The following is a 57671-nucleotide window of genomic DNA, read 5'->3' on the forward strand; positions in this document are numbered from 1 at the left end:
GGGATCGCCACCGCCGGCCTGTGGCTCGAATCGCGCTGGGTGGCCGCGGTCTACCTCGATCCGTGGCCGACCTCCCTGTGGCCGCACCTGCTGGCCCTGGCCGTCCCCACGGGCATTCTCGGCGGCGTGGTCGGCGCGATGCTCGGCATCGTGCTTCGCGGTGAACGGCTTCCGCGTCCGCCCGTGCGGCGCGCGATCATGATCGCCGCGGTCCTCGTGCTCGGCGCCGCCACTGCCAACGGGCTGATCATGAAGGTGCCGGAGAACGCCTCGGCCGCGATCACCCTGCGCGACACCGCGCCGTCCGACGGCGGGCGCATGGTGGTCGCCGACGTCCGGCTGCAACCGGCCGACCTGGTGAGCGATGACCCCGAGTGGGTGCAGATCCTGGCCTGGCAGGGCGGTATCGGCGCCGACGAGTCCGGTAGCGGCCTGGTCGTCGACCAGCTCGCCCGCGTCGGTGAAGGCCACTATCTGTCCACCAGGCCGGTCCCCGCGCACGGCAGTTGGAAGACCATCCTGCGTGTGCACGACGGTCGCACTTTCACCGCGATCCCGATCTACATGGCCGCCGACCCCGGCATCGGCGCCGCGGAGACGCCCGCGCTCGCCGAGTTCCAGCGCGATTTCATCCCCGAGATCACTGTGCTGCAACGAGAACGCTCTTTCGACCATCCGGCCTGGCTGTTCGCTGCGGCCTCGCTGGTGGTGCTGCTGTGCAGCCTGGCGACGGTGTGGGGCCTGTCGTGGGGCGCGGCGCGGATCAACGACCGGTATCTCGCCGCTTCGGCGCCCGCGGGAACCGGGCGGGCCGGTACCACGGCACCCGTCTCCGCCGCGGCCGCCGCACCGGCGAGCGCAGCGGCAGGCTCCACGGCATCCGCCCCAGGGGCACGCGACGTCGCCACCGGCCACACCGCCACCGACGATGCCGAGGGCATCGGCCACGACGGCAGCGCGGACCGGTCCGGGCGACCGGCGAAGGGCACCTCCGGAGCGAAGCATCGCAAGAGCGGTGACGGCGGAGCGGACGACCGGTGACCGCCGACCACGCCGAAGTCGACATTCTCGCCCACCACTCCCTGCTGCTCGCGATCCCGGCCTTCCTGCCCGCGGTGGCCTTGGTCGCGATCATCGTGATGATCGCCGTGCGCGACCGGCGCGCCGAGGCCAGGGAGAACGCCGGCACCGCCGCCGAGGCGAGCGCACCGGATCCCGGGAGCCCGGCCGGCGCCGGCAGCCCGGCGAATACCGATGCCGTGCACGGCGATTCGTCGCGTGAACGAGAGGAGAACCGATGACCCGCAGGTCCGGTCGGTCCGCGCCGGCCCGATCCGCACCGGCCACGCTCGCCCTCGCGGCACTCGTCACCGTGGCGTCCGCGCTCACCGGCTGCGGCGGCGGCAGCGGCCGACCGGGCGCGCCGGCCGCCGCCGAATCCACGGCAGCCGATCACGGCGAGGACGCCGTCACCGTCGACATCCGGATCGCCGACGGCAAGGTCACCCCGGTGAACGACCGGTCCGAGGCGCGTGTCGGCGAACCTGTCACCCTCGTCGTCGACAGTGACACCGAGGACGAACTGCACGTGCACGCCAGTCCCGAACACACCTTCCCGGTGCAGGCAGGCACCGATCAGCGGTTCACCTTCACCGTCGAGGTGCCCGGCCGGGTGGACGTCGAGCTGCACCACGCGAATGTGACCGTCACGACCGTCTACGCGCGCCCTTGAGCCTGCTCGCCCACGGCATCGGCGGCGCCGCCGACCTGCCCATCCCGCTCACCTATGCCCTGATCGGCGCCGCCTGGGCACTCACGTTCTCCTTCGCGATCCTCGCCTTCGCCTGGCGGGAGCCGCGACTGAACCCGGACTCCCCCGGCGTCGAACTCCCCCGAGCGGTTCGCGCGTTCTGCGACTCCCCCGTGGTGCGCGCGGTCCTGGCAGCGCTCGGAGTACTGGTGACGGCGCTGGCGCTGGCGATCGGGTTCTTCGGCGACCGGGCTCCGTCGCGTAATGCCCTGCCCGGCATGGTCTACATCTACCTGTGGGTCGGTGTGATGGTCGCGTCGCTGGTGGTTGGGCCGGTGTGGAAGATCGTCTCGCCGGTGCGGGCGCTGCACCGGCTGGGTTGCCGGATCGCCGGTCGCGAGCCCGCCGAGGGGCTGCTGACCTATCCGGCCGCATGGGGGTTGCGGCCCGCCGCCCTGGGATTGCTGAGTTTCGTGTGGCTCGAATTGGCTTCGCCCGAGCCTGGTTCGGTGCTCCCCGTGACGCTGTGGCTGCTCGGCTATGTCGTCGTGAGCCTGGCGGGGCTGGTGGTGTTCGGCACCGCGTGGGCCGAGCGCGGCGATCCGCTCGAGGTCTACAGCACTCTGATGGCGCGGTTGAGCCCGCTCGCGCGGCGCCGGTCGGGGACACCGGTATCGCGGACCCCGCTGAACAATCTGGCGGGCACCCCGGCGGTGGTCGGTATGGTGGCGGTCACCGCGATACTGCTCGGCTCGACCGCCTTCGACAGCCTGTCCGCGTCGGCGGGCTGGCGCGATCTGGTGCTCGATGCCGGCGGCGACTCGGTCGCGATGCAGACGTCGATCCGTACGGCGGGGCTGCTCGCGGTCGTCGCGATCGTGGCCACGGTGTTCACCCTCGCCGCCCGCGCCACCGGCGGTGTGCCCGCCGACGAGCGGAAGCTGCTGCCGATCCGATTGGCGCACAGCCTGATTCCGGTCATCGCCGGCTACATCGTCGCCCACTACCTGAGCTTCCTGGTGGAGAAGGGCCAGGCGACACTGCTGCTGCTGGCCGATCCCTTCGGTCGCGGCTGGTCGCTGCCCGTCCTCGACGAGCTCGAGGTCCACTATGTGCTCTCCACCCATCCGGCGGTGCTCGGGTCGATCAAGGTGGCCGCCGTGCTCACCGGACACATACTCGGCGTCACCGCCGCACACGACCGATGCCTGGAACTCTTACCGCCCAGGCATCGGCTGACCGGACAGCTGGCCTTGATGCTGACGATGGTCGGCTTCACCTTCACCGGCCTCTACCTGCTCTTCGACGCCTGAGCCGAGCCTTCGGCTCAGGGGAACGCCCACCTCGACCACGCGATGCGCCTCGGCCGCACGCACGCTCGGCAGGCAGCGCATCGGCGGTGCACACGTAAATCGTTGTCTCCGTTTGTCATGCGTTGTCCTGCGGCCGGCGTTCGCCGCGGGATAGTCTCCGGGAAACGGGCGAGGGGGAGGTGCGGTCCTGGACACGCTGTGGAATTTCGTGGTCGCCCGCCGACATCAACTGCTCGTCGACTCCTATCTGCACGTCTCGGCGGTGGTGCAGGCGTTGATCATCGCCACCGTGATCGCGGTGTTGGTCGCGATCACGGTGTATCGCAGTCCGCTGGCCGCCTCGGCGGCCACCGCCACCGCGGGCGCGGTACTCACCGTGCCCTCCTTCGCGCTGCTGGGCCTGTTGATCCCGCTGCTCGGCCTCGGTGTCGAACCGACCATCGTCGCGCTGGTGGTGTATGCGCTGCTGCCGATCCTGCGCAATACCGTCCTCGGGCTCGCCTCGGTGGACCCGGCGGTGACCGACGCCGCCCGCGGTGTCGGCATGAATCGGCTGCGCGTGCTCGCGGCGGTGGAACTGCCACTGGCCTGGCCGGCGATCCTGTCGGGCATGCGGGTCAGCGCCCAGATGATCATGGGCATTCTCGCGCTCGCCGCCTACGCCAAGGGACCCGGTCTGGGCAATCCGATCTTCTCCGGCCTCGCTCGGCTGGGCAGCCCCAACGCCGTGCCGCAGGCGCTGACCGGCACCGTCCTGATCATCGTGCTCGCCCTGGCGCTCGACGCGATCCTGCTGCTCGTCGGACGTCTGACCACCTCGAAGGGGATCCGTGACCGAGACTGAAACCCGCACCGGCGGGCCCGAAACCGCCGCGCACGGCGTGTCCGGGGTCGAGATCGTCCTCGACGCCGTCACCAAGCACTACCCGGGACAGGACGAGCCGGCCGTCGACCGGGTGTCGATGACGATTCCGGCCGGGGAGATCGTCGTGCTGGTCGGCCCTTCGGGGTGCGGCAAGACCACCACCATGCGGATGATCAACCGGCTCATCGAACCGAGTGCGGGCACGATCACCATCGGCGGCCGCGATGTCACCGACATGAACCCCGACCAGTTGCGGCGCGGGGTGGGCTATTCGATCCAGCAAGCCGGGCTCTTTCCACACATGACGGTCGCCAAGAACATCGCCACCGTGCCCGGGCTGCTGGGCTGGAACCGGCGCGCGATCTCCGCGCGCGTGGACGAGATGCTCGATCTCGTCGGCCTCGACCCCGCCACCTACCGCAGCCGCTATCCGCGCCAACTCTCCGGCGGCCAGCAGCAGCGGGTGGGAGTGGCGCGGGCGCTCGCCGCCGATCCCCCGGTCCTGTTGATGGACGAGCCGTTCGGCGCGGTCGATCCGATCACCCGCGCGTCGCTGCAGGACGAATTGCTGCGCCTGCAAACGGAATTGCGCAAGACGATCGTCTTCGTCACCCACGATTTCGGCGAGGCGGTGAAACTCGGTGACCGGATCGCGGTGCTGGGCGAGCGGTCCCGCATCCTCCAGTACGACACCCCCGCCGCCGTGCTGGCCGCTCCCGCCGACGAGACCGTCGCCGGTTTCGTCGGCGCCAACGCTTCGCTCACCCAGCTGACCCTCACCCGGATCGAGGACATCCGCCTCGACGACTGCCCGACCGCGCTCGAGACCGAGCCGGCCGAGACCCTGCGCGCCGCGCTCGGAGACGGTCCGCTCGCGGTGATCCTGGACGAGCACCGCCGCCCGCTGCGACGGGTCACCGCCGCCCAACTGGCGAACGCGACCTCGCTGCGTGCGGCGGGCACGCCGGTGGCGGTGACGATCCCGTCCCGCGCGAGCCTCCAGGACGCGCTCGACGCCTTGCTGACCGACGAGTCCGCGAGCGCCGTGGTCACCGCTCCCGGCGGCGAGTACGCGGGCCTGGTCACCGTCGGCACCCTCGTCGGTCATCTGTCGGCACTGCGCGCGGCGGCGGACGGCTCGGAGCAGGCGCCATGACCGGGGCCCTGCAGAGCACCGGTCCGGCCACCGCGCGCCCACGCGGGGCACGGCCCGCCACCGAGAGCCGGGCCGAATACCTGCGGCTGCTGGTGCAGCCGGTGGTGGTGCTCGCGCTGACCGTCGGCGTGCTGACCTGGGCGTTGCGCCGCGACCTCACCGTCACCCAGCAGGCGAGCCTGAACACGAGCAACCTCGTGACCGTCACCTGGCAGCACATTCTGATCACCGCGACGGTCATGGTCATCGTGGTGGTCGTCGCCGTCCCGCTGGGCACCCTGCTCACCAGACCCCGATATCGTCGTCTGACACCCTTGTTCGTCGGCATCGCGAATATGGGGGCCGCCGCGCCCGCCATCGGCCTGATCGTGCTGTTCTATCTCCTCACCCGCACCACCGGATTCTGGATCGGCGTCGCACCCATCGCCTTCTACTCGCTGCTCCCGGTGCTGCGCAATACGATCCTCGGCTACCAGCAGGTCGACCCGGTCCTCGTCGACGCCGGACGCGGGCAGGGCATGTCCGCGGCGACAGTACTGCGGCGCATCGAGTTCCCTCTCGCGGTGCCCTACATCCTCGCGGGCCTGCGTACCTCGCTGGTGCTCGCCGTCGGCACCGCGACCCTGTCGTTCCTGGTGAGCGCGGGCGGGCTCGGCATCCTCATCGACACCGGATACAAGTTGCGCGACACCGTGACCCTGGTGGTCGGTGCGGTGCTCGCGGTGGCGCTGGCCCTGCTCGTCGACTGGCTCGGCGCACTGGCCGAGCAGTTCCTCGGGCCGAGGGGGCTGCGATGACCACCGGGACGGCGCGGGCGGCGCGGGCACTGGCCGCGCTGCTGGGGACGGCGCTGATCGCGGCGTGCGGCCTGCAATCGGGCAGCGCGGTGCCCTTGCAGGTCGGCCCCGCCGGGATCGCGCCCGTCGCCGAGCTCGACGGCGTCGCGATCACGGTGGGCTCCAAGGATTTCACCGAGCAGAACATCCTCGGCTACATCATCGAATTCGCCCTGGTCGCCGCGGGTGCCGACGTGCGCGACCTGACCAATATCCAGGGCTCGAACAGCCTGCGCGACGCCCAACTGCACAGCCAGATCGACCTCGCCTACGACTACACCGGTACCGGCTGGATCAACTACCTCGGCAACGAGACCCCCATCGCCGACGAGATCGGCCAGTTCGAAGCCCTGCGCGCCGCCGATCTGGCCGAGAACCGCATGCTCTGGACGGCGATGGCCCCGCTGAACAACACCTACGCGATCGCGGTGAGCCGCCGCGTCTCCGAGGAGACCGGGGTGCGCACCCTGTCGGACTACGCGCGCCTGGTCGACACCGATCCCGCGGCCGCGACCACCTGCGTCGGCACCGAATTCAACGTGCGCCAGGACGGATACCCCGGCATGGCGCGCACCTACGGCATCGACACCGGCAAGGCGCGCAGGCAGATCGTGCAGGACGCCGTCGTCTACCAGGCCACCGCCGACGCCACCCGATGCCGCTTCGGTTCGGTCGCCGCCACCGACGGCCGCATCCCGGGGCTGGATCTGGTGTTGCTCGACGACGACAGGTCGTTCTTCCCGAAATACAACGCCGCGGTGGTGATGAGCGCGGACTTCGCCGAGGCGCATCCGGCCGTGGCCGAGATCATGAGGCCGATCTCCGCGCTGCTGACCAACGAGACGATCACCGAGTTGAACCGCCAGGTCGACGTGGAGGGCAGGGAACCGGCCGAGGTGGCCCGCGACTGGATGGTCGCGCAGGGCATGGTGACCAAGGGATCGTAGGTCAGGATGCTCGGCGGTGCTCGTCGTTCTCGTGCTGGGCGATCACGGCCAGCAGTTCCCGCACCCACGCCGGTCGTTGCTCGCCCGTGCCTTCCTCGGCGATATCGCGTTCGATCAGCGACCGGATATAGGCCGATTGCGACATGCCGAGCGCCGCGGCGCGGCGCTTGCACGCCTGGTCGAGATCGCGGGTCAGTTTCACCGATCGCGGGATCAGCACCGGCTCGACGCCGGGGCCGGTCTCCACAGCCGGGGTGACCGGCTCGCCGGTGAACTCCAAGCGCTCGGTCATCGCCGCGATCTCGGCGGGGCTCATGTTCACGAACGGGTCATTCATTGCGGGTCGCCTCCCACTTCTCGAACGCCACGACCTGGTCGGCGGTGAGGTACGCGGCACTGTACACCTCGATGTCGACGCCGAGCCGGCGCGCGAACACCGACATCGGCGTGCCGTCGTCGGTCCGGCCCCAGATCACCAGTGAGCCGAGTCCGGTCGCCGGGTCGACCGCGGTCCGTAGCCACACCGCACGGTTGCCGCGCATCCAGGCGTCGACGAGGTCGAACACATCGTCCGGATCGACTCCCGTTCGCGCCAGCATCTGCGCGAGTGCCCAGAACCACTCGATCGCCACACATCGAGACTACCCCAGAGACTACCGGGACGGGGAGAGCGCCTGCCGACGGGTCAGGCGGCGATGCGGCGAGCGGCCGGGGCTTCGGCCAGCGCCTCGTCGCGCAGGCGGCCCAGGGTGCGCGACAGGATTCGGGAGACCTGCATCTGCGAGACCCCGATGCGTTCGGCGATCTCGGCCTGGGTGAGGTTGTCGAAGAAGCGCATCCGCAGCACCTCGCGCTCCCGCTGCGGCAGCGCGGCCAGCAGCGGCCGGACCGCCATCGCGTCCTCGAGCAGGCGATAGCAGGGCTCTTCGACCCCGAGCCGGGCGGCCAGGGGGCGGCTGGAACCCTCCTCGTCCTGCTGGGTGGCGTCGAGGGAATCGGTGTTGTAGCAGTTCGCGGCGATCATGGCCTGGGTGACCTCGGTGCGCTCGACGCCCAGTTCGGCGGCGATCTCACTGGGGCGCGGCGACCGCCCGAGTTCCTGGGAAAGCTTCTCCACCGCGGCGGGAATCTTGCCCTGCAATTCCTTGGTGCCGCGCGGCACCCGCACGCTCCACGCGTGATCGCGGAAGTGGCGGCGGACCTCGCCCATGATCGTCGGCACGGCGAAGCCGAGGAAGCCGACTCCACGAGCCGGGTCGAAGCGGTCGACCGCGCCGAGCATGCCGACGTAGGCGACCTGCTGCAAGTCCTCGAGTTCTATGCCGCGGCCGCGGAAGCGCGCGGCGATGTGCTCGGCCAGCGGCAGGCACCGGGTGATGATCTGCTCGCGCAACTCGGCGCGATGGGGGTCGGCGGGGTCGAGAGCGGCGAGCTTGTCGAACCACGGCTCGAGGTTGTCGTACGTGTCACCGACGGGGGCATCACCGTCGTGCCGCGTCGAACCCGAGTTCGTATTCGCTTCTGCGCTCATGCTTTTGCCTCTCGATCCTGGTGGAGCTTGGTGAGACGAGGGAACCCCCGCGGACCGGAAGTCAAACAAGCCCCCGCTCGCAGACCGCGGTGGCGATCGTCACGGCCATGCCCGAGCGGAATAACGCGCGGTCGGCGGCCTGATGACAACGGGCGGCCGACCCCCTGCGCCGACCGCCCGTGTGCTGGGGTGCGACTCCGGCGCGAGGCGCGGGACGATCGGTCGGCACGTATCGCTTGCCGCCGCGGCGGATGCGGCCGTGCCGTCCCCTCCGGCCCTGCCCGATACCCCGGCCGGTTCCCGTCGTGCCGGACGCGACCGTCCTGGCGCGACCCGCACCGCTCCCCCGGGACCGTTCGCTTCCGAACGGCGTAATCGAGTGTTGCGCAACGTGTTATCGATGGTCAAACATGTCCGCTGTCCCAATCCGTCCCACTTCGACGCCGCCGAAAGCAGGTGAGGCCCGGTGGCCGAATCGCTCCACACGATCGCTCGCTACCTTCGCGAGCGCCGCCAAGCCGCCGGGATGACCAGGGCCGCGCTGGCCGAGGCTGCCGCCGTCTCCCCGGCGCTCATCCAGAAGATCGAACAGGGCTCGCGCACACCCACCCAGGACGCCCTCGCCGCACTGTTCGACGCGCTCGAGGTGCCGCCGACGATGCGCGATCACATCATCGGCCTCACCCTGCCGGCCCGCCTCACCGCCTCGATCGCGGCCGAGGCCGAGGTCGTGCGGCCCGCGGATCTGGCTGTTCTGCACAGCATCCCGCACCCGGCCTGCTTCCAATCCCAGCCGACGTTCGACGTGCTCGCCGCCAACGCGGCCTTCACCCGCTGGTTCCCCGGCTGCGAGGAGGGCACCAACATCATCGAGTGGATGATGTTGCACCCCGCCGCGCGGCAGTCGCTGCCGCAGTGGCGCAGACAAACCCACCTGCTCGTCTACACCCTGCGCATCATGGGTCCCGGCCTGGTGCCACCCGAGCGGATCGCCGCCATCGTGCGCCGCTGCGAGGTGGCCCCGGAATGGGAACAGCTGTGGACCACCGAGGTGGCGCCCCGGGACATCCCGCGTCCGACGGTCCTGGTGAACGACCCCGAGACCGGGCAGACGCACGAGATGTATGCGGCGAGCTCGAAGTTCGACTTCCCCCGCAGGCGCTGGTGGATGTACACGCTGGTCCCGGTGGCCGCCGCACCCGCGTAGTGCCCGGGCCGCACATCTGCGGGCGGCTTCGCCCCGGATGCGGGCCGGATCGGCCGGACGAACGAGCGGGGCTCGAAGAACGTTGCGCGGCGATTCCGCCCACGTTCTTCGAGCCCCGTTGTTCACTGTTCGGTTGTGACCGACGCGTTGCGCGTCACTGCCGGTGTCAGGCTCGGTGGTTCGATGCCGGAACAGAGGCTTCCTCGACCAGCTCGGCCGGGGTCGCGGGCGCCTTGGCCAGCTGCACTTCGTCATCGGTGAGCGCCTGGTCCGCGGCCTGCTTGCGCATCGGGTCGTCGGCGGGATCGATGTCGATCGTGGTGCGCAGCGGGCGGTTCGGCAGCAGCAGGGTGGCGAGCAGGGCGACGAAGGTCGCGACCGCGGCGAACAGGAACAGCCGGCCCGTGGCGTCGCCGTAGGCGGCGCGGATCACGGCGAGGATCGGCTGGGGCAGCGCCTTGAGGTCGAGATTGCCGCCGCCGGAGGAGGACCCGGCGGGTACACCCAGCTTCGCCAGGCCGTCGGCCGAGAGGTCGGCCACCCGGGTCGCCAGCACCGAACCCAGCACCGACACACCGATCGCACCACCGAAGGTCCGGAAGAACGCGACACTGCTGGAGGCGGCGCCGATGTTCTGCACGCTGACGGTGTTCTGCACGGCCAGCACCAGGTTCTGCATCATCATGCCGGTACCCATGCCGACGACGGTGATGTAGATACCCACCAGCCACAAGCTGGTGGCGTGGTCGATGGTCGACAGCAGCGCGAAGCCGACGACCATGAGCACCGCGCCGCCGATCACGAAGGGCTTCCACTTGCCGAAGCGGGTGATCAGCTGACCCGACACCACGGAGGCGACCAGCATGCCGCCGACCATCGGGATGGTCAGGATGCCCGCGACGGTCGGCGAGTAGGCCCGCGCCGTCTGGTAGTACTGGCCGAGGAAGGTGGTCGCGCCGAACATGCCGATACCGACGGCGATGGAGGCGATGATGGCCAGACCGGTGGTCCGCTCGGTCACGATCTTCAGCGGGATGATCGGAGCCTTGGCCCGCGACTCCACCCACACGGTGGCGGCCAGCAGCAGCACGCCCGCGCCGACGTAGAGCGCGGTCTCCTTCGAGGCCCAGCCGTAGTAGCCGGCCTTGCCCGCGAACGACACCCAGATCAGCAGCACCGACACACCGGCGGTGAGCAGCGTCGCGCCCAGCCAGTCGATGGACACGTCCTGCTTGCGCTCGGTCGGCAGCCGCAGCGTGCGCTGCAGCAGGAACAGGGCGATCACGGCCAACGGCACGCAGACGAAGAAGCACCAGCGCCAGCCCAGCGGGCTGTCGACGATCACGCCGCCCAGGATCGGGCCGCCGGACATCGACACGGCCATGACCGCACCCATGTAACCGGAGTAACGACCGCGCTCACGCGGCGCGACGATCGAGCCGATGATGGCGACGACCAGCGCGGTCAGGCCGCCCATGCCGACGCCCTGGATCACGCGGGCGACCAGCAGCAGATCGACATTGTGCGCGCAGCCCGCCAGCACCGAACCCGCCACGAAGATGACGATCGAGAGCTGGACGAGCAGCTTCTTGTTGAACAGGTCGGCGAGCTTGCCCCAGATCGGGGTCGACGCCGCGTTGGCCAGCAGCGCGGTGGTGATCACCCACGCGTAGGCGGTCTGCGAACCCTGCAGGTCACCGATGATGGTCGGCAGCGCGTTCGCGACGATGGTGGTGCTGAGCAACGCGGTGAACAGCGCCGCGAGCAGACCCGTCATCGCCTCGAGCACCTCGCGATGGGTCATGGCGTCGGGATCCCGGGTCACCGTCTCCACTGAACTAGACATCCACTTCCTGACTTTCTCTGGTCACCGGCTTGCCATCGGCCGCGACGGTGCGGTGTGCGTGCTCGGTCTGTGCGTGCTCGGTCAATGAGTTCCTGAGTTTTTGCATCGCTGTGCAGGCCCGTTCCGCGTCGTCCTCGTCCCATTCGGCGAGGACCGCCTGCAGTCCCTGCGCCCGGGAGGCTCGGATCCGCTCGAGCAGGGACCGTCCGGAGTCGGTGACCCGGACCAGGGTGGCGCGCCCGTCACTGGGATCGGGCGAGCGCGCTACGTAGCCGGCGGCGACGAGTTCGGTGACATGCCTGCTCAGCGCGGAGGGGCTGATGCACAGATCGACCGCGAGATCGCCTTGCCTGCACGAGTCACGTGCGTCGAGGGTGCCGAGCACCCCGATCGCACCGGGCAGCAGCAGGCTCTCGTCGGGATGCGTCAGCGCACCCCGCACAGCCCGCCCGATCAGATAGAACTCCTTGATCAGATTCTGGGCTGTTTCGGTAGACACCGCCATCGGAGACCTCCGCGGATCACTTGGTTGCAGTAAGCAACTATAAATTACTTGCTTTCGCTAATCAAATAGTTCATAACGGACATCACACACCCGCCCCGCCGCTCGACCGAGCGACGGGGCGGGGCGGATTCCGAGCATGTCGACAGCGGCGAGAGCCGCATCGTCTCGCCGGAGATCGTGGCGGTCAGCGACCGGTGAAACGGGGCGGGCGCTTGTCCAGCATCGCGGCGACCGCTTCGTGATGATCCTCGGTGGTGTGCGCGATCGCCTGCATCGCCGCGGACAACTCGAGCAGCGACTCCAGCCGCTGATGCTGGCCCTCACGGATCAGGCGCTTGGTCATGCGCAAGACGTGCGGCGGATTCACCGCCACCCGGGCGGCCAGCGCGTGGGCGGCCGCGAGCAGCTCCTCCCCCGGCACGACCCGGGAGACCAGACCCCATTCGAGCGCGGTGGCCGCGTCGATGGCATCTCCGGTGAAAGCCATCTCGCTGGCCCTGGCCATTCCGATGGCCCGCGGCAGCAACCAGGCGCCACCATCACCCGGAATCAGCCCGACCTTGACGAAACTCTCCGCGAACACGGCCTTTTCGGCGGCGATGCGCATATCGCACATCAGCGCCAGATCACAGCCCGCGCCGACGGCCGGGCCGTTGACCGCGGCGATGGTGGGAATCTCGCAGTCGTACAACGCTTTCGGGATGCGCTGGATACCGTGCCGGTAACCGGGGCGCAGATCGGCCGGGCCGCCGCCGAACATGCCCGCGCGATCGCGCATGTGCTTGATGTTGCCGCCGGAGGAGAACGCCGGGCCCGCGCCCGTGAGTATCGCCACCCGCACCTCCGGGTCGGCTTCCGCGGCCGCGATCGCCGCCTCCAGCGCCTCGATCGTCTCCGGCTCGGAAATCGGATTGCGCGCGGACGGATTGTTCAACGTCCACACCACGATCGCGCCGTGACGTTCGACGAGGACGGGCTCATTCATTGGCACCCCTAGTGGTTTGTCTACCTGCGGCCAGGCCCCCTCGGACCGGACGTCCGGCGCCGGGGCCGCGTCAGGATAACGCGCGGCGATCGCACCACGGCTCACGCGCAGGCCGGTCAGGCCGTGCCGAAACCCCGCGATCACCGCGGCCTTCGAGTCGGCGACGGGCAGCCGAGTCAGGCCGAGCAGCCGTCTCCTCCGGCAACCGTCGGCGCGTGGGCAGCCGGCTAACTGCCGGAGGCCGGCCCAGCGGTGGTGGCCGATCCGTCACCGGCGGCCGGGAGATCCGAGTCCGAAGCGGAAGCCGATTCCGAGCGGGCATCCGGCCGGGGCCAAGGACGCCGATCCAGGCGTTCCAGGCCGGTGTTGAAGCGGCGTAGGTATTCGGCGAACGCCGCGACATCCTCGGGCGACCAGTCCGCGAGCGCACGACCCAGCGCGCGGATATTGCGCTCGCGGACTTCCTCGAGCCGGGCCGCGCCCTCCTCGGTGATGCGGAACTTGCGGGCCAGCCCGCCGTCGGGGTCGGGGATGCGCTCGATCAGGCCCGCACCCATCATGGCGGTGGTCTGGCGGTGCAGCGTGGAGGTGTCCAGGCCGAAGGCGTCGCTGAGTTCGCCGACCGACATCGGCCCCTGCATCCGCACCCGGTGCAGCACGATGTACGCGCTGCGATCGAGCGGGCCACCCCGGCGCGCGACGCCGGCCAGGCTGTGGCGACCGAGCAGCATCGTCTCGAACTCCACCGCATCGGTGGCCGTGCGCGAACGGCGGGCTGGGTCCTCGGCGTGTTCTCCGGGTGTCATCGCACCGTCCTGCACCGGTCTGCTCCCACCGCGACCTCCCCTGCCATGTCGTGTCCCGCTGTATCGTCGCGCATCGCGGTGCCGGGCGTGGCGCTTTCCTCGGCCACGGCGTCCGATACGTCCGTTTCAGGCCGATAAGCAGCCATTTTGCACTATGCAAAGCATGTGTATCCTGCATCGGTCGCGAGATCGCGCGCAGTCAGTTCTGTCATGAGGAGATCCGGTGCCCCCAGTTACCCATGGGCGAAGCGAATTCATCGTCGCCGCGCTCGCCGCGGGCGGTATCGTCGCCGCGCTGATGCAGACCCTGGTCGTGCCGCTCATCGGCGAGCTGCCGCGCATCCTGAACACCTCGGCGTCCAATGCCTCCTGGGTGATCACGGTGACCCTGCTGGTCGGCGCGGTCGCCACACCGATCACCGGGCGCCTCGGCGATCTCTACGGCAAGAAGCGCATGCTGCTGATCTGCATCGTCCCGCTGTTCCTCGGCCCGCTGGTGTGCGCGGCCTCCTCCTCGGTGGTGCCGATGATCGTCGGCCGCGGCCTGCAGGGCATCGGCGCGGGCATCATCCCGCTGGGCATCAGCGTCATGCGCGACGTGCTGCCCGCCGAACGCCTGGGCAGCTCCATCGCGGTGATGAGCGCCTCGCTGGGCATCGGCGGCGCGCTCGGCCTGCCGATCTCGGCCGCGGTCGTGCAGTACACCAGCTGGCGGATCATGTTCCTCGGCGTCGCGGTGCTGGTCGCGGTCGTCGCCGCGGGCGTGTGGTTCCTGGTGCCGAACGCGGAGCCGAAGGGCACCGGCGGCTTCGACCCCCTCGGTGCGATCGGCATCGGCATCACCCTGGTGTGCCTGCTGCTCGCGGTGTCCAAGGGCGGGGACTGGGGCTGGACCAGCACGACCACGCTGAGCCTGTTCGCCGGCGCCGCCGTCGCGCTGGCCTTCTGGCTGTGGTGGGAACTGCGCCTCGACGACCCGCTGATCGACCTGCGGGTCGCCGCCCGGCGCCCGGTACTGCTGACCAACGCTGCCTCCGTGGTGATCGGCTTCGGCATGTACGCCCAGTCGCTGATCCTGCCGCAGCTGCTGCAACTGCCCACCGCGACCGGATACGGACTCGGGCAGTCCATGCTGGCGATGGGTCTGTGGATGTTCCCCGGCGGCCTGGTGATGATGGCCGTCTCGCCGATCGGCGCCCGCATCTCGGCACGCTACGGCCCGAAGATCACCCTCGTCGCGGGCAGCCTGGTGATCGCGGCCGGCTACGGCGTCTCGATGATCCTGATGGGATCGGCGCCGGGTCTGCTGGTGGTGACATGCGTGTCCAGCGCCGGTGTCGGCCTGGCCTACGGCGCGATGCCCGCGCTGATCATGTCCTCGGTGCCGCTGTCGGAAACGGCCTCCGCCAACAGTTTCAACACCCTCATGCGCTCGGTGGGCACCACCACCTCGGCCGCGGTGATCGGCGTGGTGCTCGCGCAGATGACCACGCAGTTCGGCGGGCACGCCATTCCGACCGAGGCCGGTTTCCGCACCGGCCTGCTGCTCGGCTGCGGTGTCGCCGTGGTCGCGGCGCTGGTCGCGCTGGGAATTCCGGGCAAGCCGAAGACCGCGGCGGCGAGCCAGGCGCCCGTCGGCGAACCCGCCCGCAGCCGGGCCTGAGGACGCGCCCGCCCTCGGTTCAACGTTTCGCCAACCCTCGCCGGGCATAGTGAGCCACATCACGGTCGAGCACCGTGGATGCATCCGGACTCAGCGAGGAGTGACCCGCCATGATCTATGCCAAGCCGGGAACCGAGGGCAGCGTCGCCGACTACGCCGCCCGCTACGACAACTTCATCGGCGGCGACTGGAAGCCGCCGGTGGAGGGCCGCTACTTCGAGAACCCCTCACCGGTCGACGGTCAGGTGTTCACCGAGGTCGCCCGTTCCTCGGCCGCCGACGTCGAACTGGCCCTCGACGCCGCGCACGGCGCCGCCGACGCCTGGGGTGCCACCTCGGCGAGCGAGCGCGCCAACATCCTCAACAAGATCGCCGACCGCATCGAGGCCAACCTCGAGTCCCTCGCCGTCGCCGAGACCTGGGAGAACGGCAAGCCGGTCCGCGAGACGCTGGCCGCGGACCTGCCGCTGGCCGTCGACCACTTCCGCTACTTCGCCGGCGCGGTACGCGCCCAGGAGGGCGGCATCAGCGAGGTCGACAACGACACCATCGCCTACCACTTCCACGAGCCGCTGGGCGTGGTCGGCCAGATCATCCCGTGGAACTTCCCGATCCTGATGGCGACCTGGAAGCTGGCTCCGGCGCTGGCCGCGGGCAACGCGGTGGTGCTCAAGCCCGCCGAGCAGACCCCGGCCTCGATCCTGAAGGTCGTCGAACTCGTCGCCGACCTGCTGCCGCCCGGCGTGCTCAATGTGGTGAACGGCTTCGGCATCGAGACCGGCAAACCGCTGGCTTCCAGCCCGCGGGTGGCGAAGGTCGCCTTCACCGGCGAGACCACGACCGGCAGGCTGATCATGCAGTACGCCAGCGAGAACATCATCCCGGTGACCCTCGAACTCGGCGGCAAGAGCCCCAACATCTTCCTGCCGGACGTGACCGCCGCCGACGACGCCTACCTCGACAAGGCCGTCGAAGGGTTCGTGATGTTCGCGCTCAACCAGGGCGAGGTCTGCACCTGTCCTTCGCGCGCGCTCATCCACTCCTCCATCTACGACGAGTTCATGGCCCGCTGCGTGGAGCGCACCAAGGCCATCGTCAGCGGCAACCCGCTCGACGACGCCACCATGATCGGCGCCCAGGCCAGCAACGACCAGTACGAGAAGATCCTGTCCTACATCGACATCGGCCGTCAGGAAGGCGCCGAGATCCTCACCGGCGGCGGCCCGCGCAAGGTCGACGGCCTCGAGAACGGCTACTACGTCGAGCCGACGATCTTCAAGGGCCGCAACGACATGCGCATCTTCCAGGAGGAGATCTTCGGCCCTGTCGTCTCGGTCACCACCTTCGACACCGTCGAGGAGGCGATCTCGATCGCCAACGACACCCTCTACGGCCTGGGCGCGGGCGTGTGGACGCGCGACATGAACACCGCCTACCGGCTGGGCCGCGCCATCAAGGCGGGCCGGGTGTGGACCAACTGCTATCACGCCTACCCGGCGCACGCGGCGTTCGGCGGCTACAAGAAGTCCGGCATCGGGCGCGAGAACCACAAGATGATGCTCGATCACTACCAGCAGACCAAGAACCTGCTGGTGAGCTACTCCCCGGACAAGCTCGGATTCTTCTGATGCCCGAACGCGTCGAGCGGGTCGCGCTGACCGAGGCCGCGATCGAACTGCTGACCCGGCTGACCGCGCGGCACGGCCCGCTCATGTTCCATCAGTCCGGCGGATGCTGCGACGGCAGCGCGCCGATGTGCTACCCGCGCGGGGAATTCCGCGTCGGAGCCTCCGACGTGCTGCTCGGGGAAGTGGGCGGCGACATCCCGTTCTGGATGAGTGCCGACCAGTACGAGTACTGGAAGCACACCCATCTCACCATCGACGTGGTGCCGGGTCGGGGCAGCGGGTTCTCGGTGGAGGCGCCCGAAGGGGTGCGTTTCCTCATCCGCTCGCGACTGCTCACCGACGGCGAGGCCGTACAACTCGCCGCCGAGGCGCCGCCGCGCACCGGCGCGGACGTGTCGGGCTGAGCGGATCGGCGGCCCGGCGCGATCACCCGGCCGCCGAGGCGAAGTGCCGGTCGCCGCGCGCGATGGTCAGCGCGGCGACCAGCACGCCCACGACCGCGCCGATGAGCGTGTCCACCACCCGGCCCGCGGCCACCGCCGCCCCGACCGGCTGCCCGAGCCCGGTCAGCAGCAGGGCCACCGTTGTCACCGCGATCGAGGCGATCGCATAGTTGCGCACCACATACATCTCGGCGAGCACCTGGCCGACCGTGATCACCACGACCAGCGGCCAGTACCCCAGCGCCGCGGCGAACATCGCCGCGGCCAGCAGCGCACCCGCCGCATTGCCGAGCAGCCGCTGGATCGCGCGCTGCACGGTGTGGTGGTAATTCGCGCCCTGGAGAACGGCCATCGCACCCATAGTCGCCCACAGCGGATGCTGCACGCCCAGCACGAACGCGATCCAGCCGGCCGCCAGCGAGGCCACCACCACTCGGGCCACCCCGGCGAGCAGGCCGGGCTCACGCAACGCGCGCACACCGGTGCGCAGGAAGTTCTCCGGGCGAGCGAGCTCGGCGGAGATGTCGCCGATCGCGGCTCCCACACAGGGAATTTCGATGTCCCGGCGGACTTTGCGGAGTTCGGTCTCCAGCAGCTCGAAATCCTCTCCGCGCGCGAGGACGTGGTCGTAGGTGCCGGTGTCGACGACAGTTTCGGCGGCGTCCAGCAGGGCGAGCAGCTCACGAGAGTGCTTGCCGGGGTCGGGTTCGGCCAGCGCGATCGTCTCGCGGGCACGGGCGATGGCCGCCCGCGCCGCCGACCGCGCGCTCTCGCGGACGCCCGCGGACGCCGTCTCCAGCGCCGACACCGCGGCCAGCGCCCTGGCCACCGCGATCCGGGACGGCCCGTGGGGATGCAGCAGGGCGGGCGACATCGTCATCGCCCAGCCGGCCACCGCGCCGATCGCGGCGGCGGCGACCGCGAACCACAGATCGGCCGCGGTGGTCGCGAATCCGGCCGCACCCGACGCGGCGAAGATCAGGATGACCGGGCCCGGCCCGGGAATACGGAAGGCGCCGAGCAGCCAGAACGCGACGCCCGCCGCGACCGCGAGCGCCGTGATCACCACCCCGCCCGGCAGCCCGGCCACACCGAGGCCCGCGCCGAGCCCGACGTAGGCGACCACGCCGACGCCGATCAACGCGACTTTGACCGCCAGCTGCCGGTAGGGCTCGTTGCGCGCGAACGCCGAACTCAACGCACCGAGCGCCGCGAAACCGGACAGCTGCGGCAGATCGAGCAGCCCGCCGCCGATCAGCACGATGAGTACCGCCGCGCCGACCCGGATCGCCGAGGCCGTGACCGCGTACGCGCTGCGTACCTCCAGCGCCGAGCGCCACGCGGCGGGCGACACCGAATGCGCGAGGGCTACCCGCGAGTGCCGCAGGCGGCTGTAGTCATGGGCGGTAATGGATGGCTGCATCAGCAAAGGGTATTATTTCACGAGTAAATTATCTATGAAGAGTCGCTGTGAGGCTCGCTACGATGGCTGTCATGCCCGACGAATCCGCAGCGTTGCCCGAGCCAGCCGTGTCGCACGAGGCGGCCACCGCACAGCCGCGCCGGGCCGCTGCTCAGCCTCGCCGGGGCATCGCGGCGCCGGACGATGCCGCGGCGACACCGGACGACTTCATCGATCGCGTCCGGCGCGCCTGGGCGCAGACCTATCCCGAAGTCGACACCACACCCATCGACGTCATCGGCCGGATCGCCCGGATCGGCTCGCTCGCCCTCACCCAGCTCGACCGCGAGCTCACCGGGTCGGGCGTCACCCGCTCGGAGTTCGACGTGCTGTGCACCCTCGCCCGGAGCCCGCACCCCTTGCGCGCCAGCGAGGTCACCTCCGTCACCGGCATCTCCGGCGCCGCGACCACGAAACACACCGATCGCCTGGCCGGACTCGGCCTCGTCGAACGCCGCCGGCTGGAACGCGACGGGCGGGTCGTGCTGCTCGAACTCACCGAGGAAGGACGCAGGCTCGTGCGCACCCAGCTCCCGCGCAGGCTCGAACGAGAAGAAAGCATGCTGGACGGGCTCACCGAGGCCGAGATCGACACCCTCACCGGGCTGCTGCGCCGGGTGGCCCTCAACGTCGAACGCCGGATCGGTCCGTAAACCGATCCGGCGTACCCGGTTTCCCGAACGCCCCTCAGCGCCGGCGGATCACCGTGATGGGGCACTCCACCGTGTGGATCAAGGCGTTACTGGTCGAGCCGAGCATCATGCCGGTGAACCCGCCGCGACCGTGACTGCCGACCACCACCTGCTGGGCATCGGCCGAGGTGTCCAGCAGCGACCGCACCGGACGATTCGCCACCACGACCCGGCGGACCGCCACATCCGGGTAGCGCTCGCTGTATCCGGCCAGCCGCTCCGCCAGCAGCGCCTCCTCGTCGGCGGCGATCGCCTCCCAGTCCACGATGCCCAGCTCGAGGCTGTTGGTATCACTCCAGGAGTGCAGCGCGATCAGCGGAACCCCGCGCCTGCTCGCGGTCTCGAAGGCGTACTCCACCGCCTCCACACTGTTCTCGGTGCCGTCGACACCGACCAGGATCGGCTTGCCCGACCACTGCTCCGCCACGCCCGCCGCGGTCTCGTGCACGACGGTCACCGGGCACTGCGCGTGCCGGGTCACCGAGGTACTCACCGAACCGAGCAGACCGCGCCTGAACGCGCCGAGCCCGCGTGAACCGACCACGATCATCCGGACCCGCTCGGAGTAGGCCAGCAGCGCAGGGATGACGAAATCGAACGTCGCCTCGGTGGTGATCTTCAGTTCCGCCGGGGCGGATTTCGCGATCTCGTCGCGCACCTCGGCGACCAGGCGCTCACCCTCGGCCTGCAATATCTCCAATTCGGGCTCCGGCAGCGTGAGACCCGAACCGTAGCCCGTGCTCACCGCAACCGATGTGAGCAGATGCAGAGTGCTGCCGTGCAGCGCCGCCTCGGCCGCCGCCCAGGCAGCCGCCTGCCGCGAACTCTCCGAACCGTCCACCGCTGCGACGATCACCGGCTCGATCGCATTCTCCCGTGTCTCGGCCACCTCGGGCCCCTTCCGTTCCAACGCCTCTGTCGGGCAAACATCCCGGCCTTCTCCTGCCAGCATGCCCCACTTCGAGGCCGGAACCGAGTAGCGCCCCGGCACAAATCACATCGGCGGCCCCCGGCGCACCCGCTCGTCCCCGGATGTGCGCAATGCGCAGGCAACAGCCGTGCAACCGAGCGGCACCGGACTTCCGGCGATCTCCTGGGATCGTCGAATCCTGTTGCACCCCATACGACATCGCCCACCGAAGGCACCACGGTCCGCCGGTCGAACCGGACACCTGTCGGCCGACGCCGGTGTGCCGAGCACGAATCGGAGCGCGGAGACGGCCGTCACAACGCGAGCGCGGGGACACCGGGCATCCTGCCTGTCGCCGACAGCCGGCTTCGGATGGCATCGGGCCCGCGAGCCGGCGCCCGGACGACTACGGCTGCAACAAGCGGGCGAGCATTCTGGAGGCGTTCGATCGGGTGTACGGCGCCGACGAGGATCGCCGTCCACCCGATCGGGTCAGGCTCCGTGCTTGCGGCGGCGGAATTCCTCGGCGATGAGACGCAGGCACGTGTCGTGCTCGGTCTCACCGGGATGGGCCTCGCGCCGCAGCCGCAACATGGCCTGCGGCAAACCGATGCCCAGCTCACTCGACAGCCGCACGGCATCGACCTTCGGCATTTCTGATCCTCCACGAACTTGTTTGAACTAGAACAGCAACCGTCTCTTCGTACCCGACAGCGACCTCGGCGAACCCTCGAAAACATCTCGATCGCGTGAAGGTCGTTCGCGGGCCGGGCGGCAGGAGCGAGGAGAGTCTACGACCACGCCGGATACCGTTCGCACCGACCCTTCGCGATGGACGACAGCGTTTCCCGGATGTCCCCACCCGGGACGGAGGCAGGATGGAGGCATGGGCGAGATCCGCATCGGAACCTCCGGCTGGGTGTACCCGCCGTGGCGGGGCGTGTTCTATCCGGCGGGCCTGCCGCACAAGAACGAATTGGCCTATCTCGCCGAGCGAATGGACAGCGTCGAAATCAACGGATCGTTCTATTCGCTACAGCGACCGTCGAGCTATCTGCGGTGGGCCGAGCAGACTCCGCCGGATTTCCGCTTCGCCGTCAAGGGCAGCCGCTTCATCACCCATATGAAGCGGCTGCGCGGCGGCGAGAGCGCGCTCGCGAACTTCCTCGCATCCGGCGTTCTCGCCCTGGAGGAGAAACTCGGCCCGATCCTCTGGCAGCTGCCTCCGACATTCGGCTACGACCCCGCGATACTCGCGGACTTCTTCCGGGCGCTGCCGCGCACCACGGTACGGGCCGCCGAGATCGCAGCCAACCACGACCACCGCGTCGAGCAACCGCACACCAGCACCGGCGCCGACCGGCCGCTGCGGCACGCGCTGGAGGTCAGGCATCCCAGCTTCCTGACCCCGGATTTCCCCGGACTGCTGCGTGAACATTCCATCGGCCTGGTGGTGGCCGACACCGCGGGCAAGTTCCCCTTCATCGAGGAGGTCACCGCCGACTTCGTCTACGTGCGGCTGCACGGTCACGAGGAGCTCTACGTCAGCGGATACACCGACGAAGGGCTGGACATGTGGGCCCGCAAGATCGAATGCTGGGCCGAGAACGGCGATGTGTACGCCTATTTCGACAACGACGCCAAGGTGATGGCGCCACACGACGCGCTCGCCTTGCGGGAGCGGATCGCCGGCTGAGTCCACCGGCGCAGCCCTCTCCCCTCCTCTGCTTCTTTCGAGTGGTTGTTCATCGGCGACGGGCCCACCTGAGAGGAAGCATAGTCGAATGGCAATATCTACATATCGACACGCTGACGCGGTCATGCTCGCGCCCCCCCTGGTAACTGCTCCGCAACCCCGCTCGCCTACCTTGCGAAGGGCGAGTGAACGTACTCGCGCCGACGAGAAGGGACCTCGCCGTGGACCTCGCACGCCTGCCGCGCTCGTTCGGAGCCACCCTGCCCGACTGGGTGTTCGACGAGCTGGCCCACTCCCCTACCCCGTTGCGCACCGACGCCGATCGGATGGAATTGGCGCTGCGGCTGGCAGCGCGCAACCCCGTGGAAGGCTCGGGCGGACCGTTCGCCGCGCTCGTCGTCGACTCCCCCACCGGCGAGATCGTCGCGGCGGGCGTCAACCTCGTCCTGTCCAGTGGCCTTTCCGCCGCGCACGCCGAAGTCACCGCGCTCTCTCTCGCCCAGACCCGTGTCGGCGACTGGGATCTGGGAGCGGCCGGCGCGCCGGATCGCGAACTCGTCGTGAACTGGCGGCCGTGCGCCCAGTGTTACGGCGCGGTGCTGTGGTCGGGCGTCAAGCGCCTCGTCATCGCCGGTGAGGGCCCGGAAGTGGAGCAGCTCACCGGCTTCGACGAGGGGCCGGTGCGCGACGACTGGGCCGAGCAACTGCGCCGCCGCGGCATCGAGGTCGTCATCGGAGTACAGCGCGAGCGAGCCGTGTCGATGTTCGCCGACTACGGCCGCATGGCCGTCGAACGCGGCCTCACCGTCTACAACGCCCGCGGCGGGTCCTGAACAGGCACTTCACGGCAGCTCCGACCCTCGCCGTCGTCATCGAACAGCGGGCGCAGATTCCGAGCGGCCATGATCCGATCGTTGCCCGCGCCTGCTTCGATCATCGGCCAGACCAGCGCGTCGGCACCCACGACGAAATCGATCACCACGGGCCGGTCGTGCACGGCGCGGGCCTTCTCGATCACCATCTCCACGTCCTGCTCACGGTCACACCGCAATCCGACACAGCCGAGCGCCTCGGCGAGGGCGACGAAGTCTGGGACACGGCGCGTGTGGGTGGCCAGTTCGCTCTGCGAATAGCGCTCGTCGTAGAACAGGTGCTGCCACTGCCGGATCATGCCCAGATGGCCGTTGTTCACGATCGCCACCTTGATCGGCACACCCTCGACCGCGGCCGTCGCCAATTCCTGATTGGTCATCTGGAAGCATCCGTCGCCGTCGATCGCCCACACCTCGGCCTCGGGGACACCGAGTTTCGCGCCGAGCGCGGCGGGCACGGCGTAGCCCATCGTGCCCATGCCGCCGGAGTTCAGCCAGCTACGCGGTCGCTCGAACTCGATGAACTGCGCCGCCCACATCTGGTGCTGACCGACACCCGAGCAGAAGATCGCGTCCGGTCCCGCCGCCCGGCCCAGCGCGCGGATCACGAACTGCGGAGCGAGGGAGCCGTCGGCGGGCCGGTCGAAACCGAGGGGGTATGTGGTACGCAGGCGGTCGAGTTCGGCCCACCAGCGGGTGAGGTCGGGTCGCGGCCCTCGCTGGGCGTCGAATTCGGCGAGCAGCGCGGCCAGCACGGCATCGCAGTCGCCGACGAGCGGCACGTCGGCGTGCCGGATCTTGCCGATCTCGGCCGGATCGATGTCGACGTGCACGACAGCGGCGTCGGGCGCGAAAGAGGCGGGATCGCCGGTCACCCGGTCGTCGAAGCGGGCGCCGAGCGCGATCACCAGATCGCTCTTCTGCAACGCGCCGACCGCGGCGACCGTGCCGTGCATGCCGGGCATCCCCAGATGCTGGGGATGCCGGTCGGGAAAAGCGCCGCGCGCCATGAGCGTCGTGACCACGGGAATGCCGGTGGCCTCGGCGAACGCGCGCAGCCGGGCACAGGCGCCGGACTTCACCACGCCGCCGCCGATGTAGAGCACCGGCGCCTCGGCTCGGGCGATCAGTCCGATCGCGGCGCGGATCTGCCGCGGGTTCGGTTGCGTCACCGGGCGATAGCCGGGAAGTTCGAGCAACGGCGGCCAGTGGAAGACGGTCTGTGCGCGCAACACATCCTTCGGAATGTCCACCAGCACCGGGCCCGGCCGGCCCGACGCCGCGAGATGGAATGCCTCGGCCAGTACGCGCGGGATGTCGGCCGCGTGGGTGACCAGCACAGCGTGTTTGGTGATCGGCGTGCTGATGCCGACGATGTCGGCTTCTTGAAAGGCGTCGGTGCCCATCATCGGCAGCGGCACCTGGCCGGTGATGGCGACGACGGGCACCGAATCGGCCTGCGCGTCGGCGAGCGGCGTGACCAGGTTCGTGGCGCCGGGGCCGGAGGTCGCCAGGCAGACGCCGACCCTGCCGGTGGCCTGCGCGTAGCCGGTGGCGGCGTGTCCGGCGCCCTGCTCGTGGCGCACGAGCACGTGCCGGATGCGCGAGGAGTCGAGCAGCGGGTCGTAGACCGGCAGAATCGCGCCGCCCGGTATGCCGAAGACGACTTCGACGCCGAGTTCCTCGAGCGATCGCACGACCGCTCGAGCACCGGTGAGGCGTTCCGGTGATGACTGACCGGACGACGACGTCCGCGACGGTGACGTGTACACGGGAATCTCCGTTTTCCGAACACGCCGCGACCGGCGTGTTCTCGGCGGCGTCCGGGCGGCCCGCGGCACGATTGCACGCGGGCACGGCGGAACGCCGAGGTGGATACCGCTCCCGTGCACGCACACCGGCCTGTTCCGGCGGGTCTCTCCGCCGTGGATGTGTCGCGGGGTCTGCGGCTCTGCCGATCCGGATTCCCGTGGTGAGGACGGACCGTGAGCGCGGCCGTTCGGCCGCGGACAACGATCCTAGCGGGCCACGGCGGCTCTCGTCACCGGAGAGTTCGCCGCCGCGCCCGCCGGCACGCCCGAGGTGATCAGGTCCAGAGCACCGCGACCAGGACGTTGACGACGCCGAGGCCGCCTGCGGCGTGGGTCATCCACGGCTGATCCTTGCCCTTCTTGGCGTCCGCGCGGCCGATTTCGGCGAGCGCGGCGACGACGAGGGCGACGACCAGCTTGACGCCGATCTTGGCCATGTCGGGATCTTTGCCGAGCGAGTCGACCGATTCGGCCAGGCCGACGAGGATCACGCCGGTGACGATCTGCAGGCGCGCGCCCCACACCATCACTTCGTTCACCTTGGGCTGCCCGGCGGCATAACCGCCGATCAGCGCGGCGAGGCCGAGGAAGTGGGTGACCACGATCAAGTTGTAGACGACATCCATGGGACCAGAGACTAATGGATCCGCTGTCCACCTACTACGTCGTGTAGTGAATTCGTCGCGTCGTTTCGGTGACCTACAGGTCCAGCACGAGACGCCCGCTGTCACAGCGGGATACGCAGGGCAGCCAGGCCCCCGCGGCGCGTTCGGCTGCGGTGAGGGCCGAGTCACGGTGGTCGGGTTCGCCTGCCAGGACGCGCACCTCGCAGGTTCGGCAGAAACCCTGCCGGCACGAGTACGGGCGATCGGGGCGCAGTTTCAGCAGCGTTGCCAGAGCGGACTCGTCGGCGGGCACCCGCAGCACTTCGCCGGTGCGGGCGAGCTCGATCTCGAAGGGCCGCCCGTCGACGATCGGCGGGGGTGAGAAGCGTTCGAAGTGCAGTTCCACGCCTGCCGTGTCCCGCAAAGCGGCGATCACCGCGGTGGTCATCGGGGCGGGTCCGCAGCAGTAGACGGCGGTGCCCGCGCGGACGCCGGGGAGCAGGTCGGCGGCGGCGGGCAGGCCGTGTTCGTCGGCGGCGCGGATGGTGACGCGCGCGCCGAAGGCGGCGATCTCGTCGAGGAAGGGCAGGGTCGCCCGGGAACGGCCTACGTAGACCATCGACCAGTCCACACCGAGCCGGTGCGCCAGCCGGGCCATCGGCAGGATCGGCGTGATCCCGATGCCGCCCGCGACGAAATGCAGACGGGCGGAGGGCGATCCGTGCCCGGGGACGGCGAAGGGGAAGGCATTGCGTGGCCCACGGGCCAGCAGGGTGCTGCCGACCGACAGCGCGTCGTGCACTTCGACCGAGCCGCTGCCGCCGTGGATGCGGCGCACCGCGATGCGGTATTCGCCGCGTTCGGCGGGGTCGCCGCACAGCGAATACTGCCTGCGCCTGCCGGAGGGCAGTTCCAGGTCCAGGTGCGCGCCAGGCCGCCAGGCCGGCAGGCCGGCGCCGTCGCGGGCGCGCAGGGTCAGGCCGACGACATCCCGGCCGTGCGCATCGATCCGGCGGTCGGCCACCACCAAGGGCAGGGTGTGCGTGTCGGCGCGCAGCCCGGGATCGCGTCGATGGGCCAGGCGCGCCCAGCGCAGGCGCAGCGTGGCCAGCGCGTCGACAACGGCGAAGGTCAGGTCCGGGCCGCGCCTGCCGTACAGATCGGCGGGCAGATCGGGCGCGATCACGAGGCCGCGGCCCGCGCTGCCGGGGACGTGGCGAGATAGGCGATCGCCTGTGCGGTCGAGCCGACGGTTTCCGGATGGTAGCCGGGCAGGAAGGTCGACAACGCACTCGCCGCCAGCGCGGGCACGCCGGGTAGCGCGCCGCGGCGCATCGCACCGAGGACGCGCGTGAGCAGCCTCGGGTAGCCGAGGTCGGGCAGCGCCGGATCCTGGCGGATCATGAACGCGGCGCCGCGGACCACCAGCGCCAGGAAGATCGGGAACACCAGCGCCATCAGCGCGGAGCGGCGCAGATAGCCGACGCCGAAGTATTCGGCGACCTCGTGGGCGACGTGGCGGTGCTCCACTTCCTCGGCGCCGTGCCAGCGGAACAGGTCGGCCATGCGCGGGTCCGCGTCGAATCGCTCCAGGTCGGCATTGAGCACCCAGTCGCCGAGGAAGGCGAAGAAGTGCTCGAGGCAGGCGATGAAAGCCAGGCGTTCGATCATGGCCTGACGTCCGGCCACTGCGCCCGACGTCTCGGGCCACAGCGTGGCGCGGAACAGGTGTTCGGCCTGGCGCAGGAAGGGCTCGGTGTCGATGCCGTTGGCCGCGAGCACGTCGTGCAGCACCTTGTCGTGGGTCTGCGCGTGCATGGCCTCCTGGCCGATGAAACCGAGCATGGCCTCGCGCAGTTTCTCGTCGGCGACATGGGGCAGGGCTTCGGTGTAGGCGGCGCAGAACATGCGCTCGCCCTCGGGCAGCAGCAGGTTCAGCGCGTTGATCACGTGGGAGGCGATCGGCTCCGCGCGCAGCCAGTGCAGCGGTGCGCCCGCCCAGTCGAAGCGGACGTCGCGGGCGTGCAGCGCCACCACGCCCGGATCGGTCTGCGGCGTGCGGCGGGACCTGCGAAGTAGCGGCATCGGTACTCCTCGAACCTGGTGTGTCCAGTGGGAGCAGCGTACACCTGACTAGTACGCGCAGTAACTGTTACTGGCGAGTTCACTTATCTGCGGTGGCGACCTCCACCGCGGGTCGCCATCCCAGGTGCGGCGCGATCGACTCGACGGTGTCGTGCAGGATCTGCTCGTAGTCCTCGCGCTGGAACTCGTACGGAAGTTCCAGCCGCAGTTCCCGGGCGTGCGCGACCACGGGATCCGCGCGCAGGCGTTCGACGATCTCCTCCGCGGGGCCGACGAGGTCGGGGGCGAACAGCACGCGTCGCTCGCCGTTCGGGCGCAGGGTGCGCTCGTGTCTGCTCGCGGCGTAGCGGCGGTAGCGCTCCCTGGTCACCCGGTCGGCGCTGTCGAGCGGGACGATGACCCGGCCGAGAGCCAGGCGGGACCGGCCGCCCCCTGCCGCGCGCGCTCGGTACTCGCGGACCAGGTCGAGCTGGGTGGTGGTGAAATCCTCGCTGCGATCGGCGAAGACGACATTGCCGGTGAGCAGGTTCAGCCCGTTCTCCCCCGCCCAGCGCACCGAACGCAGGCTGCCGCCGCCGTACCAGAGCCGGTCGATCAGTCCGGGGCTGTGCGGCTGCAGACGGGGGCGCTGGATGTTGCCGGGCGACTCGATGATCGTGTCCGGGTCGCCGAGGTACTCCCCGCGCAGGTTGGCGATCAGGCGCTCGATCCGGCCGTAGGACAGGTCGTAGGTACGCCAGTCGCCGTCGAAGACCAGGTCGCCGATGAGATCCGCGTGTGGCGGGGTCCCCGCGCTGAAGCCCGGCTGCAGCCGGCCGCCGGAGAGCACGTCGGCCATCGACAGATCCTCGGCCAGCCGGAACGGGCTCTCGTAGCCGATCGGGATCACCGCGGCGCCCAGTTCCACCCGGCGCGTGCGCTGCGCCGCCGCGGCGAGGAACACCGCCGCCGAGCCGACGCCGTGCTCGAGATGACGCTGCCTGATCCAGGCGCCGTCGAAGCCGAGCGCCTCCCCGAACTCGAACAGCCGCAAGGTGTCCTCGAGTCCCGTGGCGGGATCGTCGTCGGGGTAGTTGCCCGGCGTCAGGAACGCCAGGCTGGTGATCCGCGGATCGGAGTCGGTGGCGGCGTCGGAACCCATGGGGCGAGTGAATCGCGTTGCGCCGGCCCGCGACACCGTTGCGCTCGAGCAGAACGCAAGTCCGCCGTGCGGGCGCGGTAACGTGCCTTGCGACTGCGCCCCGGGACGGCCGGGGCGGACGTGCCGGAGGCCGAGTTCCGGAGTTGCCGAGTGTCGAGGAAGTGGCCGATGCATCGCCTGATGACGAGTGTGATTTCGGTTGCGGCCGTGGTGTTCACGGCGGGAACGGGACCGGCGGCTGCCGCGCCCGCTGTTCCCGATGTGGGTCCGGCCGGGACCGCTTTGATGCACGGCGATCTCGCCTCGACCGACTCCACCCCGCATCCGGGGCCGGGGCCGGGCGCGCGGGTGGCCGCCTGGTCGGCGCCCGGCGGTGTGTGCAGCGCGACCTTTCTGACCTCGCAGGGCGTGCCGGTGTCACTGTGTACCGCCTTCGTCGGGCTGAACCCGCTCACCGTGGTCGCGCCGACGGTGGTGGTGTTCGACCCGCTCTCGGCGCAGCCGCTCGCCTCCTTGCAGCTGGCCAAGGGCGGTCTGCTGGGCGGAGTCTACGGCTATCTCGACAGCGCCGACCGGGTGGTGGTCGCCGACGGTTCGGGTGCGATCGTGAAGGTCGCGCACCGCCGAGAGGCCGACGGCGCGGTCCGGCTGTTCGTCGACGAGCGCATCGATCTGGCCGCGCGCATTCCCGCGGGCGACTCGGTCACCGGTGTCGCTCCGGACCATCGGGGCCGCATCTGGTTCGCCACCACCGGCGGCGTGATCGGCACCGTGGAGGCGGACGGACGAATCGGCGACACCCGGTTGCCGGACGGGGAGCAGCTGACCAACGGGTTGAGCATCCACCCCGGTGGCGCGTCGGTGCTGACCAGCCGGGCGCTCTACGAGATGCGCGCCGACGACAGCGGCGTCCCGCAGATCGTGTGGCGGCGCGCGTACGACGCCGCGACCACGCGCAAACCCGGTCAGCTCGCCGCCGGATCGGGCACCACCCCGACCTATTTCGGACCGGGCGGCGACGCCTGGGTGGCGATCGTCGACGACGCCGAGCAACCGCATCTGATCGTCCACCGCACCACCGACGGCTCGGTCCTCTGCCGCACACCGGCTTTCGTGACGTCCGGGCAGGGCACCGAGAATTCGCCGATGGCGTGGGGGGACTCGCTGATCATTCCGAGCACCTACGGTTTCGCCTATCCTCCGAATGCGACCGACGGGCCGAGCGATCCTCCGAATGCCGTCTTCGCCGGCGGCATGACTCGCATCGACGTCTCCGAGACCGGCTGCACGCGCGTGTGGGAGAGCGACGATCGGATGGCCACGCTGCCGAAGCTCTCCCGCGCCGACGGGGCGATCCACGCGCTGACCTACGGTCCCCTTCCCGCGCGGGGCGGCGTGCAGCAGGTCGGGCCGGTCTACTACAGCGCGGTCGATGTCGAGACCGGGCAGCGCCGCGCGCATGAGCAGGTGGGCTTCGCGCCGGTCGACGAACCGTTACAGCTCACCGGGACGATCGGGCCGGACGGGTCGTTCTGGCAGGGCACATTCGGGCGGATGCTGAAGATCGTGCCCCCGCACACCGCGTCGGCACCGGTGAGTACGCAGTAGGGGGCGACGCTAGCGCACCACGACCATCGGGCATTCGACCGTGTGCAGCAGCGCATTGCTGGTGGAGCCGAGCAGCATGCCGGCGAACCCGCCCCGGCCGCGACTGCCGACGACCAGGAGCTGGGCCTGTGCCGCGGCCTCCTGCAGAGCGGGAACCGGCCGCTCGGACACCACGATCCGGCGGATCGTCACTTCCGGGTAGTCCTGTTCGTATCCGGCCAGGCGTTCGGCAAGCACCGCCTCCTCCGCGGTCCGGACGGCTTCCCAGTCGGCGGGAATGGTGACGGCGCCGGCGTCGCACCAGGAATGCACCGCGACCAGGTCGACCTTGCGGCGCGCCGCCTCCGCCACGGCGAAATCCACCGCCGCCGCACTGTGCGCGCTGCCGTCGACGCCGACGACCACCGGGGCACGGCGCGACGACGCGTCCGCGGCGGAACGGTCGTGGATCACCGCCACCGGGCACTTCGCGTGCCGCGCCACCGCCGTGGTCACCGATCCGAGCATGCCGGGCAGATACGCGCCGGTTCCCCTGCTGCCCAGCGCGATCAGGCGGGCCGTGGCCGAGCGATCAAGCAGGGTCGGAATCAGCAGGTCGGCGCAGACCTCGGTGCTGATCTCCAGTTCCGCCTCGGCCGCGTCCCGCGCGATCCGCGCGGCGGCGGCGACCACCCGCTCGCCTTCCGCGCGCTGCCGCTCCCGGTCGGCGGCCGAGAGGGTGCGCGCGGGGCCGGCGCAATCGTCGGTCGAGGTGAACACGTGCAGCGGGGCATCGTGCAGCGCGGCGGTCACCGCGGCCCAGGCCGCGGCGTGGTGCGACCCCGGGGAACCGTCCACCGCGACCAGGATCGGCGTCCTCCCCCGAATCTCGCCTGCGCTCATACCTTCTCCCTTCCCGGATCGGCTCGGCCCCGCGAACTCGCGTCCCGCGGCGCCCGAGTCGTTCGGTGCCACCGAATCGTCTCGCCGGCCAGTCTGGTCGCCCGCGCTCCCGTGGTCGAGTCTGCCGTGGTCGGGAGTGTCGCCGCCACCGGACCGACAGCTCGCACCGGTTGTGCTGCGATTCCGCGGACCGGCGTTTCGGTACGCCTGTTCGCGGCTAGATTCCGGACATGTCCATCGACTGCTCGAGCGTCGTCCCCGGTTCCCGCGAAGAGGTCTTCGCCTGGCATGCCAGGCCGGGCGCCTTCACCCGGCTGGCGCCGCCCTGGCAGCCGGTCACGCTGATCGCCGAAGCGGATTCCCTCGCCGACGGCCGGGCGGTGCTCGGACTGCCCGGCGGGTTGCGCTGGGTCGCCCGGCACGATCCCACCGGTTACCAGCCGCCCCAACGATTCGTCGATGCCGTGGCCGCCGACGGGCTCGCCTCGACTCCGGTGGCACGGCTGTTGCCCTGGCGGCACATCCACGAGTTCGAGCAGGTCGATGCCGACCACACGCGCGTGATCGACCACGTCGACACCCCGATCCCGGCCGCAGCACTGCGCGCGATGTTCGAATACCGCTACCGCCAGCTCGGGGCCGATCTGCTCGCCCACCGCCGGGCGTCCGAACACGGCCTTTCCCCGCTGACGGTCGCGGTCACCGGCGCCTCCGGGCTGGTCGGCACGGCACTGTGCGCGTTCCTCGGCACGGGCGGGCACCGGGTGCTGCGCCTGGTGCGCCACAGCCCGAGTGGTCCCGGTGAGCGCCGCTGGAATCCCGATGCCCCCGATCCCGGCCTGCTCGAGGGCGTCGACGCGGTGGTGCACCTGGCAGGCGCCTCCATCGCGGGACGCTTCACCGACGAGCACAAGCGCGCCGTGGCCGACAGCCGCATCGGGCCCACCCGCCGCCTCGCCGAGCTCGCCGCGCGCACCGGCGTCTCCGTCTTCGTCAGCGCCTCGGCCATCGGCTACTACGGCTACGACAGAGGCGAGGAGACCCTCACCGAGGACGCCGATCGAGGTGCGGGATTCCTGGCCGACCTCGTCGAGAAGTGGGAGGCGGCGACCCGCCCGGCCGAGGAGGCCGGAATCCGCACGGTCCGGGTGCGCACCGGCATCGTCCTGTCACCGCGTGGCGGCACCCTGCGCCTGCTGCGACCGCTGTTCGCCGCCGGTCTGGGCGGACGGATCGGTGACGGCGAGCAGTGGTTCTCCTGGATCGGGCTCGACGACATGGTCGACATCTATCACCGTGCCCTCTGGGACGACGCGCTGTCCGGACCGGTCAACGCCGTGGCGCCGAACCCGGTGCGCAACAGCGAATTCACCCGCGTGCTCGCGCAGGTCATGCACCGGCCCGCCCTGCTGCCGGTCCCCGGCTTCGGCCCGGCTCTGCTGCTCGGCAAGGAAGGCGCTCGCGAACTCGCCACCGCCGATCAGCGGGTGTTGGCCGGCCGGTTGGGCGCCGCCGGGCACTCCTTCCGGTATCCCGAACTCGAGGACGCACTGCGTCACATGCTCGGTCGCACGGCGAGCTGAGGCAGCGGCACAGCTCACGCCGCCTCACCTACGACGACGAGTAGTATGCATGGCGTGCGGACGGCGGTTCACGAGGAGGCGGCGGTGGCGCGCGGCGCGCTCGTCGGGTCCGCCGCCGGGGCCGTCAGCCTTGCCGCGCATCCGCTCGGTGGCGGCACCGTCCATCTCTCGCAGGCCTCGATCGTCCAGTTGATCGGCGTGTGCGCGGCCGTCGGTGTCGTCGCCGGATCTCGGCGCGGACGAGTCGGCCGGGTCGAGCTGGTGGGGTTGCTGGCCGCCGGGCAGGGCATCGGTCACGCGGCGCTGACCATGGGTCATCCGCATTCCGCGCACCTGACCCCCGCCATGCTGTTCGCCCATCTGGTCGCGATGTTGTGCGCGGCGGTGTTGATCCGGGTCGCCGAGGCCGGTCTGCGCGCGGCCGCGTCGAGCGTGCGCCGAGCTCTGGCGGCGCTCGTCGGCGCGCTGCGATGGCAGTACGCGCCCGTCGTGCTCGCCGGATCGGGCATGTCGATCGGTTCCGGGCGGTTCCTGTCCGGCGGGGTGGGAACGCGCGGACCTCCGCCGCGCCGTTGAGTTCACTCCTCTCATGAAGGACGGGCCCGTCTTCTCGACGACCACGTCCGGCGACGGCTCCTGACCGCTCCGGCGTGCCGCCGCTCACCGAGGGCAGCGGATGTCCGCTGCGCCGCGCCTTCATGCCTTCCCGTGATGCCCTCGCGTCACGACCCCACGGATACCGCCGCGTCGCGTGCGCGAGCGCGGCTGTCCACCCCGAACTCGAACGGAGTCCCCCGTGATCGATCGATCCATGCACCGTCGCATCGCCGGCCTCGCCGCCGTCGCGATCGCCCCACTGCTGCTGAGCGCCTGCTCCGGCGACAACTCCCCCGCCGAGGCCACCGCGGCCGAGACCGTCACCATCCAGGACCAGTGGATCAAGGCCGCCGACAGCGGTATGTCCGCGGCGTTCGGCTCGCTCACCAATTCCGGTGGGCGCGAAGCGACCATCGTGTCGGCGAGCAGTCCGGCCTCCGAGCGCGTCGAACTCCACGAGGTCGTCGTCGACGCGGGCGGTGCCAAAACCATGCGCGAGAAGGACGGCGGCTTCGTGCTGCCCGCGGGTGGCACGCTGACGCTGGCGCCCGGCGGCGAGCACCTCATGTTCATGGACCTGCACGGCCCGCTGCGCACCGGCTCGGAAGTGCCGGTGACCCTCTCGTTCGCCGACGGCTCGACCACGACGTTCACCGCGCAGGTCCGCGACTTCGCGGGCAACCAGGAGAACTACACGCCCGGCTCCGGGCACGACGCCCCGGCAACTCCCCATGACGGTGCCTGAGCGCGGGCAGGCCCGGAGCTGGTCACGACGGCGGCTGCTCGGTGCGGGCGCCGTCGCGGCGGGGGCGGCGGGCGCGGCCGGTCTCGGCGCGGGAGCGTTGGCGTGGGGCAGCGGTGACGACGCGGTGCTCGCGGCCGCAGCGACCGAGCCGTTCCACGGCGCACACCAGGCCGGGATCGCCACCCGGCCCCAGCGTCATGTCACCTTCCTCGCCTTCGACCTGCGCCCCGGCCTGGACCGCGCGGACATCATCGGCCTGCTGAAGATCTGGACGACCGATGCCGCCCGCCTGACCAGGGGCGAACCCGCCCTCGCCGATACCGAACCGGAGTTGGCGGCCCGCCCCGCGCGGCTGACCGTCACCGTCGGATTCGGCCCGAGCGTGTTCACCGCCGCCGGACTCGGCCACCAGCGCCCGTCCTGGTTGCAGCCGCTGCCGTCGTTCGCCATCGACCGGCTCGACCCGGCCTGGTGCGACGGCGACCTGCTCGTGCAGGTCTGCGCGGAGGAGCCGACCACCGTCGCGCACGCGGTCCGGGTGCTCTCCCGCAGCGTCACCTCCCTGGTGACCGTGCGCTGGACACAGCGCGGCTTCCGCGATGCCGAACCCGGCCGGACCCCACGCAACCTGATGGGTCAGGTCGACGGCACGGTCAACCTCACCCCGGGCGCGGAATTCGATCGGCTGGTGTGGGACGACGGGTCGGCGACCCCGTGGCTGGCCGGGGGCACCTCGCTGGTGCTGCGCCGCATCGCCATGAATCTCGACACCTGGGAGCAGATCGACCCGGCCGGAAGGGAACTGACCATCGGCCGAACGCTGGCCAACGGCGCCCCGCTGACCGGAACCGACGAATTCGACGATCCGGACCTCACCGCCGTCGACGCCCTCGGCATCCCGGTGATCCCGCCGTCCTCGCACATCGCCCGCGCCAGGCACACCCACGACGGCGAACGGTTCCTGCGCCGCGGCTACAACTACGACGACGCGCCGGGCCCGGGCCAGATCTCCAACTCCGGCCTGCTGTTCACCGCCTACCAGCGCGACCCGCACAGCCAGTTCCTTCCGGTGCAGACGCGACTCGCGGAATTCGACGCCCTCAACGCGTGGACGACCCCGATCGGCTCGGCGGTCTTCGCGCTTCCGCCGGGCGTTGCCGAACCGGGCGGGTACCTCGGACAGTCCCTGTTCGAGGCCTGACCGAGCGAGGTGGTCGGCGCCTCGCTGCGCCAGAGGTGCCGGCCCGGCCACAGCAACGGCCCGAGCGGCGACCAGGCCGCCGCAGCCGATGGCGGTCATGGGCATTCGAACCGATCGAACCGCACACATCCGCCGCTCGCGCCGCGCTCGGAGTTGCCTGGGCGGGACGGGCAGCGGGTGGCCACCCGGATCCGGTGTGGTCGGTTCAGCCTCTGAGCCGGCCACGCGGCGTCAGCAACCCGGCGGCCCCTGTGCACCAGGCGCCGAGGACGTGCGCGACGGGTTCGACGGCGGCGACGAGCCCGACCCCCTGCCCCGCGTCCACCGGAAGAACTCGGGGATCGTCGGCGGCGATGCCCCTGCGCAGGGCATCTCGGGCGGCGCTGTCCGCCCGCAGCGCGTCCTCCCGGCCGGTCCACTCGGTGACGAATTCGTTGCGCAGGACCCGCGACGGGACATGGGCGGGCCACGGGTAGCCGAGGGCGACATCCACGGCGGTGGTCACCACGGTGTCGGCACCGTCCGCGGCGAGCATCGCGTCGCGGCCCGCGGCCGACAGCGCGGATTCGGCACAGGCCGCGAGTCCGGTCCCGATCCAGGCGCCGCTCGCACCGGCCGCGAGCACCGCCGCCAGACTCGCGGCCGAACCGATTCCGCCCGCGGCCAGCACCGGGACGTCGACGGCGGCGAGCACCGCGTCCAGCAGCGGCAGAGTGGCCATCTCGACGGCGCCGTGCCCGCCGCCCTCGAGCCCGCGGGCGACGAGGACATCGACTCCCGCGTCGGCGGCGCGGCGGGCGTGGTCGGCGGTGAAGACCTGGGTCGCGGTGCGGATCCCGTGGTCGCGCGCACGCGGCACCCAGCGCAGGTCCTCGCCGAAGGAGACGGCGAGCAGCGCGGGGCGGGCGGCGATCGCGACCTCCAGCAATTCGGGGCGGCGGGCGACCACCCAGTCGACCACGCCGATGCCGAACGGGCCGCTGATCGACTCGGTAGAGGCGAGTTCGCGGCGCAGGGCGTCGGCTGTCGCGGCGCTCCCCATGCCGATCATGCCGAGCCCGCCCGCCGCGGTCACCGCCGCGGCCAGCCGCCCGCCCGCCACCCCGCCCATCGGGGCGTTCACCACGGGCACGCCCAGGCCGAGCGCGCGTGACCAGGGCGTGCCGAGCGCCTGCCCGACAGCGGGACCGGGGGACGACTGTGCGGTCTCATCGGCGGGCGGCATAGCTCCATGCCAGCACAACCGGGATCGGGCGAGGCGGGCGGGTCCCGGTCACGGAGAGAGGTACCGCGAATGTCGGATAAAACACGAATCCGGGTTTACTTTCAGCTATTGTCCTGTCCCAGAGCAACCGCTCGACGGGACATCGACGACGCCGGCCCGGCCGTGGCTTCGTCGTACCCGGATAGACCTGGCGGTCCGGCGACGGGCCGCTCGTTCCTGCGAGGAGCACCATGTATCCCGGCGCACATGTCGACACCTTCCCGGACAAGCCCGCGGTGGTCATGGCGGAATCCGGCGAGACGCTGACCTACCGGGAGCTGGAGGAGAACTCGATCCGGCTCGCGCGGCACCTGTACGAGGCGGGGCTGCGCCGGGGCGATCACCTCGCCCTGCTGTCGGGCAACGATCCGAAGGTCTACGAGGTCTACTGGGCCGCGTTGCGATCCGGGCTTTACATCACCGCCGTCAACTGGCACCTCTCCCCGGCCGAGGCCGCCTATATCGTCGACGACTGCGGCGCCAAGGCGCTGATCGTGTCGGCGGATCTGTCCGAGGCGGCGCAGGCGATCGCCGAACAGACCCCGAAGGTCGCGGTGCGCATCGCCTACGGCGGCGCGGTGCCCGGCCAGGCCTCCTACGAGGACGCGCTGGCCGCGTCCTCACCCGAGCCGATGCAGGATCAGCCGCGCGGCGCCGACATGCTGTACTCCTCGGGCACCACGGGCAGGCCCAAGGGCATCAAGCACCCGCTGCCGGAACGTCAGGTCGGCGACGCCCCCGGCGACACCTACACCGCCATCTTCGGCCCGATGTACGGGTTCGACACCGAGACCGTGTACCTCTCGCCCGCGCCGCTGTACCACGCCGCGCCGCTGCGGTTCGGCGGCGTGGTACACGCCCTCGGCGGCACGCTGGTGGTGATGGAGAAGTTCGACGCCGAGAAGGCGCTGGCGACCATCGAGAAGTTCTCGGTGACCCACAGCCAGTGGGTGCCGACCATGTTCGTGCGGATGCTCAAGCTCGACGAGTCCGTGCGCAGCCGCTACGACGTGTCCAGCCTGAAGGTGGCCGTGCACGCCGCCGCCCCGTGCCCGACCGAGGTCAAGCGCGCGATGATCGACTGGTGGGGCCCGGTGCTGCGCGAGTACTACGCCTCCACCGAGGGCAACGGCGTCACCTTCATCGACAGCGAGCAGTGGCTGCGCAAGCCGGGCTCGGTCGGCAAGTCGGGTCTCGGCGTCATCCGCATCTGCGGTGCGGACGGCGCGGAACTGCCCGTGGGCGAGATCGGCACCGTGTACTTCGAGCGTGAAGAGGCGCCGTTCGCCTACCACAACGACCCGGCCAAGACCGCCGAGGCGGCGCACCCGGAGCATCCGACCTGGACCACCACCGGCGATATCGGCTACATCGACGACGAGGGCTTCCTGTTCCTCACCGACCGCAAGGCCTTCATGATCATCTCCGGCGGCGTGAACATCTACCCGCAGGAGATCGAGGACGCGCTCGCGCTGCACCCGAAGGTGCTGGACGTGGCCGTGATCGGCGTCCCCGACGAGGAGATGGGCGAGTCGGTGAAGGCGGTCGTGCAGGCGGCGCCCGGCGTCGCGACCGGCCCGGAGCTGGCCGCCGAGTTGCGCGAATACCTGCGTGAGCGGATCGCCCACTACAAGGTGCCCCGCAGCGTCGACTTCACCGAGGAGCTGCCGCGTACGCCCACCGGCAAGCTGGTCAAGGGCAAGCTGCGCGCCCAGTACGTCTGAGAAGTCCCCGCGCGCAGCGCTTCGGATCACGCTGCGCGCAAACCTCTCTCGCACACCGGTCCCCTCCTAGGCTTTTCCGTCTACGCGGAGGAGGGTTGTGCGGATGGCCGACAGCAGCGCCGGATCGATCCTGCGCGCGGTGCTCGAGCTCGGCCCGGCGCCGCGCAGCGTCATCGCCCGGCACGCGGCGCTCTCGCCCGCGACGCTGACCTGGCAGGCGCGTTCGCTCATCGAAGCCGGACTGCTGCGGGAGCTGCCGGAGACCACGGGCGCCGGGATCGGCCGCCCGTACAGTCCGCTCGAGCTCGACACCGACGGCAATGTCGCGCTCGGACTGCACATCGCCGCCCGGCAGAGCACCGTCAGCGCCGTCGACATCGGCGGGCGGATCGTGCGGCGCACGCAGATCCCGCACCGCAGCCTCGACCCGTCCGACATCCTCGACGACGCCGTCACGCACGTGCGGGCGCTGGCCGCCGAGTTCACCGAGGTGCGCATTCTCGGTCTCGGCGTGGCGACCGGCGGTTGGGTCGACACCGTCGACGGCACCGTGGTGCACCACTCCTTCCTCGGCTGGCGCGATGTGCCGGTGCGGCAGGTGCTCGCCGACGGGACCGGGCTGTCCACCCAACTCGACAACCACACCAGGGCGCTCGCCCACGCCGAGCAGTTGTTCGGGCGCACCAGGGGCGCGGCGAGTTCGATCGTGCTGTTCGTCGGCAATGTCATCGACGCCGCGTTCGCCGTGCACGGTCAGGTGCACTACGGGCCGCGTTCGGCGGCCGGGTCGATCGCGCGGCTGCTCGGCCCCGGCGAGAGCCCCGACGGCACCACCCGGCTGCTGCGCGACTACACCGATCACGCGCTGCTCGCCGCCGCCGGTCCGCCGGTGGCTGATGTCGCCGCGCTGCTCGCCGCCGCCGTCCCGGGCACGGCCGCGCACGAGCGCTTCCTGGATCGCGCCGCCGTGCTCGGCGAGGTGATCGCCGCGCTGATCGATCTGCTCGATCCCGACGCCGTGGTCATCGCCGACCGCGCCTTCGATCTGCCCGGTGTCGGCCCGGCCTACCTGGACGCGGTGCGCAGCCGTTCGGTCGTGTGTGCCAGACCGGAGGAAGTCGTGTTCGCGTCCTCGTTCCCCGGGCGCATCCTGACCATGAGTTCGGCCGCGGTCGTATTGCACGGAATTTTCCACGCACCGCACACGGCGCTGGCCGCCCGCGTGATTTGATTCCCGTTGATTTCAATGCGGATTCGGATCCGACCCAGGAACGTCAGCGCGAGAACTTCTGCGCGAGACAGCCGTCGCGATTCTCGCGACAGGTCTGCTCACCTCTTGCGCGACCGCCGACCAAGGCGATGTCCGGGCCTATTACGTCGAGGATCGAGAAGTCAGCGCCGAGGACGGACGCCGCATTCTCGACACCACTCAGAAGCCCTACTTCCCGGACAACTGGGACGCGGCGACCGCCTGGGAACAGGAAACCATCGATCTCGTCACCGAATCCGGATTCTTCGGTGAATCCTTCGATGCCGCCGAATTGTTCGACCGGTGTTTCGAGAAAGTCGCCGCCGACGCGGTTCCAAAAGATCCGCCGCACCCTGCTCGCCGCGCTCGGCGTCGCACCCGCGGCCGTGTGAGAGAAGGACGAAGATGACCAACGCCGATCACGGCACGAAGCAACTGCACCTCAATGCCTTCCTGATGTCGGTCGGCCATCACGAAGCCTCGTGGCGGCTGCCGGAGTCGGATCCCGACGCCCACACCGACGTGAACCACTACGTGCGGCTGGCGCAGACCGCCGAGAGCGGCAAGTTCGACTCCATCTTCTTCGCCGACAGCCCGGTGCTGATGGGCGATCCGGGCCGCAGGCCGAGCGGCAAGCTGGAGCCGACCGTGCTGCTGACCGCGATCGCCGTGCAGACCAGCCGGATCGGCCTGATCGCCACCGCCTCCACCAGCTACAACGATCCGTACAACCTGGCCAGGCGGTTCGCCTCGGTCGACATCGTGAGCAACGGCCGGGCGGGCTGGAACATCGTCACCACCGCGGGCGCCGACGCCGCCCGAAACTTCGGCCTCGACGACACCCCCGACCACAAACTGCGCTACGAGAAGGCCGCCGAGTTCGTCGAGGTCTCCACGAAGTTGTGGGACAGCTGGGACGACGACGCGATCATCGCCGACAAGGAACTCGGCATCCACGCCGACGCCGGCAAGGTTCGCAGGATCAACCACCGTGGCCGGTTCTTCCAGATCGACGGCCCATTGAACGTGCCCCGCTCCCCGCAGGGCTATCCGGTGCTGGTGCAGGCCGGTTCCTCCGAGGACGGCAAGAACTTCGCCGCCCGCTACGCCGAGGCCGTGTTCACCGCCCAGCAGACCCTCGAGGACGGCAAGGCCTTCTACCGCGACCTGAAGGATCGCGCCCGTCGCCTCGGCCGCGACCCGGAGTCGCTGAAGATCCTGCCCGGCATCGTGCCCGTCATCGGCGACACCGAAGAACAGGCCAGGGCCATCGATGCCGAACTGGCGCGGCTCATCTCGCCGGAGTACGCGCGCAGGCAGCTGGCCGAGCGTTTCCATGTGCCGGTGGAGGAACTCGACCTCGACAGCGAACTGCCCGAGGACCTGCCCACCGAGGACGACATCCAGGGCGCCAAGAGCCGCTTCACCCTCATCGTGAATCTCGCCCGGCGCGAACGGCTCACGGTGCGCGAGCTGATCACCCGCCTCGGGGGCGGCCGTGGGCATCGCACGTTCGCCGGCACCGCCGTGCAGGTCGCCGACACCATCGAGGAGTGGTTCCGGGAGGGCGCCGCCGACGGATTCAACGTCATGCCCGCCGTGCTGCCGTCGGGTCTGGACCGCTTCGTCGACGATGTGGTGCCTATCCTGCAGGAGCGCGGCCTCTTCCGCACCGAGTACACCGCGACCACGCTGCGCGGTCACTACGGGCTGGAACGTCCGGCCAACCAGTTCGCCGAGGAGCTGACCACAGCGGCCGCGCAGTAACCGTCTCCCGCGCCACCGGAACCCCGGCGGCGCGGGCATTCGACAGCGATATCACCCGCCGCGTGCGGACCCGTGGGTCCACACGCGGCGCGTGCACGAACGGGAGAGGACCGAGAACACCGGTGACCGACACTGAATGTACCGAGCGCGATCACGACCGACGCGTTCCCGCCGGGGGCAGCCGCGCCGCGGAACCGGGCGGGCACGCCGGGAGCGAGGGCGTCGAGAGCGACGGCTGGCTGCGCTACCTGTGGCGGCGCTGCCTGGACCATCGCACGACAGTCGTGATCGCCGCGGTGGGCGCGTTGCTGGCAGCGGCACTGACGGCGGGACTGCCGCTCATCGTGCGCCACGTGGTCGACACCACGACCACCGGCGCGGGCTCGGTGCTTCCCTGGGCGGTCGCGCTGCTGGCCGCGGGCATCGCGCGCTTCGCCGCCTCCTGTGCGCGCCGGGTCGCTTCCTCGCAGCTGTCGCTGGGTGTGCAGCACGACCTGCGCAGCGACCTGTTCGCCGCGCTGCTGCGCCTGGACGGGCGCGAACAGGCGAGCCTGCGCACCGGTCAAGTGGTCAGCCGGGCGATCACCGACGTCACGTTGATCCAGATGTTCCTGCAGCTGATCCCGATGGTGACCGGCAACGTCGCGATGCTCGGCGCCGCCCTGGTGCTCATGTCGCTGATGTCGCCCGCGCTGACGGTGATCGCGCTGCTGGTGGTGCCCGCGCTGTGGCTGATCACCCGCGCAGGCCAGAAGGCGCTGTTCCCGGCCAACTGGGACGCCCAGGCGCGCGCCGCCGAGGTCGCGATCAGCGTGGAGGCCGCGGTCGCCGGTGTCCGGGTGGTCAAGGGCTTCGGCCAGGAGGGCCACGAACTCGACCGGCTCGAGCGCAGCGCGCGCGACCTCTACCGGTCGCGGCTACGACTGACCAGGATCACCAGCTGGTTCACCCCCGCGATGGCGACGGTCCCCGCCGTCGGTCAGGCACTCGTGCTGGTGGTCGGCGGCATTCTCGCGCTCGAGCAGTCGATCACCCTGGGCACCTTTCTGGCCTTCATGACCTACCTGGGTCTGTTCGTGAACCCGATCCGGCAGTTCTCCATGCTGCTGACCGTGAGCCAGCAGGGGCGGGCCTCGCTGGAACGGGTGCGCGAGGTCATCGAGACTCCGGCCCCACCCGCCGCGCCCGCGGTCGTCGCACCCGCGGGCGAGCGACCGCCGAGCGTCGAATTCCGCGCGGTGCGTTTCGCATTCGACGAGGTGACGGTTCTCGACGGGCTGGATCTGGTGGTCGAGTCCGGCGAGACCGTGGCACTGGCGGGCGGTGCGGGCAGCGGCAAGACGACGCTGATGCGACTGCTGCCGCGACTGTTCGAACCCGACTCCGGCGCGGTGCTGTTCGACGGCGTCGACATCCGCGAACTGCCCGATGCCCGCGCGCGGGTCGCCATGGTGTTCGAGGAGACCTACCTGATGGCCGACACCGTGCGCGCCAACGTCGGGTACGGCCGTCCCGAGGCCACCGACGAGGAGATCTGGCACGCATTGCATCTGGCCGCGGCGGACGGATTCGTCCGCGCCCTGCCCGACGGTCTGGACACCCCGATCGGCGAACGCGGCCAGCGCCTGTCCGGCGGCCAGCGTCAGCGCATCGCCCTGGCCCGCGCGCTGCTGACCGACGCGCCGATCCTGGTGCTCGACGACGCCACCTCCGCCATCGACGCCCAGGTGGAGGAACTCATCTTCAGCCGCATCGCCGCCGAGGTCAGGGCTCGCACCACCCTCGTGGTCGCGCACCGCATGTCGACCCTGGCGCTGGCCGACCGGGTCGCGGTGCTCGACGGCGGCCGGATCGCCGAACTCGGCACACCCGAACAGCTGCGTTCCTCCGGTGAGCTGTTCCGCGCCCTGTTCACGCCACCGGAGGTCGAGGGCATCGGCATCGACGGCACCGCCGGGCCCGGCGACCCGACGGCCCCGCTGTGGGTGGAACCGGCCGCGGGCGAGGACGACGACCGCGCCCTCGAACAGGCGGCGCGCTCCTTCGCCCAGCGCGCGGCCGGCGCGCCGGGCGCGATGGGCAGGGGCGTGGGCGGCGGCATGATGGCATCGGCCCCGCCCACCGGTGACGTCGCGGAGTTGATGGCGAAGCTGCCGCCACTGCGCGGCGAGCCCGAGGTGCCCGATTCGTTCTCCCGCACACCCGATCCCGCGTTCTCCCTGCGCAGGCTGCTGCGCCCCTTCGCACTGCCGCTGCTGGCCGGACTGGGTCTGGTCGCCCTGGACGCGATCGCCCAGATCGCCATCCCTTTCCTGGTCCGCTACGGCATCGACCACGGCGTGCTGCTCGGCGCCCGCGACGTGCTCCTGGGCGCGGCGGCGCTGGCACTGCTGGTGGTCGCCCTCGACTGGCTGGTGACCATGGCACAGGTGCGCGTGACCGGCCGCGCGGGCGAACGCCTGCTGTTCGGCTTGCGCGTCAAGACCTTCGCCCACCTGCAGCGGCTCGGATTACGGTTCTACGAGCGCGAACTCGGCGGGCGCATCATGACCAGGATGACCACCGACGTCGAAGGGCTCTCGGCGTTCCTGCAGACGGGCCTGGCGACCGCGCTCACCAGCACGGTCACCATCGCCGGCGTGGTCGTCGCGCTGCTGGTCATCGACGCCGGGCTGGCGGTCGTGGTGCTCGCGCTGCTGCCGGTGCTGGTCGTCTCCACCGTGGCGTTCCGGCGGCTGTCGGTGCCCGCCTACACCCTGGCCAGGGACCGGATCAGCTCCGCCAACGCCTACCTGCAGGAGAATGTCGACGCCATCGCCGTCACCCAGGCCTACCGACGCGAACCGGTCAACCAGCTCGAATTCGACCGCCGCTCCTGGGCCTATCGCGAGGCCCGGATGCGCAGCCAGACGTTGATGGCGGTGTTCTTCCCGTTCGTCGAATTCATGTCGGTGGTCGCCACCGCCGCGGTCCTCGCGGTCGGCGTGCACGATGTGCGGGCGGGCGCGATCAGCGCGGGCACCCTCATCGCCTTCCTGCTCTACATCGACCTGTTGTTCTCCCCCATCCAGCAGCTCTCGCAGGTGTTCGACAGCTACCAGCAGGCCGTCGTCGGCGTCGACCGGCTCGGCGCGCTGCTGCGCACCGAGGTCACCACACCGGACGCCGAGGACGCGACGCCGGTGCGCGGGCTCGAAGGCGCGATCGAGATGCGCGGGGTCGGATTCTCCTACGACGCCACCGATTCCGGGCAGGTGCTCACCGGGATCGATCTGCGGATCGCGCCGGGGCAGAAGGTCGCGCTGGTCGGCGAGACCGGCGCGGGCAAGTCGACGCTGGTGAAACTGCTGGCCCGCTACTACGACCCCACCGAGGGGCAGGTGCTCGTCGACGGCGTGGACATCCGTGACTACCGGCTGCGCGACTACCGCAAACGGCTCGGGGTCGTCCCACAGGAACCGTTCCTGTTCGGCGATACCGTGCGCGCCGCCATCGCCTACGGCAAACCGCACGCCACCCCCGCCGAGATCGAATGGGCGGCTCGCGCGGTCGGTGCGCACGAGATGATCGCGGCGCTCGAGTACGGCTACTACCAGCCGATCGGCGAACACGGCCGCAATCTGTCCGCCGGACAACGTCAGTTGCTCGCGCTGGCTCGCGCGCAGCTCGTCGAACCCGACATCCTGATCCTCGACGAGGCCACCGCCTCCCTGGATCTGGCCACCGAGGCCAGGGTGCGCGCCGCCGTCGACGTGCTCACCTCCGGGCGCACGACCATCGTGGTGGCGCACCGGCTGGCGACCGCCGCCGACGCCGACCTCATCGTCGTCCTCGGCCACGGCCGACTCCTCGAAGCCGGAACGCACGCCGAACTGCTCGAGCGCGGCGGCGCCTACCGGGCACTGTGGGCGGCCTATGTCGGCGACCAGGAACAGGTCCACTCGGCATCGTGACCGCCCTCGGGCGCACGGCGGGCCGGGCCCACACGAGGGCCCGGCCCGTACCGGCAACTGATCCGCGGGCCGGAACTCGTGGCTTCCGGCCCGCGTGGTCGTCGGTCTAGATGGGATTCGGCGGCACGCGCAGCGCGTCGTCGAGCTTCCTGGCGTCCCTGCGGACCCCCATCGCGGTGATGATCTCGGTGATGCCGAGCACGATCAGCCAGATACCGGCCACCAGCGTCAGCGTCGCGATCGAGCTCACCGGCCAGATCACCAGCACCACACCGGCGATGGCGGTCAGCACGCCGAACAAGCCCTGCCAGCCGCGTCCGGGCAGGCCCGGCTCGGACACCACGGCCACCAGCAGCGCGACGCCGCGGAACAGCCAGCCGATGCCGATCCAGATCCCGAGCAACAGGATCGAGGTCAGCTCGTCGCGGAAGCAGAACAGCCCGATCACGATCGACAGCGCACCGCTGAGGAAATACAGCACGCGCATGCCCGCGCTCCTGGTCGCGCCGAAGGCCGATATCAACTGCAGCACCCCCGACACCACGAGATAGATGCCGAACAGCACACCTGCCACCAGCAAGGTCTTACCCGGCCACACGAGCACGACGATGCCGAGGAACACCGAGATAACACCGGTCACGAGAATCGCCTGCCACGCCGATCTGGCGAGCGTCTGGACCGGCCCGTCCACCACGTTTTCGGTTGTCATGGGCAGATGCTATTCCCGGCGAGCCGAATTCCTTCGGATCTATTGCGGCCCGTCACGCGAGTGTCGGTGCTACTGACCGGCCCCGGCGATGTTCACCATCCAGCCGACGCCGAAGCGATCGGTGCACATACCGAACTCGTCGCCCCACATCTGCTTCTCCAGCGGCACCGTCACGACCCCGTCGGCGCTCAGTTGCTCCCACCAGCCGCGCAACTCGTCGGCGTCCTGACCGCTGAGGCTGATGGTGATCCGGCTGCCCTCCTCGAACTCCATGTCGGGCGGAGTGTCGGCCGCCATCAGGGTGAACCCGTTCGGCGTCTCGAGCTGGCCGTGCATCACCAGCGAACCCAGATCGTCCGGTGCGTCGCCGGCCTCGCCGAAGGTGTTGATCCGCAAGTCGCCACCGAGGACGTCACGGTAGAACTCGAGCGCCTGCCTGGCCTCGGTACGAAAGCTGACATAGGGGTTGAGCTTGCTCGCCATGAGAACACTCCTCGTCATGGGAATTTCCGGCTGGGAGTACGTCTAGCTGGGAGAACAGCGGCCCGGATGGCCCGGACCGACCATACTGCGACCGGGGACAGTGGGATCGATAACGCCACACCCTGTCCACGTTTATCGCTGTGACGCCAGGGGAAGTCCTCGTTAAGCGACTCTCGCCGGATGCGCCGAAACCGGCGCCGGCGAGCCGGTCGGGCACCACGAACCGAGGGCTGCTAGGAGAGACGACGGTGGCGGAACTACTCGTGCTTCAGGCACGCGGGCTGGGCGATCTGCTCACCGCGGTCCCGGCGCTGCGCGCGCTGCGCAGAGCCGAGCCGAGTCACCGCATCGTGCTGGCCGCGCCGCAACGGCTCAAGCCGATCGTGGACCTGGTCTCCTCGGTCGACGCCCTGTTACCGACCTCCTCCCCCGACGTACTGCGCTGGGATGGTCCCGCTCCCGCGCTGGCGGTGAATCTGCACGGGCCGGGCCCGGAGAGCATCGCCGCCCTCGCCCGAACCGGCGCTGCCCGCGTGCTCACCTACCGTCATCCCGCCTGTCCCCAGATCGACGGACCGCAGTGGCAACCCGACATGCACTACACCGAACGCTGGTGCCATCTGCTCGAGTCCGGCGGCATCGTGGCCGACCGCCGCAATCTGGGTCTGGTGCCACCGGTCGCCACGACCGACCATCGCGACTGCGTCGTCGTCCACGTCGGTGCGGGTGCGCCCGCACGCCGCTGGCCGGCCGAACGGTTCGCCGCGGTCGTCCGGCATCTGCTGGTGATGGGCCGTGAGGTGGTGCTGACCGGCGACGAGTTCGAACGCGATATCGCTCTGACCGTCGCCGCCCGCGCGGGCCTCGGCCGGGATCGGGTGCTCGCGGGCGCGCAGAACCTGATCGAGCTGGCCGCGACGGTCGCCGAAGCCGCGCTGGTCGTCAGCGGCGATACCGGTATCGCGCACTTGGCCACGGCGTTCGGCACCCGCACGGTGCTGCTGTTCGGCCCGACCCCGCCACGCTGCGCCGGGCCGCCGCCCCATCTCTTGGGCAGACATGCGGTGCTGTGGGCGGGCCGGCACGGCGATCCTTTCGCCGACACCCCGGATCCCGGCCTGCTCGCCATCGAGGTCCCCGAGGTGGTGGAGGCAGTCGATCGGCAGCTCAGCCGCCGCACCTGGCCCGGCACCGCGCCCGCCGCCCGCCGGCCCACCGGTTATCGACGGGTCGGCTGACCGGCCCGCGCACTCATGCGGGCCCGCGTTCCGGATCCGCCTCCGCCAGCGCCGCCGAATAGGCAGCCAGCGCACTCGGCCAGAACTGCTCGAGGTAGTCCCGGGCGTCGCCGAGGCCCCGCGGATCCAGGCTGTACATCCGCCGATTGCCGTGCGGACGTCGCATGACCAGCCGCGCGGCCCGCAGGATCTTCAGATGCTGCGAGACGGCCGAGCTGGTCACCTCCGCGATCTCGGCCAGTTCGCCCACGGAGTGCGGGCCGTGCGCGAGGGTCTCGAACAGAGCCCGCCTGGTGGGGTCGGCCAGCGCTTCGAGGGCGCGCACTCCGTTAGTCACCACTTCAACAGTCTGCTCATAGTGCCGCGATACTTCAAGATCGCTTCATTAGCGCATACACGCAGGTTGCCCGTGCCGACACGGCGTGTCGTAACCGACTCGTTACCTGATCTCCGCATTTTCCCAGGAGTGTGAGGGTAGCCACAGGATTGCGGGCACCATCGCGACCTGTCGTACGTTCATCGGCATGCCCGTGACCGATTCGTTACCGACTGTTCGTCCGAGCACCGCCTCATCCCGTCGCCGCCGTGCCACCAGCCGTGCGCTCGCCCTCACCGCGGCGCTCGGCATCAGCCTCACCACCGTCAACGCGTTCGGACCCGAGGAGGCGGGCGCCGCCTCGGCCGCCGAGATCGCCCGCACACCCCGCGTCCTCGTCGATTCGACCGACGACATGATCGAGTTCACCGCCTTCTCGCCGCGTGCACTCCAGATCCCGGAACTCCCGTCTCTCCCGGAGCTCCCGGAGCTCCCGCGGATCACCGCCGAACACGCCCCCTGGGCCGAGCATCGCTTCGCCCAGCTCGCACCGCCTCCGCCGCCCCCTCCGCCGCCGCCCGCACCCCCGCGCCCGAGCACCGTGCGACCCGCCGCAGGCGTGCTCACCTCGGGCTTCGGCTACCGTTGGGGCGCCATGCACGCCGGCCTCGACTTCGGCGATCCGCTCGGCGCACCCATCTCGGCCGTCACCGACGGCGTCGTCATCGAGGCCGGACCGGCCAGCGGGTTCGGCCTGTGGGTCCGCATCCAGCAGGACGACGGCACCGTCGGCGTCTACGGCCACATGAACGACATCCTGGTCTCGGTCGGTCAGCACGTCGGCGCCGGCGACGTGATCGCCACCGTCGGCAGTCGCGGCTACTCCACCGGCCCGCATCTGCACTACGAGGTCCACGTACCCGGTGTCGGCCCGGTCGACCCCGCGGGCTGGCTGGCCGCGCGCGGCATCGACGTCCACCAATGAGTCATCGATAGATATCACCGAGTCGGGTGCGCCGGCTCAGCGTGTGCTCATCGGATCGGCCGGCACTCGTCAGCGCAACCGTTCCGCCGCGCGGGCGAGCTCGACCAGCGTCACGCTGAGTTCGTGCAGTTCGGTGGCGCTCGCGCCTTCCTGGATCGCCGTCGCGATGTCCTCGGCCGCGCAGCGCGCCGCGAACCAGCGATCGGCCAGGTCGGCGGCCTCCTGGGCACTCAGGATCACCGAATCCTCGGGAATCCCGGTGCCTTTCACGCTGTTGCGGTGTTCGTAGGCACGCTGCCTGCACGATTGGCGGCAATAGCGGCGCCGGCGCCCCGACTCGGACTCCACGATCTCCCGCCCGCACCACAGGCAGGCCAGCAAGCGCCGTGTCATGGGCCATGAGACTAGTGCGTCACACGGGAATCCGCGCGCGCACCCGGCAGCACGTGTCGGCGACGGCCGCGCACAGCCGCGACCAGGCCACCGACTAGAATGGAACGGTTCTCCGATCGCCGGTCGGGAACGAAGACGCGGATTCGAGCGTTGTCCTTACAGGCACTTCGGATACACAGGGACACTCGGACACACAGGGAGAGGCACACCATGGCAGATCGCGTACTCCGGGGCAGTCGGCTCGGAGCGGTGAGCTACGAGACCGACCGCGACCACGACCTCGCTCCGCGCCGCATCGCCAGGTACCGGACCGACAACGGCGAAGAGTTCGACGTTCCCTTCGCCGACGACGCGGAGATCCCGCCCACCTGGCTGTGCCGCAACGGCCAGGAAGGCACCCTGCTCGAAGGCAGCACCCAGGAAGCCAAGAAGGTCAAGCCGCCGCGCACGCACTGGGACATGCTGCTCGAGCGCCGCAGCAAGGAAGAGCTCGAGGAGCTGCTCAAGGAGCGCCTCGAACTGCTCAAGACCCGTCGCCGCGGCTGACACCACGCACAGACCGCCGAAGGCCGTTCCCTCCTGCTCCGGAGGGAACGGCCTTCGCGCTGTCCGAGCTGTTCTGCTGTGCGGGCCGGGCTAGCGACTGGCCACCTTGCGGTAGCGCAGCAGTGCCAGGGGCATCGCCACGGCCAGGATCGCTACCGAGCAGAAGATCGCGTACTCCACGCAGTGTTCGGCCGGCCAGCCGGTGGGCTGCGGGAAGAACGGCGGGGCCCCGTTCTCGAAGAGCTTGCGCCCCGATGCCGCGACCGCGGTGATCGGATTCCATTCCGCGATCACCCGCAGCGGGCCCGGCAGAGCGGCGGCGGAGATGAATGCCGAGGAGATGAAGGTCAGCGGGAAGAGCCAGATCAGCCCGGCGCTCTGGGCCACCTCCACGTTCGACGACAGCAGGCCGGTCAGCGCCCCCACCCAGGACATGGCGAAGGCGAACAGCAGGATGATGCCGAACGCCAGCGCCGCGTCGGCGATGGATCCGTTGATGCGCCAGCCGACGACATAGCCGCAGCCGACCATGACCGCGAGGCTGAGAATGCTCACCACCAGATCGGACAGGGTGCGCCCCATCAGGACGGCCATCCGCGACATCGGCAGGGCACGCATCCGGTCGATGATGCCCTTCTGCAGGTCGCCCGCCAGGCCGACGGTGGTGAAAGCGGCGCTGAAGGCGACGGTCTGGGTGAAGATGCCCGCGAGCAGGAACTCGCGGTACTGGCTGCCGCCCAGGGACGCGCCGAAGATGTAGGCGAACAAGAACACGAACATCAGCGGCTGGATGGTGGCGGTCACCAGCAGTGTCGGCACCCGCAGGATGGTGAGCAGATTGCGGTGCGCGACGATGGCGCTGTCCCGGAAGAACCGGAAGCGCGGCGAGTAGTGCACTGTCGCACGATGTTTCGCCGGTGTGGGCGCGATCTCTTCCGGCGCCAGTTCGGTGGCGGTGGTCACGACAGGATCTCCTCGGGGATGTCGTCGGTTTCCGGTTCGGCATCGCCGGTGGCGGGGCTGCCGGTGAGGGACAGGAATACGTCGTCGAGGCTGGGCCGGTGCACGTTCGCGTCGAGCACGCACACGCCGACGTCGTCGAGCCTGCGCAACGCCTCGACCATGGTGCGGGTGCCGTCGCCGACCACCACCGAGACCTCCTCGCCGCCCGATTCGTGCCGGGGCTCGCCCAGCCCGATCTCGCCGAGCACGCGCAGCGCGGGATTCGGGTCCTGTCCCGCGGCGAGGGTGACGGTGAGCCGGTCACCGCCGATGGAGGATTTGAGTTCCTCGGCCGAACCACGGGCGATGACCCGGCCGTGGTCGATCACCACGATCCGGTCGGCCAGCACGTCGGCCTCCTCCAGGTACTGGGTGGTGAGCAGGACGGTGGTGCCGTCCGCGACGAGTTCGCCGATGACCCGCCACATGTCCAGCCTGCCGCGCGGGTCCAGGCCGGTGGTCGGTTCGTCGAGCACCACCACCGGCGGCCGGGTGACCAGCGCGCCCGCCAGGTCCAGCCGGCGCGCCATGCCGCCGGAGTAGGTGCCCGCCCTGCGGTCGGCGGCATCCTCGAGTCCCAGTTCGGCCAGCAGCGCCCTGGCGCGTTCGGCGGACTCGCGCCGGTTCATGCCGTAGAGCCGGGCGACCATGCGCAGGTTCTCGAACCCGGTGAGATTGGCATCGATCGCCGCGTACTGGCCGGACAGGCCGATCCGCGGTCGCGCGGCCGCCGGATCGCGCAGCACGTCGACGCCCGCCACCCGCACCGTGCCTGCGGTCGGGCGCAGCAGCGTGGTGACGATCCGGACGGTGGTGGTCTTGCCCGCGCCGTTGGGACCGAGCAGACCCATCACCGTGCCCGCCGGGATCTCCAGATCCACCCCGTCGAGCACCCGGGCCCTGCCGTAGTTCTTGACCAGTCCGTGCACTTCCACAGCCATGCTCATCTGCGCCCGCCTTCGTCCCGGCGCACGCCGGTGGCCTCACTCACCAGAGTTCTCCTTCGTCGGAATCACTGCTCGGTCGGATCCACATCGCCGTCCAGATGCGCCCGCAGCAGCGGGCCGATCCGGTCGAGCGCTTCGGGGGTCGTCATCGCCGCGTGCGAGCACGCCACCTCGTGCTCGACGACCGCACCCGCCACGAACGGCTGCCAGGCCGCCGCGCGCCGGTCGGCGTCGACGCGGTTGATCTCGTCGTCGGCCGCGTGGAAGAACACCAGGTCACCGTCGAACAGGCGGGGCCGGAAGCCGTGCGCGAGCACGGTGCCGGTGGCGTACTCGCGGAACAGGCCGCGCAGATGGTCGTCGGTCAGCGCCGCGAACGGTCCGGGCCGGTCCCGCAGCAGCCGCGCCGCCTGGTCGACATCGAGTTCGGGTCCCGCCTGGTCGCCGAGGTCGATGCCGAATTCGGCGAGGATCTCGGCGGCCGACGGCATCGCCCGGTCCAGCCAGCGGTCGGTCAGCCGGTGACTGTCGAGCATGGCCAGGGTGGCCACCTCGTCGCCGCCTTCACGCAGGCGCACCGCGATCTCGTGGGCTATCAGACCGCCCAGCGACCAGCCGGCCAGATGGTAGGGGCCCCGCGGCTGGATCGACCGGATGACGCCGACGTAGTGTTCGGCCGCCTCGTCCATCGAGGCGAAGCCCGCGGTCCCGGTGACGTGCGGGGACTGCAAGCCGAACACCGGCAGGTCCGCGGGCAGGTGGGCGAGCAGCCCGGCATAGCACCAGGACAGTCCGACGCCGGGCGGCACGCAGAACAGCGCGGGCCTGCCGCCGCCGGAGCGCAGCGGCAGCACCGGGGCCAGGGCCGCCGTCACCGCCGCCGCCGGATCGGCGTCGGACAGCTTGGCCGCGACCGCGGCGGGAGTCGCGTCGGCGAACATCACCTGCACCGGCATCTCGATGCCGAGCGCGCGCAGTTCGGCGACGACCTTGGTGGCCAGCAGCGAGTTGCCGCCGAGTTCGAAGAATCCGTCGTCCACGCCGACCCGCTCGACACCGAGCACGGAGGCGTAGGCCGCGCACAGCGCCGCCTCGACCGCCGTGCTCGGGGCGCGGTATTCGCCCGCACCGGTGAACACCGGCTCCGGCAGCCGCTTGCGGTCCAGCTTGCCGGTGGGACCGAGCGGCACCTCGTCGATGAGCATGATCGCCTGCGGGACCATGTAATTCGGCACCAGCGTGGCGGTGTGCGCGGTCAACTCTCCGGCGGTGACGGCGATGCCGGGGTGCGGCTTCACATACGACACCAGCGCGGTGCTGCCCGCCGCGGTCCTGTGCCCGAATGTCGTCGATATCGCGACCGCGGGATGCTTGGCCAGTGCGGCGTCGATCTCGCCGAGTTCGATGCGGAAACCGCGGATCTTGACCTGGTGGTCGGCCCGTCCCACGTACTCGACCTCGCCGGGCGAAGCGGGCCGCCTGCGCACCAGGTCGCCGGTGCGGTACATGCGCTCGCCGGGCTTGCCGTACGGGTTGGCCACGAACCGCTGCGCGGTCAGCCCGGGCTGGTTCAGGTAGCCACGGGCCAGCGCGTTGCCGGACAGGTGCAGTTCGCCGGTGACGCCCACCGGGGAGGGATGCAACCGCCGGTCCAGGATGCTCGCGCCCACACCGCGGATCGGGCCGCCGATGGTGATGGGGCCGTTCGGGATCAGCGCCTGCGACATGAACGTCACGATGGTGGTCTCGGTGGGCCCGTACACGTTGTAGAGATTGCGGCCCACCGACCACCGGTTGGCCATGTCCGGCGGCAGCGCCTCGCCGCCCGCCAGCACATGCCGCAGATCGGTGATCTGTTCGGGATCGACGGTGCCCAGCGCGGAGGTGGTGATGAACGCGTGGGTGATCTCCTCCTCGATCAGGGTGCGGGTCAGCTCCGCCCCGCCGACCACCCCGGTGGGCGCGATGACCAGCGTGGCCGCGCCGCCGAGGGCGAACAGCAGATCGAGCATCACCGCGTCGAAGCTGGGGGTCGCGAAGTTGAGCACCCGGTCGGCGGGGCGCACGTCGTAGCGCTGCGCGCATTCGGCCGCGAAGTTCGACAGACCGCCGTGCGAGACGACCACGCCCTTGGGTTTGCCGGTGGACCCGGAGGTGTAGATGACATAGGCCGGGTTCTCCAGGCGCAGCGGGCTGCGCCGGTCGCGCTGGGTGATCGGAGCGGGCGAGGCGGCCAGCACCGCGGCGCGGAACCGCTTGTCGTCGAGGAGGATCCAGCCCGAATCGGCGGGCAGGTCGTCGCGGTGCTCGGCGAGCGTGAGCCCGAGCGCCGCGCCGGAGTCGGCGAGCATGTGCGCGATCCGGTCGGCCGGGTACAGCGGGTCGACCGGCACGAAGGCCGCGCCCGTCTTCGCCACCGCCAGCATGGCGGCGATCGCCTCGACCGAGCGGGTGAATCCGAGCGCCACCAGGGTCTCGGGCCCGGCGCCCGCGTCGATCAGCACCCGTGCCAGCCGGTTGGTCCACCGGTCCAGCGCCTCGTAGGTGACCTCGGTGCCGTCGCTGCACAGGGCCACCGCGAACGGGTCGTGCGCGACCGCCGCGGCGAATACCTCCGGGAAGGTGATCGGGTGGTCGGCCGCAACGCCGCGTACCTCTGCCAGGCCGGACCATTCGACCGGGTCGAGCAGTTGCAGATCGCCGACGTGGGTGGCGGGGCCGGACGCGATGCCCGTGATCAGCCTGCGCAGACGCTTGCCGAGCGCCCTGGCCGTCGACTCGTCGAACAGGTCGCCGGCATAGGTCACCGCCAGGGTGATGCCGTCGGGTTCGCGCAGCGGCGTGTGTGATTCGGTGAGCGTGAACTGCAGGTCGAATTTGGCGATCCCGGTGTCGATGTCCTCGGCCTCGATGCGCAGGCCGGGCAGTTCCAGCACCCGCACCGGGTGGTCGCGCACCGAGAGCATCACCTGGAACAGCGGGTGATGCGCCTGCGAGCGCGCCGGGTTGAGCACCTCGACCAGCCGCTCGAACGGCAGGTCGGCGTGGGCGAAGGCGTCGAGATCGGTCTCGCGGATGTCGCGCAGCAGGTCGGTGAAGCGCGCGTCGGGGTCGATCCGGGTGCGCAGGACCAGCGTGTTGACGAACATGCCGATCATCCGGTCCAGCGCGGGGTGGCCGCGCCCGGCGATGGCGGTGCCGACGGTGATGTCGTCGGTGCCGGTCATCCGGTGCAGCAGCACGGCCAGCGCCGCGTGCAGGATCATGAACATGCTGACGTTGTTGGCGACGGCGACGCGGTGCAGTTCGCGGTGGGTGTAGGCGTCGATCGCGCATTCGACGGTGCCGCCGCGATAGGACGGGACCGGCGGGCGCGGACGATCGGCGGGCACCGACAGCAGCTCGGGGCTGCCGTCGAGGGTGCGCGCCCAGTAGTCGAGCTGACGGCTCAGCGGCGAGGCCGGGTCGTCCTCGGATCCGAGCGTGTCCTGTTGCCACAGTGTGTAATCCGCGTACTGCAGCTCCGGCTCGGGCCAGTCGGCCTCGCGTCCGGCGCAGGCCGCGCGATAGGCGGCGGCCACGTCGGCGGCCAGCGGCTCCAGCGACCAGCCGTCGATGGCGATGTGGTGCACGACGAGCACGAGCACGTTCTGGGTGGCGGTGGCCGGGGTGGCCACGCCCAGTTCCGACGCGTCGGCGAGGGTGACCAGCGCGGCGCGCAACGGCGGGGCCGCGGCGAGGTCGAAGCCGCCCGCCGCGAAGCCGCGCACGGTGGCGGCCACCTCGTCCTCGGTGACCGTGGCGGTGTAGAGCGTCACGGCGGCCTCGGCGGGATCGAGCACCACCTGGGTGGGCGCGCCGTCGATCTCCGGGTACACCGTGCGCAGCGACTCGTGGCGGCGCTGCACCTCGTGCAGTGCGGTGACCAGCGCGGGCAGTTCGAGCTTGCCGTGCAGGCGCAGGACCACCGGGACGTTGTAGGCGCCCGCGGTGTTTCCGGCGGCGCCGGCGTTGAAGCGGTCGAGGAACCACAGCCTGCGCTGGGCAGCCGAGAGCGGGATCCGCTCGGGCCGTTCGCGTTTGACGGGCGCGGGCCGCTCGTGACCCGGCTCCGAGCCGGCGCGGGCGTCCAGTGCGGCCGCGAGCCCGGCGACGGTCGGCGTGGTGAAGACGCCGCGCACCTCCAGCCGGACGCCGGTGGCCGCGCCCAACCGGGCGACCAGCTGGGTGGCCAGCAGCGAGGTACCGCCGATCTCGAAGAAGTTGTCGTCGGCGTGGACGCCCTCGGTGCCGAGCAGGTCGCCCATCACCGCGGCCACCAGGCGCTCGGTGCCGGTCTCGGGTTCGCGGCCCGCGCTCGCGGCAGGCAGCACCGGTTCCGGCAGGGCGGCCCGGTCCAGTTTGCCCACCGGCGTGAGCGGGATGTCCGCGAGCACGGTGATGCTCGCGGGCACCATGTACCCGGGCAGGTGTTCGGCGACATGGGCACGGACCTGCGCCACATCCGGAGCGGCCTCGCCTGCCGTCAGGTGCACGAAGGACACCAGCCGATCGGCGCCGTTGATCCTGCGGACCTCGGTGTGCGCGAAGCGGATCCGCGGGTGCGTGGTGAGGGTGGCGTCGATCTCGCCGAGCTCGATGCGGAAACCGCGCATCTTCACCTGGAAATCGCTGCGCCCCAGGTAGACCAGCGACTGCTCGGCCGTCCAGCGCACCACGTCGCCGGTGCGGTACAGCCGTGCACCGGGAGCGCCGTACGGGTCGGCGACGAACCGGGAGGCGGTCAGCCCGAACCGGTCCAGGTAGCCGGCCGCCACGCCGGGACCGCCGAGGTAGAGCTCACCGGCGACCCCGATCGGGACCGGACGCAGCCGTTCGTCGAGCACCACGGCGTGCGCGCCCCGCACCAGGGTGCCGATGGTGATCTGCTCGCCCGCCGTGAGCGGCGCGGACATCGTCGCGACGATGGTGGTCTCGGTCGGGCCGTAGACGTTGAGCATCCGGCGCCCGTGCGCCCAACGCGCCACCAGTTCGGGACCGAGCGCCTCGCCGCCGACCATCAGACTGCGCAGGCGGGGCAGGGCCCACCGGTCGCGGTCGATGGTGGCCAGCGCGGCCGTGGTGATGAAGGCGTGCGTGACGTGCTCACGCTCGATCAGTTCGGCCAGTTCGTCGCCGCCGTAGATCTGTGGCGGGCAGATCACCATGGCGGCGGCGGGCCCGAGCGCCATCAGCAGGTCGAGCACCGCCGCGTCGAAGCTCGGCGTGGCGAAATGCAGTGTGCGCGAGTCGCCGTCGCTGTCGAGCCGGTCACGCATCTCGTCGCCGAAGTCCGCCAGGCCCGCCTGCGTCACGGCCACGCCCTTCGGCGTGCCGGTGGATCCGGAGGTGTAGACGAGATAGGCGACGTCCGCGCCGAGCATGGCGCGGGTCGGCTCGTTCCCGGCGATCGGATGGCTCGCGTAGCCGTCGAGTTCCGAGCGGAAACGCGGGTCGTCGAGCAGCAGCCAGCCGGTCGGGGCGCACTCCCGTAACGCGGCCGCGTGTGCGGCAGTGGTGATGCCGAAGGTGCTGCCGGAATCGGTGAGCATGTGGCGCACCCGGTCGGCCGGATAGTTCGGGTCGACCGGGACGAACGCCGCACCCGATTTGGCGACGGCCAGCACGGCCAGGACGGAGTCGACGGATCGGGTCAGCCCGAGCGCGACCCGATCCCCCGGGCCG

Annotated in this window: 51 protein-coding genes and 1 pseudogene (1 of these 52 running past the window's edge); 27 read left to right on the forward strand and 25 right to left on the reverse strand. The window is 70.5% G+C overall.

Features of this window, described 5'->3' with window-relative positions; genetic code table 11:
* The 8 genes and pseudogenes from ON26_RS14670 to ON26_RS14705 all read left to right on the forward strand — a co-directional run.
* Positions 1-1041, forward strand: a pseudogene (locus ON26_RS14670) (hypothetical protein); the annotation flags it as partial.
* Positions 1038-1301: a hypothetical protein gene (locus ON26_RS14675; RefSeq protein ID WP_040796698.1), complete on the forward strand. Its 264-nt coding sequence runs from the start codon at positions 1038-1040 to the stop codon at positions 1299-1301. The pseudogene ON26_RS14670 and the gene ON26_RS14675, both read left to right, overlap by 4 nt.
* Positions 1298-1732, forward strand: coding sequence for a hypothetical protein (locus ON26_RS14680; RefSeq protein ID WP_040796699.1), 435 nt, complete (start codon positions 1298-1300; stop codon positions 1730-1732). Before ON26_RS14675 ends, ON26_RS14680 begins: the two co-directional genes overlap by 4 nt.
* Positions 1729-3063 (forward strand): hypothetical protein, encoded by a 1335-nt coding sequence (locus tag ON26_RS14685; protein ID WP_040796700.1) that lies wholly within the window; start codon positions 1729-1731, stop codon positions 3061-3063. Before ON26_RS14680 ends, ON26_RS14685 begins: the two co-directional genes overlap by 4 nt.
* A gap of 187 nt (positions 3064-3250) precedes the next feature.
* On the forward strand, positions 3251-3907 hold the full coding sequence (locus ON26_RS14690; protein ID WP_040796701.1) for an ABC transporter permease: 657 nt from the start codon (positions 3251-3253) through the stop codon (positions 3905-3907).
* Positions 3894-5084, forward strand: a complete 1191-nt coding sequence (locus ON26_RS14695) for an ABC transporter ATP-binding protein (RefSeq protein ID WP_040796702.1) — start codon at positions 3894-3896, stop codon at positions 5082-5084. The genes ON26_RS14690 and ON26_RS14695 overlap by 14 nt, the downstream gene beginning before the upstream one ends.
* The gene (locus ON26_RS14700; protein WP_083884089.1) at positions 5081-5881 is read left to right on the forward strand and encodes an ABC transporter permease; all 801 of its coding nucleotides are present in this window, start codon (positions 5081-5083) and stop codon (positions 5879-5881) included. Before ON26_RS14695 ends, ON26_RS14700 begins: the two co-directional genes overlap by 4 nt.
* Positions 5878-6867: a glycine betaine ABC transporter substrate-binding protein gene (locus tag ON26_RS14705; protein WP_040796703.1), complete on the forward strand. Its 990-nt coding sequence runs from the start codon at positions 5878-5880 to the stop codon at positions 6865-6867. The genes ON26_RS14700 and ON26_RS14705 overlap by 4 nt, the downstream gene beginning before the upstream one ends.
* A 1-nt stretch (position 6868) precedes the next feature.
* On the opposite strand, the gene ON26_RS14710 is transcribed toward ON26_RS14705, so the two are convergent.
* From ON26_RS14710 to ON26_RS14720, 3 genes are read right to left on the reverse strand one after another with little or no spacing between them, the layout of a single operon-like run.
* The gene (locus tag ON26_RS14710) at positions 6869-7204 is read right to left on the reverse strand and encodes a hypothetical protein (RefSeq protein WP_040796704.1); all 336 of its coding nucleotides are present in this window, start codon (positions 7202-7204) and stop codon (positions 6869-6871) included.
* A complete protein-coding gene (locus ON26_RS14715; protein ID WP_040796705.1) occupies positions 7197-7499 on the reverse strand; it encodes a hypothetical protein in 303 nt (100 codons plus the stop codon). Before ON26_RS14715 ends, ON26_RS14710 begins: the two co-directional genes overlap by 8 nt.
* Before the next feature lie 53 nt (positions 7500-7552).
* Positions 7553-8398: an RNA polymerase sigma factor SigF gene (locus ON26_RS14720; RefSeq protein ID WP_040796706.1), complete on the reverse strand. Its 846-nt coding sequence runs from the start codon at positions 8396-8398 to the stop codon at positions 7553-7555.
* Between the two features lie 466 nt (positions 8399-8864).
* Between ON26_RS14720 and ON26_RS14725 the strand changes: the two genes are divergently transcribed.
* Positions 8865-9605 (forward strand): helix-turn-helix domain-containing protein, encoded by a 741-nt coding sequence (locus ON26_RS14725; protein ID WP_040796707.1) that lies wholly within the window; start codon positions 8865-8867, stop codon positions 9603-9605.
* A gap of 166 nt (positions 9606-9771) precedes the next feature.
* On the opposite strand, the gene ON26_RS14730 is transcribed toward ON26_RS14725, so the two are convergent.
* The 4 genes from ON26_RS14730 to ON26_RS14745 form a co-directional block, all read right to left on the reverse strand.
* A complete protein-coding gene (locus ON26_RS14730; RefSeq protein WP_083884090.1) occupies positions 9772-11451 on the reverse strand; it encodes an MDR family MFS transporter in 1680 nt (559 codons plus the stop codon).
* A complete protein-coding gene (locus tag ON26_RS14735) occupies positions 11444-11956 on the reverse strand; it encodes a MarR family winged helix-turn-helix transcriptional regulator (RefSeq protein WP_040796708.1) in 513 nt (170 codons plus the stop codon). The genes ON26_RS14730 and ON26_RS14735 overlap by 8 nt, the downstream gene beginning before the upstream one ends.
* Before the next feature lie 184 nt (positions 11957-12140).
* Positions 12141-12941 carry a crotonase/enoyl-CoA hydratase family protein gene (locus ON26_RS14740; RefSeq protein WP_040796709.1) on the reverse strand — a complete coding sequence of 267 codons (801 nt, stop codon included), beginning with the start codon at positions 12939-12941 and terminating at the stop codon, positions 12141-12143.
* Positions 12942-13168: 227 nt separating this feature from the next.
* Entirely contained in the window at positions 13169-13747 is a 579-nt protein-coding gene (locus ON26_RS14745) for a MarR family winged helix-turn-helix transcriptional regulator (protein ID WP_083884091.1), read from the reverse strand.
* Positions 13748-14045: 298 nt separating this feature from the next.
* On the opposite strand from ON26_RS14745, the gene ON26_RS14750 reads away from it, so the two are divergent.
* The 3 genes from ON26_RS14750 to ON26_RS14760 all read left to right on the forward strand — a co-directional run bounded on the left by ON26_RS14750 (position 14046) and on the right by ON26_RS14760 (position 17442).
* On the forward strand, positions 14046-15410 hold the full coding sequence (locus ON26_RS14750) for an MFS transporter (protein ID WP_218000587.1): 1365 nt from the start codon (positions 14046-14048) through the stop codon (positions 15408-15410).
* Between the two features lie 110 nt (positions 15411-15520).
* Positions 15521-17038 carry an acetaldehyde dehydrogenase ExaC gene (gene exaC / locus ON26_RS14755; RefSeq protein ID WP_040796711.1) on the forward strand — a complete coding sequence of 506 codons (1518 nt, stop codon included), beginning with the start codon at positions 15521-15523 and terminating at the stop codon, positions 17036-17038.
* Positions 17038-17442: a DUF779 domain-containing protein gene (locus ON26_RS14760; protein ID WP_040796712.1), complete on the forward strand. Its 405-nt coding sequence runs from the start codon at positions 17038-17040 to the stop codon at positions 17440-17442. The genes exaC and ON26_RS14760 overlap by 1 nt, the downstream gene beginning before the upstream one ends.
* 22 nt (positions 17443-17464) lie before the next feature.
* Here ON26_RS14760 and ON26_RS14765 read toward each other — a convergent pair whose 3' ends face one another.
* Positions 17465-18904 (reverse strand): FUSC family protein, encoded by a 1440-nt coding sequence (locus ON26_RS14765; protein WP_040796713.1) that lies wholly within the window; start codon positions 18902-18904, stop codon positions 17465-17467.
* Between the two features lie 71 nt (positions 18905-18975).
* On the opposite strand from ON26_RS14765, the gene ON26_RS14770 reads away from it, so the two are divergent.
* Positions 18976-19596: a MarR family winged helix-turn-helix transcriptional regulator gene (locus tag ON26_RS14770; protein WP_083884092.1), complete on the forward strand. Its 621-nt coding sequence runs from the start codon at positions 18976-18978 to the stop codon at positions 19594-19596.
* Between the two features lie 34 nt (positions 19597-19630).
* On the opposite strand, the gene ON26_RS14775 is transcribed toward ON26_RS14770, so the two are convergent.
* Together ON26_RS14775 and ON26_RS33405 are read right to left on the reverse strand one after the other, a co-directional pair.
* Positions 19631-20524, reverse strand: a complete 894-nt coding sequence (locus tag ON26_RS14775; protein WP_051027078.1) for a universal stress protein — start codon at positions 20522-20524, stop codon at positions 19631-19633.
* A gap of 513 nt (positions 20525-21037) precedes the next feature.
* The gene (locus tag ON26_RS33405) at positions 21038-21199 is read right to left on the reverse strand and encodes a hypothetical protein (RefSeq protein ID WP_157101242.1); all 162 of its coding nucleotides are present in this window, start codon (positions 21197-21199) and stop codon (positions 21038-21040) included.
* A gap of 232 nt (positions 21200-21431) precedes the next feature.
* On the opposite strand from ON26_RS33405, the gene ON26_RS14780 reads away from it, so the two are divergent.
* Positions 21432-22241 (forward strand): DUF72 domain-containing protein, encoded by an 810-nt coding sequence (locus ON26_RS14780; RefSeq protein WP_040796714.1) that lies wholly within the window; start codon positions 21432-21434, stop codon positions 22239-22241.
* Between the two features lie 221 nt (positions 22242-22462).
* On the forward strand, positions 22463-23074 hold the full coding sequence (locus ON26_RS14785; RefSeq protein ID WP_040796715.1) for a nucleoside deaminase: 612 nt from the start codon (positions 22463-22465) through the stop codon (positions 23072-23074).
* Here ON26_RS14785 and ON26_RS14790 read toward each other — a convergent pair.
* From ON26_RS14790 to ON26_RS14810, 5 genes are all read right to left on the reverse strand, one after another.
* Complete coding sequence (locus ON26_RS14790) at positions 23050-24885, reverse strand: acetolactate synthase large subunit (protein ID WP_373280942.1); 1836 nt, start codon at positions 24883-24885, stop codon at positions 23050-23052. The two genes, ON26_RS14785 and ON26_RS14790, sit on opposite strands and share 25 nt — an antisense overlap.
* Positions 24886-25199: 314 nt before the next feature.
* Positions 25200-25550 (reverse strand): hypothetical protein, encoded by a 351-nt coding sequence (locus ON26_RS14795; protein WP_040796716.1) that lies wholly within the window; start codon positions 25548-25550, stop codon positions 25200-25202.
* Positions 25551-25623: 73 nt separating this feature from the next.
* Positions 25624-26715, reverse strand: coding sequence for a PDR/VanB family oxidoreductase (locus tag ON26_RS14800; RefSeq protein ID WP_040796717.1), 1092 nt, complete (start codon positions 26713-26715; stop codon positions 25624-25626).
* A complete protein-coding gene (locus tag ON26_RS14805; protein WP_040796718.1) occupies positions 26712-27614 on the reverse strand; it encodes a metal-dependent hydrolase in 903 nt (300 codons plus the stop codon). The genes ON26_RS14800 and ON26_RS14805 overlap by 4 nt, the downstream gene beginning before the upstream one ends.
* Positions 27615-27693: 79 nt before the next feature.
* Positions 27694-28755 carry an LLM class flavin-dependent oxidoreductase gene (locus tag ON26_RS14810; RefSeq protein ID WP_040796719.1) on the reverse strand — a complete coding sequence of 354 codons (1062 nt, stop codon included), beginning with the start codon at positions 28753-28755 and terminating at the stop codon, positions 27694-27696.
* Between the two features lie 180 nt (positions 28756-28935).
* Between ON26_RS14810 and ON26_RS14815 the strand changes: the two genes are divergently transcribed.
* The gene (locus tag ON26_RS14815; RefSeq protein ID WP_245545858.1) at positions 28936-30363 is read left to right on the forward strand and encodes an SMP-30/gluconolactonase/LRE family protein; all 1428 of its coding nucleotides are present in this window, start codon (positions 28936-28938) and stop codon (positions 30361-30363) included.
* A 9-nt stretch (positions 30364-30372) separates the two neighbouring features.
* Here ON26_RS14815 and ON26_RS14820 read toward each other — a convergent pair whose 3' ends face one another.
* Positions 30373-31245: a universal stress protein gene (locus tag ON26_RS14820; RefSeq protein ID WP_040796720.1), complete on the reverse strand. Its 873-nt coding sequence runs from the start codon at positions 31243-31245 to the stop codon at positions 30373-30375.
* A gap of 230 nt (positions 31246-31475) precedes the next feature.
* Here ON26_RS14820 and ON26_RS14825 point away from each other — a divergent pair, with 230 nt between their 5' ends.
* The 4 genes from ON26_RS14825 (at position 31476) to ON26_RS14840 (ending at position 35371) form a co-directional block, all read left to right on the forward strand.
* Positions 31476-32828: a TIGR01777 family oxidoreductase gene (locus ON26_RS14825; RefSeq protein WP_040796721.1), complete on the forward strand. Its 1353-nt coding sequence runs from the start codon at positions 31476-31478 to the stop codon at positions 32826-32828.
* A gap of 54 nt (positions 32829-32882) precedes the next feature.
* Positions 32883-33404, forward strand: a complete 522-nt coding sequence (locus ON26_RS14830; RefSeq protein ID WP_051027081.1) for a hypothetical protein — start codon at positions 32883-32885, stop codon at positions 33402-33404.
* A gap of 235 nt (positions 33405-33639) precedes the next feature.
* On the forward strand, positions 33640-34170 hold the full coding sequence (locus ON26_RS14835; protein WP_040796777.1) for a copper chaperone PCu(A)C: 531 nt from the start codon (positions 33640-33642) through the stop codon (positions 34168-34170).
* Positions 34157-35371 (forward strand): Dyp-type peroxidase, encoded by a 1215-nt coding sequence (locus ON26_RS14840; protein WP_051027082.1) that lies wholly within the window; start codon positions 34157-34159, stop codon positions 35369-35371. Before ON26_RS14835 ends, ON26_RS14840 begins: the two co-directional genes overlap by 14 nt.
* Positions 35372-35576: 205 nt before the next feature.
* Here the strand turns inward: ON26_RS14840 and ON26_RS14845 are convergent, their stop codons facing one another.
* Complete coding sequence (locus tag ON26_RS14845; RefSeq protein ID WP_051027083.1) at positions 35577-36596, reverse strand: NAD(P)H-dependent flavin oxidoreductase; 1020 nt, start codon at positions 36594-36596, stop codon at positions 35577-35579.
* A 230-nt stretch (positions 36597-36826) separates the two neighbouring features.
* Here ON26_RS14845 and ON26_RS14850 point away from each other — a divergent pair, with 230 nt between their 5' ends.
* Both ON26_RS14850 and ON26_RS14855 read left to right on the forward strand, forming a co-directional pair.
* Positions 36827-38359: an acyl-CoA synthetase gene (locus ON26_RS14850; protein ID WP_040796722.1), complete on the forward strand. Its 1533-nt coding sequence runs from the start codon at positions 36827-36829 to the stop codon at positions 38357-38359.
* Between the two features lie 103 nt (positions 38360-38462).
* Positions 38463-39590, forward strand: coding sequence for an ROK family transcriptional regulator (locus ON26_RS14855; RefSeq protein ID WP_040796723.1), 1128 nt, complete (start codon positions 38463-38465; stop codon positions 39588-39590).
* A 43-nt stretch (positions 39591-39633) separates the two neighbouring features.
* On the opposite strand, the gene ON26_RS14860 is transcribed toward ON26_RS14855, so the two are convergent.
* Entirely contained in the window at positions 39634-39960 is a 327-nt protein-coding gene (locus tag ON26_RS14860) for a hypothetical protein (RefSeq protein WP_040796724.1), read from the reverse strand.
* A gap of 53 nt (positions 39961-40013) precedes the next feature.
* On the opposite strand from ON26_RS14860, the gene ON26_RS14865 reads away from it, so the two are divergent.
* On the forward strand, positions 40014-41375 hold the full coding sequence (locus tag ON26_RS14865) for an LLM class flavin-dependent oxidoreductase (protein WP_040796725.1): 1362 nt from the start codon (positions 40014-40016) through the stop codon (positions 41373-41375).
* Positions 41376-41497: 122 nt separating this feature from the next.
* Positions 41498-45328 carry an ABC transporter ATP-binding protein gene (locus tag ON26_RS14870; RefSeq protein ID WP_051027084.1) on the forward strand — a complete coding sequence of 1277 codons (3831 nt, stop codon included), beginning with the start codon at positions 41498-41500 and terminating at the stop codon, positions 45326-45328.
* A 106-nt stretch (positions 45329-45434) separates the two neighbouring features.
* Here ON26_RS14870 and ON26_RS14875 read toward each other — a convergent pair whose 3' ends face one another.
* Together ON26_RS14875 and ON26_RS14880 are read right to left on the reverse strand one after the other, a co-directional pair.
* The gene (locus ON26_RS14875; RefSeq protein ID WP_040796726.1) at positions 45435-46037 is read right to left on the reverse strand and encodes an HdeD family acid-resistance protein; all 603 of its coding nucleotides are present in this window, start codon (positions 46035-46037) and stop codon (positions 45435-45437) included.
* 69 nt (positions 46038-46106) lie between these two features.
* A complete protein-coding gene (locus tag ON26_RS14880; RefSeq protein WP_040796727.1) occupies positions 46107-46520 on the reverse strand; it encodes a VOC family protein in 414 nt (137 codons plus the stop codon).
* Positions 46521-46768: 248 nt separating this feature from the next.
* Here ON26_RS14880 and ON26_RS14885 point away from each other — a divergent pair, with 248 nt between their 5' ends.
* Positions 46769-47758 (forward strand): glycosyltransferase family 9 protein, encoded by a 990-nt coding sequence (locus tag ON26_RS14885; RefSeq protein WP_040796728.1) that lies wholly within the window; start codon positions 46769-46771, stop codon positions 47756-47758.
* 13 nt (positions 47759-47771) lie between these two features.
* On the opposite strand, the gene ON26_RS14890 is transcribed toward ON26_RS14885, so the two are convergent.
* Positions 47772-48098, reverse strand: coding sequence for an ArsR/SmtB family transcription factor (locus ON26_RS14890; RefSeq protein ID WP_040796729.1), 327 nt, complete (start codon positions 48096-48098; stop codon positions 47772-47774).
* Positions 48099-48282: 184 nt separating this feature from the next.
* On the opposite strand from ON26_RS14890, the gene ON26_RS14895 reads away from it, so the two are divergent.
* Complete coding sequence (locus ON26_RS14895; RefSeq protein ID WP_040796730.1) at positions 48283-49059, forward strand: M23 family metallopeptidase; 777 nt, start codon at positions 48283-48285, stop codon at positions 49057-49059.
* A gap of 69 nt (positions 49060-49128) precedes the next feature.
* Here ON26_RS14895 and ON26_RS14900 read toward each other — a convergent pair whose 3' ends face one another.
* Positions 49129-49452 carry a hypothetical protein gene (locus ON26_RS14900; RefSeq protein ID WP_040796731.1) on the reverse strand — a complete coding sequence of 108 codons (324 nt, stop codon included), beginning with the start codon at positions 49450-49452 and terminating at the stop codon, positions 49129-49131.
* A gap of 210 nt (positions 49453-49662) precedes the next feature.
* Between ON26_RS14900 and ON26_RS14905 the strand changes: the two genes are divergently transcribed.
* Complete coding sequence (locus ON26_RS14905; RefSeq protein WP_040796732.1) at positions 49663-49998, forward strand: RNA polymerase-binding protein RbpA; 336 nt, start codon at positions 49663-49665, stop codon at positions 49996-49998.
* A gap of 90 nt (positions 49999-50088) precedes the next feature.
* Here ON26_RS14905 and ON26_RS14910 read toward each other — a convergent pair whose 3' ends face one another.
* From ON26_RS14910 to ON26_RS14920, 3 genes are all read right to left on the reverse strand, one after another.
* A complete protein-coding gene (locus tag ON26_RS14910) occupies positions 50089-50895 on the reverse strand; it encodes an ABC transporter permease (protein ID WP_040796781.1) in 807 nt (268 codons plus the stop codon).
* Positions 50896-50957: 62 nt separating this feature from the next.
* Complete coding sequence (locus ON26_RS14915; RefSeq protein WP_040796733.1) at positions 50958-51947, reverse strand: daunorubicin resistance protein DrrA family ABC transporter ATP-binding protein; 990 nt, start codon at positions 51945-51947, stop codon at positions 50958-50960.
* A 65-nt stretch (positions 51948-52012) separates the two neighbouring features.
* Positions 52013-57671, reverse strand: the 3' portion of a protein-coding gene (locus ON26_RS14920; RefSeq protein ID WP_083884094.1) for a non-ribosomal peptide synthetase. It continues 8171 nt past the right edge of the window; the window shows 5659 of its 13830 coding nt (coding positions 8172-13830); its start codon lies beyond the right edge, outside the window; its stop codon occupies positions 52013-52015.

This window comes from Nocardia higoensis NBRC 100133 (assembly GCF_000308595.1).
Classification (GTDB): Bacteria; Actinomycetota; Actinomycetes; order Mycobacteriales; family Mycobacteriaceae; genus Nocardia; species Nocardia higoensis.

What these genes read in the sequence shown, in the direction of transcription:
- ON26_RS14680 (WP_040796699.1), top strand. Translation starts at nt 1,298, where the DNA reads ATGACCCGCAGGTCCGGTCGGTCCGCGCCGGCCCGATCCGCACCGGCC.
- ON26_RS14700 (WP_083884089.1), top strand. Translation starts at nt 5,081, where the DNA reads ATGACCGGGGCCCTGCAGAGCACCGGTCCGGCCACCGCGCGCCCACGC.
- ON26_RS14705 (WP_040796703.1), top strand. Translation starts at nt 5,878, where the DNA reads ATGACCACCGGGACGGCGCGGGCGGCGCGGGCACTGGCCGCGCTGCTG.
- ON26_RS14710 (WP_040796704.1), bottom strand. Translation starts at nt 7,204, where the DNA reads ATGAATGACCCGTTCGTGAACATGAGCCCCGCCGAGATCGCGGCGATG.
- ON26_RS14720 (WP_040796706.1), bottom strand. Translation starts at nt 8,398, where the DNA reads ATGAGCGCAGAAGCGAATACGAACTCGGGTTCGACGCGGCACGACGGT.
- ON26_RS14730 (WP_083884090.1), bottom strand. Translation starts at nt 11,451, where the DNA reads ATGTCTAGTTCAGTGGAGACGGTGACCCGGGATCCCGACGCCATGACC.
- ON26_RS14735 (WP_040796708.1), bottom strand. Translation starts at nt 11,956, where the DNA reads ATGGCGGTGTCTACCGAAACAGCCCAGAATCTGATCAAGGAGTTCTAT.
- ON26_RS14740 (WP_040796709.1), bottom strand. Translation starts at nt 12,941, where the DNA reads ATGAATGAGCCCGTCCTCGTCGAACGTCACGGCGCGATCGTGGTGTGG.
- ON26_RS14745 (WP_083884091.1), bottom strand. Translation starts at nt 13,747, where the DNA reads ATGACACCCGGAGAACACGCCGAGGACCCAGCCCGCCGTTCGCGCACG.
- ON26_RS14750 (WP_218000587.1), top strand. Translation starts at nt 14,046, where the DNA reads ATGCAGACCCTGGTCGTGCCGCTCATCGGCGAGCTGCCGCGCATCCTG.
- exaC (WP_040796711.1), top strand. Translation starts at nt 15,521, where the DNA reads ATGATCTATGCCAAGCCGGGAACCGAGGGCAGCGTCGCCGACTACGCC.
- ON26_RS14760 (WP_040796712.1), top strand. Translation starts at nt 17,038, where the DNA reads ATGCCCGAACGCGTCGAGCGGGTCGCGCTGACCGAGGCCGCGATCGAA.
- ON26_RS14765 (WP_040796713.1), bottom strand. Translation starts at nt 18,904, where the DNA reads ATGCAGCCATCCATTACCGCCCATGACTACAGCCGCCTGCGGCACTCG.
- ON26_RS14770 (WP_083884092.1), top strand. Translation starts at nt 18,976, where the DNA reads ATGCCCGACGAATCCGCAGCGTTGCCCGAGCCAGCCGTGTCGCACGAG.
- ON26_RS33405 (WP_157101242.1), bottom strand. Translation starts at nt 21,199, where the DNA reads ATGCCGAAGGTCGATGCCGTGCGGCTGTCGAGTGAGCTGGGCATCGGT.
- ON26_RS14780 (WP_040796714.1), top strand. Translation starts at nt 21,432, where the DNA reads ATGGGCGAGATCCGCATCGGAACCTCCGGCTGGGTGTACCCGCCGTGG.
- ON26_RS14795 (WP_040796716.1), bottom strand. Translation starts at nt 25,550, where the DNA reads ATGGATGTCGTCTACAACTTGATCGTGGTCACCCACTTCCTCGGCCTC.
- ON26_RS14805 (WP_040796718.1), bottom strand. Translation starts at nt 27,614, where the DNA reads ATGCCGCTACTTCGCAGGTCCCGCCGCACGCCGCAGACCGATCCGGGC.
- ON26_RS14810 (WP_040796719.1), bottom strand. Translation starts at nt 28,755, where the DNA reads ATGGGTTCCGACGCCGCCACCGACTCCGATCCGCGGATCACCAGCCTG.
- ON26_RS14815 (WP_245545858.1), top strand. Translation starts at nt 28,936, where the DNA reads ATGACGAGTGTGATTTCGGTTGCGGCCGTGGTGTTCACGGCGGGAACG.
- ON26_RS14820 (WP_040796720.1), bottom strand. Translation starts at nt 31,245, where the DNA reads ATGAGCGCAGGCGAGATTCGGGGGAGGACGCCGATCCTGGTCGCGGTG.
- ON26_RS14825 (WP_040796721.1), top strand. Translation starts at nt 31,476, where the DNA reads ATGTCCATCGACTGCTCGAGCGTCGTCCCCGGTTCCCGCGAAGAGGTC.
- ON26_RS14835 (WP_040796777.1), top strand. Translation starts at nt 33,640, where the DNA reads ATGCACCGTCGCATCGCCGGCCTCGCCGCCGTCGCGATCGCCCCACTG.
- ON26_RS14840 (WP_051027082.1), top strand. Translation starts at nt 34,157, where the DNA reads ATGACGGTGCCTGAGCGCGGGCAGGCCCGGAGCTGGTCACGACGGCGG.
- ON26_RS14845 (WP_051027083.1), bottom strand. Translation starts at nt 36,596, where the DNA reads ATGCCGCCCGCCGATGAGACCGCACAGTCGTCCCCCGGTCCCGCTGTC.
- ON26_RS14850 (WP_040796722.1), top strand. Translation starts at nt 36,827, where the DNA reads ATGTATCCCGGCGCACATGTCGACACCTTCCCGGACAAGCCCGCGGTG.
- ON26_RS14855 (WP_040796723.1), top strand. Translation starts at nt 38,463, where the DNA reads ATGGCCGACAGCAGCGCCGGATCGATCCTGCGCGCGGTGCTCGAGCTC.
- ON26_RS14865 (WP_040796725.1), top strand. Translation starts at nt 40,014, where the DNA reads ATGACCAACGCCGATCACGGCACGAAGCAACTGCACCTCAATGCCTTC.
- ON26_RS14875 (WP_040796726.1), bottom strand. Translation starts at nt 46,037, where the DNA reads ATGACAACCGAAAACGTGGTGGACGGGCCGGTCCAGACGCTCGCCAGA.
- ON26_RS14880 (WP_040796727.1), bottom strand. Translation starts at nt 46,520, where the DNA reads ATGGCGAGCAAGCTCAACCCCTATGTCAGCTTTCGTACCGAGGCCAGG.
- ON26_RS14895 (WP_040796730.1), top strand. Translation starts at nt 48,283, where the DNA reads ATGCCCGTGACCGATTCGTTACCGACTGTTCGTCCGAGCACCGCCTCA.
- ON26_RS14900 (WP_040796731.1), bottom strand. Translation starts at nt 49,452, where the DNA reads ATGACACGGCGCTTGCTGGCCTGCCTGTGGTGCGGGCGGGAGATCGTG.
- ON26_RS14905 (WP_040796732.1), top strand. Translation starts at nt 49,663, where the DNA reads ATGGCAGATCGCGTACTCCGGGGCAGTCGGCTCGGAGCGGTGAGCTAC.
- ON26_RS14915 (WP_040796733.1), bottom strand. Translation starts at nt 51,947, where the DNA reads ATGAGCATGGCTGTGGAAGTGCACGGACTGGTCAAGAACTACGGCAGG.